At 62.0% G+C, this 57329-nt stretch carries 50 protein-coding genes and 2 pseudogenes (1 of these 52 running past the window's edge); 19 read left to right on the top strand and 33 right to left on the bottom strand.

The genetic code is table 11. The features are described from left to right. Positions 1-531, bottom strand: the 5' portion of a protein-coding gene (locus AC0L3N_RS25545; RefSeq protein ID WP_473550245.1) for a TRAP transporter permease. It extends 1962 nt beyond the left edge of the window; the window shows 531 of its 2493 coding nt (coding positions 1-531); the start codon lies at positions 529-531; its stop codon lies beyond the left edge, outside the window. Positions 532-712: 181 nt separating this feature from the next. After that, the gene (locus AC0L3N_RS25540) at positions 713-1696 is read right to left on the bottom strand and encodes a TAXI family TRAP transporter solute-binding subunit (RefSeq protein ID WP_473550194.1); all 984 of its coding nucleotides are present in this window, start codon (positions 1694-1696) and stop codon (positions 713-715) included. A gap of 117 nt (positions 1697-1813) precedes the next feature. Here AC0L3N_RS25540 and AC0L3N_RS25535 point away from each other — a divergent pair, with 117 nt between their 5' ends. Beyond that, positions 1814-2686: a MurR/RpiR family transcriptional regulator gene (locus AC0L3N_RS25535; protein WP_473550193.1), complete on the top strand. Its 873-nt coding sequence runs from the start codon at positions 1814-1816 to the stop codon at positions 2684-2686. A gap of 12 nt (positions 2687-2698) precedes the next feature. Here AC0L3N_RS25535 and AC0L3N_RS25530 read toward each other — a convergent pair whose 3' ends face one another. After that, positions 2699-4021 (bottom strand): aspartate aminotransferase family protein, encoded by a 1323-nt coding sequence (locus AC0L3N_RS25530; protein ID WP_473550191.1) that lies wholly within the window; start codon positions 4019-4021, stop codon positions 2699-2701. A gap of 94 nt (positions 4022-4115) precedes the next feature. Between AC0L3N_RS25530 and AC0L3N_RS25525 the strand changes: the two genes are divergently transcribed. The 3 genes from AC0L3N_RS25525 (at position 4116) to AC0L3N_RS25515 (ending at position 6012) form a co-directional block, all read left to right on the top strand. Then, positions 4116-4973 (top strand): beta-keto acid cleavage family enzyme, encoded by an 858-nt coding sequence (locus AC0L3N_RS25525; protein ID WP_123145876.1) that lies wholly within the window; start codon positions 4116-4118, stop codon positions 4971-4973. Positions 4974-5216: 243 nt separating this feature from the next. Further along, positions 5217-5492 (top strand): hypothetical protein, encoded by a 276-nt coding sequence (locus AC0L3N_RS25520; RefSeq protein WP_473550190.1) that lies wholly within the window; start codon positions 5217-5219, stop codon positions 5490-5492. 181 nt (positions 5493-5673) lie between these two features. Next, positions 5674-6012, top strand: coding sequence for an acyl carrier protein (locus AC0L3N_RS25515; RefSeq protein ID WP_244602585.1), 339 nt, complete (start codon positions 5674-5676; stop codon positions 6010-6012). Positions 6013-6188: 176 nt separating this feature from the next. Here the strand turns inward: AC0L3N_RS25515 and AC0L3N_RS25510 are convergent, their stop codons facing one another. Then, positions 6189-6881: a N5-glutamine methyltransferase family protein gene (locus AC0L3N_RS25510; RefSeq protein WP_165848380.1), complete on the bottom strand. Its 693-nt coding sequence runs from the start codon at positions 6879-6881 to the stop codon at positions 6189-6191. A 794-nt stretch (positions 6882-7675) separates the two neighbouring features. Between AC0L3N_RS25510 and AC0L3N_RS25505 the strand changes: the two genes are divergently transcribed. Continuing rightward, entirely contained in the window at positions 7676-8350 is a 675-nt protein-coding gene (locus AC0L3N_RS25505) for a LuxR C-terminal-related transcriptional regulator (RefSeq protein WP_123145874.1), read from the top strand. A 195-nt stretch (positions 8351-8545) separates the two neighbouring features. Here the strand turns inward: AC0L3N_RS25505 and AC0L3N_RS25500 are convergent, their stop codons facing one another. Beyond that, the gene (locus tag AC0L3N_RS25500) at positions 8546-10075 is read right to left on the bottom strand and encodes a PAS domain S-box protein (protein ID WP_473550188.1); all 1530 of its coding nucleotides are present in this window, start codon (positions 10073-10075) and stop codon (positions 8546-8548) included. Positions 10076-10547: 472 nt separating this feature from the next. Here AC0L3N_RS25500 and AC0L3N_RS25495 point away from each other — a divergent pair, with 472 nt between their 5' ends. Further along, complete coding sequence (locus AC0L3N_RS25495) at positions 10548-11258, top strand: helix-turn-helix transcriptional regulator (RefSeq protein WP_473550186.1); 711 nt, start codon at positions 10548-10550, stop codon at positions 11256-11258. A gap of 132 nt (positions 11259-11390) precedes the next feature. On the opposite strand, the gene AC0L3N_RS25490 is transcribed toward AC0L3N_RS25495, so the two are convergent. Further along, positions 11391-11693, bottom strand: a complete 303-nt coding sequence (locus tag AC0L3N_RS25490; protein ID WP_473550185.1) for a DUF982 domain-containing protein — start codon at positions 11691-11693, stop codon at positions 11391-11393. Positions 11694-11909: 216 nt separating this feature from the next. Here AC0L3N_RS25490 and AC0L3N_RS25485 point away from each other — a divergent pair, with 216 nt between their 5' ends. The 3 genes from AC0L3N_RS25485 (at position 11910) to AC0L3N_RS25475 (ending at position 17113) form a co-directional block, all read left to right on the top strand. Continuing rightward, positions 11910-13043 carry a glycosyltransferase family 4 protein gene (locus tag AC0L3N_RS25485; RefSeq protein ID WP_473550183.1) on the top strand — a complete coding sequence of 378 codons (1134 nt, stop codon included), beginning with the start codon at positions 11910-11912 and terminating at the stop codon, positions 13041-13043. Next, complete coding sequence (locus AC0L3N_RS25480) at positions 13015-15177, top strand: amylo-alpha-1,6-glucosidase (protein ID WP_473550182.1); 2163 nt, start codon at positions 13015-13017, stop codon at positions 15175-15177. Before AC0L3N_RS25485 ends, AC0L3N_RS25480 begins: the two co-directional genes overlap by 29 nt. A gap of 160 nt (positions 15178-15337) precedes the next feature. Beyond that, positions 15338-17113: an alpha,alpha-trehalose-phosphate synthase (UDP-forming) gene (locus AC0L3N_RS25475; protein WP_473550181.1), complete on the top strand. Its 1776-nt coding sequence runs from the start codon at positions 15338-15340 to the stop codon at positions 17111-17113. Positions 17114-17310: 197 nt separating this feature from the next. On the opposite strand, the gene AC0L3N_RS25470 is transcribed toward AC0L3N_RS25475, so the two are convergent. Genes AC0L3N_RS25470 through AC0L3N_RS25460 form a run of 3 tightly spaced genes read right to left on the bottom strand, consistent with a single transcriptional unit; the run spans position 17311 to position 20238 of the window. Next, entirely contained in the window at positions 17311-17982 is a 672-nt protein-coding gene (locus tag AC0L3N_RS25470) for an ABC transporter ATP-binding protein (RefSeq protein ID WP_473550179.1), read from the bottom strand. Next, positions 17979-19220, bottom strand: a complete 1242-nt coding sequence (locus AC0L3N_RS25465) for an ABC transporter permease (RefSeq protein WP_473488370.1) — start codon at positions 19218-19220, stop codon at positions 17979-17981. Before AC0L3N_RS25465 ends, AC0L3N_RS25470 begins: the two co-directional genes overlap by 4 nt. Positions 19221-19227: 7 nt before the next feature. Further along, complete coding sequence (locus AC0L3N_RS25460) at positions 19228-20238, bottom strand: efflux RND transporter periplasmic adaptor subunit (RefSeq protein WP_473550178.1); 1011 nt, start codon at positions 20236-20238, stop codon at positions 19228-19230. Positions 20239-20374: 136 nt separating this feature from the next. On the opposite strand from AC0L3N_RS25460, the gene AC0L3N_RS25455 reads away from it, so the two are divergent. Further along, entirely contained in the window at positions 20375-21067 is a 693-nt protein-coding gene (locus AC0L3N_RS25455; protein WP_473550176.1) for a TetR/AcrR family transcriptional regulator, read from the top strand. A 65-nt stretch (positions 21068-21132) separates the two neighbouring features. Here the strand turns inward: AC0L3N_RS25455 and AC0L3N_RS25450 are convergent, their stop codons facing one another. The 6 genes and pseudogenes from AC0L3N_RS25450 to AC0L3N_RS25425 form a co-directional block, all read right to left on the bottom strand. Continuing rightward, positions 21133-21663 (bottom strand): cupin domain-containing protein, encoded by a 531-nt coding sequence (locus tag AC0L3N_RS25450; protein WP_473550175.1) that lies wholly within the window; start codon positions 21661-21663, stop codon positions 21133-21135. Between the two features lie 21 nt (positions 21664-21684). Next, positions 21685-22062 carry a hypothetical protein gene (locus AC0L3N_RS25445; protein WP_473550247.1) on the bottom strand — a complete coding sequence of 126 codons (378 nt, stop codon included), beginning with the start codon at positions 22060-22062 and terminating at the stop codon, positions 21685-21687. Positions 22063-22109: 47 nt separating this feature from the next. Next, a pseudogene (locus AC0L3N_RS25440) lies at positions 22110-22559 on the bottom strand (class I SAM-dependent methyltransferase); the annotation flags it as partial. 211 nt (positions 22560-22770) lie between these two features. After that, a complete protein-coding gene (locus tag AC0L3N_RS25435; protein WP_473550173.1) occupies positions 22771-22938 on the bottom strand; it encodes a hypothetical protein in 168 nt (55 codons plus the stop codon). A gap of 508 nt (positions 22939-23446) precedes the next feature. Continuing rightward, positions 23447-25822 (bottom strand): two-component system VirA-like sensor kinase, encoded by a 2376-nt coding sequence (locus AC0L3N_RS25430; RefSeq protein ID WP_473550172.1) that lies wholly within the window; start codon positions 25820-25822, stop codon positions 23447-23449. 81 nt (positions 25823-25903) lie between these two features. Continuing rightward, a complete protein-coding gene (locus tag AC0L3N_RS25425) occupies positions 25904-26926 on the bottom strand; it encodes a cytochrome-c peroxidase (protein ID WP_473550170.1) in 1023 nt (340 codons plus the stop codon). 124 nt (positions 26927-27050) lie between these two features. On the opposite strand from AC0L3N_RS25425, the gene AC0L3N_RS25420 reads away from it, so the two are divergent. After that, the gene (locus AC0L3N_RS25420; protein WP_473550169.1) at positions 27051-27830 is read left to right on the top strand and encodes a response regulator; all 780 of its coding nucleotides are present in this window, start codon (positions 27051-27053) and stop codon (positions 27828-27830) included. A gap of 46 nt (positions 27831-27876) precedes the next feature. Here AC0L3N_RS25420 and AC0L3N_RS25415 read toward each other — a convergent pair whose 3' ends face one another. From AC0L3N_RS25415 to tpiA, 6 genes are all read right to left on the bottom strand, one after another. Next, positions 27877-28377 carry a DUF982 domain-containing protein gene (locus tag AC0L3N_RS25415; protein WP_473550168.1) on the bottom strand — a complete coding sequence of 167 codons (501 nt, stop codon included), beginning with the start codon at positions 28375-28377 and terminating at the stop codon, positions 27877-27879. A 150-nt stretch (positions 28378-28527) separates the two neighbouring features. After that, positions 28528-29067 (bottom strand): DUF1697 domain-containing protein, encoded by a 540-nt coding sequence (locus AC0L3N_RS25410; RefSeq protein ID WP_473550166.1) that lies wholly within the window; start codon positions 29065-29067, stop codon positions 28528-28530. Positions 29068-29081: 14 nt separating this feature from the next. Beyond that, a complete protein-coding gene (locus AC0L3N_RS25405) occupies positions 29082-30719 on the bottom strand; it encodes a CTP synthase (RefSeq protein WP_473550165.1) in 1638 nt (545 codons plus the stop codon). A gap of 138 nt (positions 30720-30857) precedes the next feature. After that, on the bottom strand, positions 30858-31970 hold the full coding sequence (locus AC0L3N_RS25400; RefSeq protein WP_473550243.1) for a L,D-transpeptidase: 1113 nt from the start codon (positions 31968-31970) through the stop codon (positions 30858-30860). Between the two features lie 212 nt (positions 31971-32182). Next, positions 32183-32641, bottom strand: a complete 459-nt coding sequence (gene secG, locus AC0L3N_RS25395) for a preprotein translocase subunit SecG (RefSeq protein ID WP_473550163.1) — start codon at positions 32639-32641, stop codon at positions 32183-32185. Between the two features lie 178 nt (positions 32642-32819). Then, positions 32820-33587, bottom strand: coding sequence for a triose-phosphate isomerase (gene tpiA, locus AC0L3N_RS25390; protein WP_473550162.1), 768 nt, complete (start codon positions 33585-33587; stop codon positions 32820-32822). Positions 33588-33731: 144 nt separating this feature from the next. Here tpiA and AC0L3N_RS25385 point away from each other — a divergent pair, with 144 nt between their 5' ends. The 6 genes from AC0L3N_RS25385 (at position 33732) to lexA (ending at position 40098) form a co-directional block, all read left to right on the top strand. Beyond that, on the top strand, positions 33732-35624 hold the full coding sequence (locus AC0L3N_RS25385; protein ID WP_473550160.1) for a SurA N-terminal domain-containing protein: 1893 nt from the start codon (positions 33732-33734) through the stop codon (positions 35622-35624). Further along, entirely contained in the window at positions 35621-36631 is a 1011-nt protein-coding gene (gene trpD, locus AC0L3N_RS25380; protein WP_473550159.1) for an anthranilate phosphoribosyltransferase, read from the top strand. Before AC0L3N_RS25385 ends, trpD begins: the two co-directional genes overlap by 4 nt. A 4-nt stretch (positions 36632-36635) precedes the next feature. After that, on the top strand, positions 36636-37487 hold the full coding sequence (gene trpC / locus AC0L3N_RS25375) for an indole-3-glycerol phosphate synthase TrpC (protein WP_473550157.1): 852 nt from the start codon (positions 36636-36638) through the stop codon (positions 37485-37487). Between the two features lie 66 nt (positions 37488-37553). After that, positions 37554-38048 (top strand): cyclic pyranopterin monophosphate synthase MoaC, encoded by a 495-nt coding sequence (gene moaC / locus AC0L3N_RS25370; RefSeq protein WP_473487002.1) that lies wholly within the window; start codon positions 37554-37556, stop codon positions 38046-38048. A gap of 2 nt (positions 38049-38050) precedes the next feature. Further along, positions 38051-39256, top strand: a complete 1206-nt coding sequence (locus tag AC0L3N_RS25365; RefSeq protein ID WP_473550156.1) for a molybdopterin molybdotransferase MoeA — start codon at positions 38051-38053, stop codon at positions 39254-39256. Between the two features lie 104 nt (positions 39257-39360). Next, complete coding sequence (lexA, locus tag AC0L3N_RS25360; protein ID WP_095492879.1) at positions 39361-40098, top strand: transcriptional repressor LexA; 738 nt, start codon at positions 39361-39363, stop codon at positions 40096-40098. Here lexA and AC0L3N_RS25355 read toward each other — a convergent pair. Further along, positions 40092-42548, bottom strand: coding sequence for a ComEC/Rec2 family competence protein (locus AC0L3N_RS25355; RefSeq protein WP_473550154.1), 2457 nt, complete (start codon positions 42546-42548; stop codon positions 40092-40094). The two genes, lexA and AC0L3N_RS25355, sit on opposite strands and share 7 nt — an antisense overlap. Positions 42549-42650: 102 nt before the next feature. Between AC0L3N_RS25355 and gltX the strand changes: the two genes are divergently transcribed. Together gltX and gltA are read left to right on the top strand one after the other, a co-directional pair. After that, positions 42651-44075, top strand: a complete 1425-nt coding sequence (gene gltX, locus AC0L3N_RS25350; RefSeq protein ID WP_473550153.1) for a glutamate--tRNA ligase — start codon at positions 42651-42653, stop codon at positions 44073-44075. Between the two features lie 182 nt (positions 44076-44257). Then, the gene (gene gltA / locus AC0L3N_RS25345) at positions 44258-45586 is read left to right on the top strand and encodes a citrate synthase (RefSeq protein ID WP_065009590.1); all 1329 of its coding nucleotides are present in this window, start codon (positions 44258-44260) and stop codon (positions 45584-45586) included. Between the two features lie 103 nt (positions 45587-45689). Here the strand turns inward: gltA and lpxB are convergent, their stop codons facing one another. From lpxB to pyrH, 11 genes and pseudogenes are all read right to left on the bottom strand, one after another. Then, the gene (lpxB, locus tag AC0L3N_RS25340; protein ID WP_473550151.1) at positions 45690-46874 is read right to left on the bottom strand and encodes a lipid-A-disaccharide synthase; all 1185 of its coding nucleotides are present in this window, start codon (positions 46872-46874) and stop codon (positions 45690-45692) included. Beyond that, the gene (locus AC0L3N_RS25335) at positions 46864-47766 is read right to left on the bottom strand and encodes an LpxI family protein (RefSeq protein WP_473550150.1); all 903 of its coding nucleotides are present in this window, start codon (positions 47764-47766) and stop codon (positions 46864-46866) included. Before AC0L3N_RS25335 ends, lpxB begins: the two co-directional genes overlap by 11 nt. Next, positions 47753-48586, bottom strand: a complete 834-nt coding sequence (gene lpxA, locus AC0L3N_RS25330; RefSeq protein WP_473550148.1) for an acyl-ACP--UDP-N-acetylglucosamine O-acyltransferase — start codon at positions 48584-48586, stop codon at positions 47753-47755. The genes AC0L3N_RS25335 and lpxA overlap by 14 nt, the downstream gene beginning before the upstream one ends. Positions 48587-48599: 13 nt before the next feature. Next, entirely contained in the window at positions 48600-49058 is a 459-nt protein-coding gene (gene fabZ, locus AC0L3N_RS25325; protein WP_473550147.1) for a 3-hydroxyacyl-ACP dehydratase FabZ, read from the bottom strand. A 1-nt stretch (position 49059) separates the two neighbouring features. Continuing rightward, positions 49060-50118: a UDP-3-O-(3-hydroxymyristoyl)glucosamine N-acyltransferase gene (lpxD, locus tag AC0L3N_RS25320; protein ID WP_473550146.1), complete on the bottom strand. Its 1059-nt coding sequence runs from the start codon at positions 50116-50118 to the stop codon at positions 49060-49062. 181 nt (positions 50119-50299) lie between these two features. After that, entirely contained in the window at positions 50300-52651 is a 2352-nt protein-coding gene (bamA, locus tag AC0L3N_RS25315) for an outer membrane protein assembly factor BamA (protein WP_473550145.1), read from the bottom strand. 217 nt (positions 52652-52868) lie between these two features. After that, positions 52869-54011 (bottom strand): RIP metalloprotease RseP, encoded by a 1143-nt coding sequence (rseP, locus tag AC0L3N_RS25310; protein WP_473550144.1) that lies wholly within the window; start codon positions 54009-54011, stop codon positions 52869-52871. A 116-nt stretch (positions 54012-54127) separates the two neighbouring features. Continuing rightward, positions 54128-54973 carry a phosphatidate cytidylyltransferase gene (locus AC0L3N_RS25305; RefSeq protein ID WP_473550143.1) on the bottom strand — a complete coding sequence of 282 codons (846 nt, stop codon included), beginning with the start codon at positions 54971-54973 and terminating at the stop codon, positions 54128-54130. Next, a pseudogene (locus AC0L3N_RS25300) lies at positions 54970-55713 on the bottom strand (isoprenyl transferase); the annotation flags it as partial. The gene AC0L3N_RS25305 and the pseudogene AC0L3N_RS25300, both read right to left, overlap by 4 nt. 17 nt (positions 55714-55730) lie before the next feature. Further along, positions 55731-56285, bottom strand: a complete 555-nt coding sequence (gene frr / locus AC0L3N_RS25295) for a ribosome recycling factor (RefSeq protein WP_077384157.1) — start codon at positions 56283-56285, stop codon at positions 55731-55733. 126 nt (positions 56286-56411) lie between these two features. Further along, positions 56412-57134, bottom strand: coding sequence for a UMP kinase (pyrH, locus tag AC0L3N_RS25290; protein WP_473550242.1), 723 nt, complete (start codon positions 57132-57134; stop codon positions 56412-56414). Positions 57135-57329 lie beyond the last annotated feature (195 nt).

Raw genomic sequence — 57329 nt, 5'->3', positions numbered from 1 at the left:
GACGAAGAGAAAGACGAAGCTCGTCGACACACCAAGTGCAATCCCGAAGACGCCTTCGGTGGTCAGCCATTGATGGTTGAGAAACTTGTTGAGCGATGCGCCGCGATGCTGAATCACGTCCGGCATGTACTGGCCGGCAAAGGTGTAGAAGATGAAGACAGATGCCACGACCACCATCGGAAGGCCGAGCGCGCGGCGCGTCGCCTCGAGAAGCAACAGGATGCCAACGGTGCCGGTAACGAGATCGAGCGTGGTCGGCTGGCCCGGCCGTCCGGAAAGCTGGACGTAAAAGAGAAAGAGGTAGGCGCCGGCAAACCCGCCGACCACGGCCAGCACCCAGTCGAGTAGCGGCACACGATCGCGGGGAGAGGATCTCAGCGCCGGATAGGCGAGGAACGTCAAAAACAGCGCGAAGCCGAGATGGATGGCGCGCGCTTCCGTATCATTGAGGATGCCGAAGCCGAACACGAACGGCAAAGGCGAAGCGTACCAGAGCTGGAAAAGCGACCAGGCAACTGCAACCCAGAGCAGGATTCGAGCGACTGTTCCGCTCGGACGCCGGCCACCCGTATCAGCCTCCGCGACGAGCTGTTCGAGCTCTTCGAGATCGACGCCGGCCGGTTGTTCTTTCACTTCGCTCAATGACGCCTCCTGTTGCGGATGGCCCCGGCGGGTCCGCTGGATCCGCCGGACAGTCGTCAGGTCACGAAGCCTACTTCAGCCAGCCCTTCTCCTTGAAGTATTTTTCAGCGCCCGGATGCAGCGGCGCGGAATTCCCTTCCGACACCATCTTGGCCGGGTCGAGCTTGGCGAAGGCCGGATGCAGCGACTTGAACTCGTCGAAATTCTCGAACACAGCCCTGGTCAATTGATAGACGCTCTCATCGGGAACCTTGGCCGAAGTCACCAGCGTAGCGAGCACGCCGAAAGTCCCGGTATCGTCGGGATTGTTTGCGTAAAGGCCGCCTGGGATGATCGCCTTGGCGTAGTAAGGATTCTCGGCGACGAGCTTGTCCACGACTTCTCCAGTCAACGGCACCAGCTTGGCGGCGCAGGTGGTCGTCGGATCCTGGATGTTCGCGGAGGGATGGCCGACGCCGTAGAAGAACCCGTCGATCTTGCCGTCACAGAGCGCCGGGCCGTGCTCGTCAGCCTTCAACTCCGATGCGAGCGAAAAGTCGGCCAACGTCCAGCCCATCGCACCGAGCAGACGTTCCATGGAAGCGCGTGTCCCGGAACCGGGATTGCCGACGTTGAAACGTTTGCCCTTGAAGTCCTCGAATTTCGTCACGCCGGCATTCGGATGCGCCAGGACCGTGAACGGCTCCGGATGGATCGAGAAAACCGCGCGCAGGTCGGTATGAGCGCCACCATCCTTGAATGATTCCAGCCCCTTGTAGGCGTTGTACTGGACGTCGGACTGCGCCATGCCGAAGTCGAGTTCGCCTTCCTTGATCGTGTTCACGTTGAACGCCGATCCGCCGGTCGATTCGACCGAACAGCGGATGCCGTGTGTCTTACGATCCTTGTTGAGCAGGCGGCAGATAGCACCGCCGGCGGCATAATAGACGCCGGTGACGCCACCGGTCCCGATGGTAACGAAATTCTGCTGCGCCATTGCGCTGGCCGAAAACAGCAGCGCGGCCGACAAGGCGGCGATCTGCGCTCCATGGCGTGCAGTCCGGGCATGTTTCATCTGGTTCTCCCTTGGTACTTTGCGTGCCGTCGCGGCCGTCCGGTGTTTTAGTGTCAAGGCACGTCGATGCATGCTACGATTGTTGCGCTTTATCAATCAAGGGAAATGGTTGTTACAATGAATGGGCGGGAGATGGGTTTCGACGCGCTTCTGGCGCGCATATTGACCGAACTCCCCGAATTGAGCTCAGAGCTGCGCAAGGCGGCGCGATTCCTGGTCGATCATCCCGACGAGGTGGCGCTGGTTTCCATGCGGGTTCTGGCCGCGCGATCAGAGGTGACACCGACGACCTTCGTGCGATTGGCGCGGCGACTGGGCTTCGGTGATTGGGCGGCGCTGCGCAAGCCGTTCGAGGACCGGCTGCGCTCCGGCAAGGCGCCTTTCGCGGCAAGGGCCGATGCGCTTGTCAAGCGCGGGTCGGAGGCGATTTTCGCGGAATCGCTGAGGACGACGGTTGCCAATCTGGCGGCGGCCGAAGCGGCCAACGCCAGCGAAGAAATAGCAAAGGCTTGCGCAATACTGGAGAAGGCACAGCGCATACGCGTCGCCGGGTTCCGAAGCTGCCGCGCGCCCGCCCACGCGCTCGTCTATCTCTGCCGGATGTTTCGGCGCGACGTCACGCTGCTCGGCGGCGACGGCGGTGCGATCGAGGCGGAACTAGCAGCGCTCGGAAAGAGGGAAGCGGTCGTCGCGATCGGCTTTTCGCCCTATTCGCGTGAACTCGGGCCGGTGATGGAGGCTGCGCAACGACACAGCGTTCCGATTGTCGCGATCGTCGACAGCGTGGCTGCTCCGATCGCGCGGCATGCTGGCGTTACATTGCGATTCTCTACCGACAGCCCGTCTTTCTTCCCGTCAGTAGCCGCAGCTATGGCTATCGTGGAAGCGCTGGCTGCAACGATGCTTGCGCGCAGCGGGCCGGCAGCCGCGGCTCGTGTCAGGGAGACGGAATTGGAGCTACAGGCGTTCGGGGCCTATCTGCCTGAATGAGGAGCACTGGCGCTATGCCAGCGCGGCGTCGATTGCGTCGCCGAGCCGGTCGACAACCGCGTCGATTGCTGTTGCGTCTATGATGAAGGGCGGCGCAAGCAGCACATGATCGCCACGTATTCCGTCGATCGTGCCACCCGCGGGATAGACGAGTAGGCCACGAGCCATCGCCTCGCGCTTGATCTTCGTATTGAGTTTCAGCTTCGGGTCGAAGGGCGCTTTGGTCGAGCGATCCTCGACCAGCTCTACACCCATGAAAAGGCCACGCCCGCGAATGTCGCCGATATGGGGATGGTTGCCGAACCGTTCGCCCAGTTGTCGCGAAAGGTGTGCGCCCATCGCCCGAACATTGGCGAGCAGATCGTCGCGAGCGATCACCTCCTGGACAGCAAGAGCTGCTGCGCAGGCCATCGGATGGCATATGTAGGTGTGGCCGTGCTGGAAAAAGCCGGAGCCTTTGGCGAACGCGTCGAAGATGCGGCGTGAAAGCAGCACCGCACCAATAGGCTGGTAGCCTCCGCCGAGGCCTTTGGCGATTGTCATCAGGTCGGGCGCGACGCTGTCCTGCTCGCAAGCGTGCAGCGTGCCGGTGCGGCCCATGCCGCACATCACCTCGTCGAGGATGAGGAGCACACCGTAGCGGTCACAGATTTCCCGGATGCGCCCGAAATAGCCAGGAACGGCAGGCACTGCTCCTGCTGTCGCGCCGACGACAGGTTCCGCGACGAAGGCCATGACGGTGACCGGACCGAGTTCGAGAATTTTATCCTCGAGCGCCTGGGCGGCGCGCAGGCCGTAGGCCTCCTCGCACTCACCGGCTTCCTGGAAGCGGTAGGCATAGCATGGGTCGATATGATGCGTGTCGATCAGCAACGGGCGGAATTGGGCGCGGCGCCACTCATTACCCCCGGCAGCAAGAGCGCCGAGCGTGTTGCCGTGATAGCTCTGTCGGCGGGCGATGACGTTTCGCCGCTCGGGCTTGCCAGTTTCGACGAAAAACTGCCGTGCCATCTTGAGCGCCGCCTCCACCGCTTCGGAGCCGCCGGACACGAAATAAGCGTGGCTAATACCTTGCGGCGCGCCAGCGACGAGCTTGTCGGCCAATGTCTCGGCCGGCTCGTTGGTGAAGAAGCTGGTGTGGGCATAGGCGAGCTTGTCGGCCTGCGCGTGGAGCGCGGCCGTCACGTCGGGATGGCCGTGACCGAGGCAGGAAACCGCCGCGCCGCCTGACGCGTCGATATAGGCGCGGCCATCGCGGTCGAAGAGTTCGATACCCTTGCCGCCGGCCGCGACGGGCAGGGTCGCATGGATCTGACGATGCAGGATGTGTGTCATGCTTCCCTCGATTGACGATGGCGCGATTTACAGCGAACCTATCATGCAACATATGTTACATAGTGCGCAATACTGAAACGATTGGACTGCACCTATGACCGTCGACAGGGACGTGACCGGCCCCGGACTTATCGCACCGACGGCGATCGCCGTTGCGCCGAATGGTGGGCGGCGTGGCAAGCAAGACCACCTTGCCCTGCCGATCGGCCCCCAGGAACTGGCCCGGACCGCCGCCGCCTGCCTCGAGGCCGGTGCCGCTATGATCCATACGCATGTCCGTGATCGCGACGGCGGCCATTTGCTCGACGCGCACGCTTATCGCGAGACGACGAAAGCGATACGCGACGCGGTAGGCGAGCGGCTGATCATCCAGATCACCAGCGAAGCGGTCGGCCGATACCAGCCGGCCGAGCAGATGGCGATTGTTCGCGCTACCCGCCCTGAGGCGGTTTCGCTGGCGCTGCGCGAACTGGTGCCGGACGCTGCCCACGAGACCGCTTTCGCGGAGTTCCTGTGGTGGCTGAAGAGCGAGCGGATCGCCCCTCAGATGATTCTCTACGCGCCCGAAGAGGCTTCGGCCCTAGCCGCCATGCAGCAGCGCGGGCTGGTGCCCTTCGACGACATCCCGGTGCTCTATGTGCTCGGCCGCTACACGCCGGGACAGGTTTCGCGACCGGCCGACCTGCTTCCCTTCCTTGCGCATGACCGCCCGCGCTTCGCGCACTGGATGGTCTGCGCCTTCGGTCAGGAAGAAACCGCTTGCGTTACGGCCGGTGCGCTGCTGGGCGGCCATGCCCGCGTCGGGTTCGAGAACAATTTTACTCTGGCCGACGGCACAACCGCCAAGGACAATGCCGCGCTCGTAACGGCGACCAAAGGCGCCCTGACTGCTTGCGGCCGCAGGACCGCCCAGGCCAACGACCTGCGCGCCGCTTGGTCGATCCACCGCTAACCCTCGACCGTACACCTTGACGCAGGTTTCCTTTTCTCATGTAGCGCGGCGGCAAGATCCCGAGATGTAAGCGATCCGTAAGCGGCCTTCCGTCAGGATGAGAGCTTGGGCCATCTCCGTCGTTCTCGGAACGGCCGAGCAGCGGCCTCGTCGGTTCGTCACATTTGTCAAAAATCTCTTTGCTACGCTGCAACCGGACGCTTTGACCGACGTTAAAGTTGTAGCGGACCTGGGGAGGCATCTATGCAGACATACCTCGTCGAACAAATGGAGGGCGATGATGTGATCGCGGCGCGTATCATCAACGCGCCGAGCCCCTTCAGAGCCGCCGCCATGTCGACAGATCGACGTGTAACTCTCCGAACGTGGCAAAAGGGTTGGATTCGCGTAACCGACGAGAACCGGGGACATATCTTTGCATACTGCTTTGTCTCCGCCGAAGACTCAGACACCAGCGGGCCTACAAAAGCACCGAATAAACAAAAAAAGGGCCAAAAAGCTGATCAGAGGGCCGGGTAAGCGTAAAACCACTGATTTTTTTGCCCCCTCGCTGCGTGATATCGCCCAGAACCGCGAACGCGACGAATTAAGCCAATAGCGGCGGCGCTGGCGGTACGCCAGGCGCGATCGGCTGCGCCGCGATGTGACAGCCAACGGGAAGCAAGCGCGGCCGTTTGGCGAAGATCGCGGCTTCATCAGAATGATCGATGAAAAGATTTCGGCTGGCGGCGATGGTGCGGTCGAGCAGATCCGCCGCGCTCAGGAGAATTCAATGTTGTCCACCAAGGATAGAGGCGAAACCTGCAGGGACCAGATCCGCGCTTTCCTGGCGTCGAATTTCTATATAGCCGACGCGGATGCTCTGGATAGCCACACGTCCCTTCTCGACCAAGGCATCGTCGACTCGGCAGGGGTACTCGAGGTTATCGGCTTCATCGAGGAGACCTTCGGCATCACCGTCGAAGACAGCGAACTCCTGCCCGAGAACCTCGATTCCATCCAAGGAATTGCGCAATATATTCTCCGCAAGCAAAACTGATTGCCGACATCTTGCCTAAAGCGGGTCGCGTTTGACCGGGCCTCACGCGACGCGCTTTAGGTTGTTGTTTTATGCATGTCGTTATCGCAAATCCGCTGCACACTTTTGCGCGACATGCATTAGCGTTGTTCTACGCCGCCGACAGCGCAACAGAGCCTTCCGCAGTCTCGGCATGCTCACGCTTGCGGCGTGGTATGTCCCATAACCACCCTGCCCTCGCCGGCTTCGTTCGTGACCGCGCGGATAGTTTCGTACGCCTTGGAACGCTCCAGCAGACTGATGACCTGCCGGTCCTGGCCCAGGCCTACCTCAAAGAGCAGGATGCCTCCGCGCCGCAAGTAACGTGGCGCGTCCTTGATCACCCGCATATGGATGCTCAGGCCGTAGGGACCGGCCGCAAACGCTTCCCGCGGCTCGAGTTCGGTCAGATGCGCGCGGTCGCCCTCGAGCCGTTTTTCGGAAATGTAAGGCGGGTTGCAGATGATCACGTCCATCGTGCCATCTAGCTTCAAGCCCGAGAAAGCACTGAACAAGTCGCCCTGAAGCACCGACACGCGATCCGCCAAGACGTGATGGGCGACGTTGCGGCGCGCGACTTCGACGCATCCATCGGTGAGATCGCTCGCCCAGACAAGCGCGGTGGGGGCGTAATGCGCGATGGCGCAGGCCAGATTGCCGGCCCCGCAGCACATGTCGATAACGCGCGGCGCCGGCAGGTTCATTTGACTCAGAACATCAAGTGCGGTCGTGCCGAGCAACTCCGTCTCCGGCCGGGGAACGAGCGCACCGGGCGCGATGAGCAACTCCAGCCCCATGAAGATGGTGCGGCCTTTGCTGTAGGCTTCGGCGACACTGATCTCTTCGCTCACGACAGACCCCCTTCCTGACTTGCCGGTCCCGGTGTCCGACAATTGCGTACCAATTAAGTGTATCTCAAATTCATTAAAATTCTCGATGGGCAATCGAAAAACACTCGTCGCCATAGGCTTGAAGACATGATGCAACGGAAGGAGTGATCACAAGCCTCTCATCTGTCGCATGACTGGGAATATTGCCTCATGATTGGCGATATCAGCTTTTCCCGCCTCGCTATCCCAGCCTTGCAAAGCCAATCCCGGAATTCTCGGTCCTGCGTCACGATTTTGCTACATTTTAATCAAAAGGCACATATACGTAAGCAAATCGTGATGTTTCGGTAGCTAACGGAAAGCAGCCGCTTCCCGCAAAGGCGAGAGGGTTAGCGATCATCGACAGGACCAACAAGTTCGCGCCGCAATTTCGCACGAAAGATCGCAGACCATGAAGCCAACGCAAGGGCGCTCGCTCGATCTACGTTCCGTTGTGTTCGGCTCGATGCGCGGGCTGATCGGCGGCACACCGGAACCGGGAAGTCGCATCTGGCCATCGCCATAAGGGGGTCAAAATTGGACGCCGATCGGGGGTCAGTTTTGCAAGCCGTTTGACACATGCGACGACGTCAGCGGCTCTCGTTCACAGGGTCAAAAAAAAGAGGAGCCTTACCTGTTATTTAGGATTATATTAACAATCTGACGCATGCGGTGTTGGGGCACCGCGGCGTTGACTGGATGAATCGACGAGTGATTGGCCACGACTTTAAGGCCTATGACCGTTCCATCCGTCTAGGTTTGGTTGGGGTAGTTCAATGTATCGAATCGTTATCGCCGACGATCACGGCTTGTATCGTCGTGGCTTGCGATTGGCACTGACCGCAGGCATTCCAGGTGTGGAAATATTTGAGGCGTCGTGTTTCGATGCCGTACTCAGTCTGTTGGCGGAACAGGCGTCCGTTGATCTTGCGATCCTGGACTTGAACATGCCGGGATTGTTCAATCAGGAAGTGCTCAGCGGCATTCTGTCGGCTTATCCGGATACGCGATTTGCGATTGTTTCCGGGAACGATTCACGCTCGGAGATACTCACGGCTCTCTCGATCGGACTTCACGGCTACATCGTAAAGTCGCAAAGAGACGAGGAGGTCGTTATGGCCGTCAACGAAATCCTCTCGGGCCGCATCTACGTGCCTGCACTTCTGTCGCGCCCGGGTGCCGCGCAAGCAACTCACGTACCTACTCCATCCGAGCATATCCCACCCCGACGTACCACCAGTGGCAATCTTGGCAGGCTAACCTCGAGGCAAAAGGAGGTCCTCAAGCTGATGGCGGAAGGGTACTCGAATAAGGAAATTGCGCGCGATCTGGAAATCGCCGAAGCGACGACGAAAATTCATGCCGCTGCGGTTCTGCGTGAGCTTGGGGTACGGAATCGAACAGAGGCTGCCGTTATGCTGAAGACCTGGCTAACGAGGGATGTCAATTAGAGCGCCGCATCCTGGACGCGCAAGGGACGCTCTAAAGCTTTGAACCTGCGCGTTATGCCTTCTAATGCATGTCGCGCAAAAGTGTGCAGCAGTTTTGCGATAACGACATGCATAAACAACAACCTAAAGCGCGTCGCGTGAGGCCGGTCAAATGCGACGCGCTTTAGAAACGAGCCCGATTTTTGCGTCAAAGCGCTAAGGGCCGATTTCCTTGCGCGACAGCCGCAGCGAATATCGCAGCCCGTGATCCGACATTTCCAACTTAGGCGAGTAACCGACAAGCGGCGCCCCATCCACTCCGATTATCATGGAACCGAACCCATGACGGACAACTTTTGAAGTCCGCCGCCGCCCCGATTCCACCCACTCGAACACGATGTCACTGCGTGCGTCTTCAGACGCGAATGTCCAATTTACCTCGATCCGGCCTTTTGAATCGCCAAGCGCTCCATGTTTCAGGGAATTGGTCGCAAGCTCGTGAACAATCATCGCAAAGCTCTCGGCGGCGCCGCCTGACATCGCAACGGAGGGACCGCTGACTGATATGTCGCGTGTCCCCATGTACGGTTGCAACTCCTGAACAACGAGATCGTGGAGCATTCCCGACGCGCTGCTGTTGCCTGAAAGGAGCAGATGCGTTGCCTCAAGCGAACGAATCCGGTCGATGAGCGTCTCCTTGTACCTGGCGACATTGTTCTCCGGAACATTGACCATTTTCACGAGCGCCGTGATCACAGGAAATAGATTGCTGAACCTGTGGCGTTGTTCGAGCATGATGCGCTCCCGCTTCTTTGCCGCGGCGCGCAGCAGCGTGGTTTGTCTTCGCTCGGTCAGGTCGGCGGCCACGCCGAGCCGCTGTAGACGATCATCGTATTTCTCTTCCCTTCCGCGCAGGGCAACCCAGCGGATATGCCCGTCCGGTCGCCGGACGCGAATCTCGACGTCGTAGTTCGTGACTGATGCGAGCTTTCTCGATGCTACCAGCTTTGGCCAGTCCGCCGGATGGACAACGGCTGACAGTTCCTCCAAACGGCGGCTAGCGGCCGGGGGCAGGCCGAGAATGTCCCAGAACGTGCCCGATCCGGTGACGATCCCGTCTTTAAGGTCGATCCGCCACGTGGCCAGGCGTCCGGCAGACAAAGCGAGATCCAGCCACTCCTTCTGAGCCCGAAGCGCTTCGTGTACGGCTCGTCGTTCCGAGATATCGTCAACCACTACGAAGATGCTCTCTGAGAGAACCCCGTCGGGTACGGACGAAGACAGGGTTAGCCGCGCCCAGAATGCCGAACCGTTCTTTCTTAACAGACGAACCTCCGAAGCGAACGAAGCAGAGTCGTTACCCAGGCCCGCCAGCAACTGCTCCAAGGCATCACGGTCGTCCGGATGAACGAGTGTCTCGAGCCGCAATTGGGCAAGCTCCTCCTCCTCGTAGCCAGTCATCTCACTGAGGCGTCTGTTGGATTGCAGCAGCTCACCTTTCTCGTTGGTGTTTGCGAATCCCATGGCGGCGCGTTCGAAAGCCCAACGGTAGCGGCTTTCAGTTGCTTCGACGGCGGCGAGTCTGGCTTCTGCCACTTCCAGCAGCTCACGCAAGTCCTGCCGCAGCCGATGAAACGTCACGGCAATCACGCCCCCCGAAACCACAAGCAAAATGGCGCGCGCCCAATCTTCGCTGGATATCTGTCCATGCAGGGTGCTTCGTGCCCATAGGCCGGCAGCCACCATCAGGATTGTCGCCGCAAGCGCAGGCCCACGGTCTTCAAGGTAGGAAATGATAATAATAGCTGGTATAAACTCCAGAAAACTCGATCCCTCCCCAATATATACTGACGCTCTTGTTTCAAATATCAGTGTAGCGGCCAGCACCAATACGGAGGCAATGTGAGTTAGCAGTCTGACTGATGGGTTCGAATCCGACCTGCGCGACTGCGAGTTCATGGGCATAGACTACAACCTTTTGACTAGGCCGTCGAGACTAGAGCAAAAAACGTACAACCTAGTACGACTGCCGGATTGCCATACCACTATCACAGCGCGCATTTTATCTCGTGGGGGGAGCATGACTTGGTCATAACTCCTCAGAATATATCGAATTCAAGGTAGTAGGGCCCGTTTTTTCACGAGCCCCACGCAAGAAGACTGTTCGTAAATCACGAGCGATTTACTACGGGCTGACGGACCTTTGGGGAGGTTAAAAATGGCTATGATCGAGAGACACAGTGATGCGGTTGCGGGCAAACGGAACGTTACAATAGGAGCCAAGTATAACCCTGGCGCCCAGATGATGCGGCCGTCATATGCTTATCATTCGATTGGTGCATCTGACCGACCGGACGCAGGGGCCGACGAACCGCGGAGACGCAGCCTGGAATCCGTCACGGGGATGCTTGATCGCATCGGCTGTGGCTATCTCGTACTGAACCGCGAAAGAAAAGTCATCGAATGGAATGCCGCCGCTCAAACCACGCTGGAGCGCCAGGGGGAGCCGGCTGATACAGCCAGCGAGCTTTCGGTAGCCCTAAAACGGCTGATCGCGAATGTTCCGGCCCATTTCCTGCCGGGCTCCCTGTCTTGGGTGGTGATCCGCAGCAGGGGTGACAGGCCGGTGGTACTGAAAGAGAACGGCCTGATCGCTCCTGACGGAACGAGCATTGTGGCATTGTTGGACCGTGAGAACAGGTCGGGGCCAAATCCTCAGACACTGCAAAGGATGTTTGGCTTGACGAGCGCGGAAACGCACCTTGCGCTGCGCTTGGCTCAGGGCGATGCTCCATTGGAGATCGCCCGCAGTTGGCGCCTCAGCCGCACCACGATCCGCTCCCAGCTTGCCTCGCTGTTCGCCAAGACCGAAACGAGACGTCAGGCGGAACTGGTGGCTCTTCTCGGGCGCATTTCGGTCTTGCCATAAGGGCCGGCTTGGATCCAGGCGCCCGGGCATCGGCCCTGCAGATTGCGCGTCGCGTTGCGCGGTTCGTGGCACCGGCTTGCTCAGCTAAGCCTGGCTCCGACGAGCAGAGGCCAACCTCGGCAGTCGCGACGTCTATCGCCTCGGCGCGTATGCGCTGTCCATCTTTTCGCCGCCCATCGGCAGCGCCATGTCGTCATCCAGCAGCCGGGTGATCCGGGCAAAGCCCGTAAAAGCCTTTCTTGCTTCCTCGGCAGACATCTGGCCCGCCAGAGCCGCAGCGCAGCAGTTCAGTGCGCATTGATACACCGGGCCGCGCCGCCCTTTCGGCCAATGGCGCAAAAACGTCATCGCTTCGTTGACACTGTCAATTTCTTCGACAGGTTTCCCCTGCCCGCACGAAATTCGCACCGGCGTAAAGAACTGTAGGCGATTCATCGTTTCCTCCCAGTCGATCGCGATGCGTTCGATCGAACCTAATTAAATTCACGGCCAGCCAATTGGTTCCCGGCAAAAACGCCCACCCTTTGCTAAATGGCAACGGGTCGGCTGAGTGAATCGCCGGTCATCGCCCGACTTCCTGCCTTGGCGGGAACGTTCGGGGGGGTGATGCATTTCGACTTTAGCGATGATCTTTGAGGGAAATGCCAGACTATGAGAATAGCCCACGTGGCGCCGCTCCATGAATCCGTACCGCCTCGGCTCTATGGAGGTACGGAGCGCATTGTCTCCTATTTGACCGAAGGATTGGTCGAGCTTGGCCATGACGTAACCTTGTTCGCCAGTGGCGATACAAAAACGTCGGCAAAATTGGTGCCGTGTCGCGAGCGTGCGCTGCGTCTTGACCCACGCCCGCTGAAATCCGAGACAGCCGCGCACCTTTCGATGCTTTCCGAGGTGAGGAAACGATCTCAAGAATTTGATATCATTCATTTTCACCTCAGCCATTTCCTGCATTTTTCTTTTTTCGAGCATATGCCCGAGCGGACGGTGACGACGCCGCATGGCAGGCTCGACTATGTCGATCTGGCGCCGGCCTATGAGCGTTTTCCGCGCTTTCCGATGATCTCCGTTTCCCGTAGCCAAAGAACGGGGCTCGCCAACGCCAACTGGCTGACGACGATCCACCACGGGCTGCCTATCGAACTCTACAAACCGGTTTTCGAGACGAGCCCAGGGGAGCCCTACCTCGCCTTCCTTGGCCGGATGTCGCGCGATAAGCGTCCGGATCGTGCCATCGAGATCGCGCTGCGCTCGGGGCTGAAACTGAAGCTTGCGGCAAAGATCGGCGACGACGACCGGGCCTATTTCCGAGAGATGATCGAGCCGTTGGTCGACGGTGACCGTGTCGACTATGTCGGCGAGATCGAGGAGGACAAGAAAGCGGAATTCCTCGGCAAGGCGGTGGGCCTCGTATTCCCGATCGACTGGCCCGAGCCGTTCGGTCTTGCCGTCATAGAAGCGATGGCCTGCGGCACGCCGGTGATCGCCTGGAATTCCGGCGCCATGCCGGAAATCGTCGATCAAGGCATAACCGGTTTTATCGTGAATTCCATGGAGGGCGCGGTCGCATCGGTGCCGGGCATGCTGCGGCTCGACAGGCGGAAGGTTCGAGCTGTCTTCGAGAGGCGGTTTTCCGCCAAAAGAATGACCTGCGACTACGTTTCCGCCTACGCGCGCCTGATTGGTGCGTCGGCCGAAGCAAGAGCGGTCGTGAGCGGCATTACCTCGGGGGCGAAACGAGAGAGATATGTAGCGAATGGCCCAACTCGACGAGCGCAAGCTTGATCCCGCCGTAGCACTTGCGTCCCTGGACGCCACCGCACCTCGAGAGCCGCATCGGCTGTTCGCCCTCAAGCAAGGCGATTGCTTCGCCGTGGCCGACGCCTACGGCGATATCCGCGGCGCCGGCGATGGTTTCTTCCGTGACGACACGCGAGTGCTTTCCGAATTCCGGCTGACCGTCGGCGGCCGGCAGACATCGCTGCTCGGTGCGTCGCTCAGTCAGGACAATGTGCTCTTCACCTCCAACCTGACCAATCTGCCGATGCAGAGCGTCCGCGGCCGGGACATTCCGCAGGGCGCGATCCATATCGAACGCGTCAGGCTGCTTTGGCAGGACCGGCTGTTTGAACGCATCACCCTTTCCAATTACAGTCAGGAACACTCCACCATCCGCGTTTCGCTGCATTTTGCAGCCGACTTCCGCGACATGTTCGAAGTGCGCGGCTCGACAAGGCTGAAGCGCGGTATGGCCCATGCTGCCGAGACCGATGCGACCTCCGTCCTGCTTCGCTACGACGGGTTGGACGGGCTGGCGCGGATGTCGGCGATATCGTTCTCGCAGGCGCCGGACCATCTGACGGCCGACCGTGCGGATTTCCTGATTGCCGTGACGAGGCGCAGCAGCAAGGCGCTGTATGTCGAGGTCGGTCCCGAGGTCGCGGAAACGCCGAACCGCGATCGCTTCCGCGCCGCCGCGGCCCGGGCTCGCTTCGGCATGCGGATTAAGCGCCGCCATGGTGCCACGGTGCACAGTTCCGGGCGCGTCTTCAACGATTGGGTCGCGCGCGCTCGCGCGGATGTGGCGCTGCTGACCACCGAGCTTACGACCGGACCCTACCCCTATGCGGGCATCCCCTGGTTTTCGACGGCATTCGGCCGCGACGGCGTGATCTCCGCGTTGCAGATGCTGTGGCTCAACCCGGGCTTGGCGCGAGGCGTGCTGGCCTTCCTTGCCCAGCACCAGGCGACAGAGACATCGCCGTTCAGCGATTCGCAGCCGGGTAAGATCATGCACGAGACCCGCAAAGGCGAAATGGCGGCGCTGCGGGAGCTCCCCTTCGGCCGCTACTATGGCGGTGTCGACACGACGCCGCTCTACATCCATCTCGCCTGCGCCTATGCGGACCGTACCGGTGACATGGCGTTCGTCGACAGCCTGTGGCCGTCGCTCTACGCCGCGGCTGAATGGACCGAGGAGGCAAGCCGGCCGACCGGCTTCGTCACCTATCAGCGTGCTGCCGAGTCCGGCCTCACCAACCAGGGATGGAAGGACAGTATCGATTCCGTCTTCCATGCAGATGGCCGAATCCCCAAGGGACCGATCGCCCTGGTGGAGGTGCAAGGCTATGTCTTTGCCGCGTTCCGGGGGCTGGCGGCGCTCGCCCGTCGCCGCGGCGAGGACGACAGGGCCGATCATTGGGACAGCCAAGCCGAGGCCATGCGCGCCGCTGTGGAACGCCATTTCTGGCTGGACGATCTCGGCTTCTATGCCTTGGCGATTGATGGCGCCAGCGAGCCCTGCAAGGTGCGGACGTCTAATGTCGGGCATCTTCTCTATGTCGGGCTCCCCGAGCCGACGCGGGCGCAGATGGTCGCCGACCAGCTGCTTTCAGCGTCCTTCCATTCGGGCTGGGGGCTGAGGACGGTCGCCGACGATGCTGTGTTCTTCAACCCGATGTCATACCACAACGGATCGATCTGGCCGCATGACACCGCCATGTGCGGCGCCGGTCTGGCACGCTTTGGCGAGCGTGAAAGCGTGGTCCGGCTGATGAGCAGTACCTTCGAATCGGCGGTCCATTTCAACATGCGGTTGCCCGAACTGTTCTGCGGTTTTACCCGCGCGCCGGGCGAAGCGCCGATCGCCTACCCCGTCGCCTGCTTGCCGCAGGCGTGGTCGGCCGGGTCTGCCTTCATGCTGATGCAGGCCTGCCTCGGCTTGGAGATCCACGGCTGGGAGGGCGAAATCCACGTGACCCGGCCCAGGCTGCCGATTGGTATCGACATGCTCACGCTGAGGCATCTGGGCGTTGGCGCAAGGGCGGTGGATCTGACATTTCAGCGCGTCGGCGACAGGGTCGTCGCCTTTCTCGCCGACCGACATGAGGGGTTAGTGCCGCTCATCGTGCGGACCTAGTTTGGCTTTACGCATCGAATTGACCGCCGCGCTTAAACTACCGGAACCGATGGCCCCATCCGTGCGTTGCAAAATCATGCCGGCGCACAGCGGCCTGTCACCAGTGGCCGGCTTGAAAAAAAGAAAAACGGCCACCAACCGGAGGAAAATCGTTGTTCCAATGTCAGACTATGGCATAGAGGTACTCTGGATTCTGATCCTTGCAAGCCTCGGCCTTTCCGCTGTTGCCGTGGTGTTCTCGGTATTCCAACGGCGCCACAGCCACACACCAGCGGTCGCATACGCCGCAGGCGAGGACGTGGCTTCGGAAGCGGCTCGCAAAGTGCTGCGGGAGTTTGAAAAGAACGGCCACTCGGCCGATGCCGCACTGATCACATGGTCGCCCGACACCTTGCGCAAGATCCTGGCGGACGATCTGCCGGAGACGCAGGTGATCGTGGTATCCAACCGCGAGCCCTATATCCACAACATCAAGGATGATGGCGTCGAGCTCTTGGTACCGGCCAGCGGGCTGGTTTCGGCGCTCGAGCCGATCACCCGCGCCTGTGCCGGCACCTGGATCGCCTATGGCGGCGGAACAGCGGACCGCCTCACGGTCGACAAGAACGACCGGATTGAGGTGCCGCCTGGCAATCCGTCCTACGCGCTGCGCAGGGTCTGGCTGACGGAGGAAGAATACCAGGGCTATTATCTGGGCTTCGCCAATGAAGGTCTGTGGCCGCTTTGCCATATCGCCTTCACCCGCCCGATTTTCCGTGCGTCGGATTGGACGGCCTATGAGGCCGTCAACCGGAAGTTCGCCGATACTGTGGTTGCCGAAGCGCGCAACGAGCGGCCGATCGTGCTGGTCCAGGACTATCACTTCGCGCTCTTGCCGCGCATGATCCGAGAGCGCCTTCCCGAGGCGATCGTCATCACTTTCTGGCATATCCCATGGCCCAACTCGGAAGTGTACAGCATCTGTCCATGGCGTGAACGGATCCTGGAGGGCTTGCTCGGCAGCTCCATCATCGGCTTCCATACCCAGTTCCATGCCAACAATTTCGCCGAAAGCGTCGATCGCTTTCTGGAAAGCCGTATAGAGCGGGCCGATGCGGCGATCTCCTACGGCGGACAGACGACGCTGGTGCACGCCTATCCCATCTCCATAGAATGGCCGGCCGAACTTTTGGCGAAACTGCCTGATGTCGACGAATGCCGCGCCCGCCTGCGCGAGAGGTTCGGACTGAAAGAGGATGTCAAACTGTGCGTCGGCGTCGAGCGTCTCGACTATACGAAGGGCATTCTCGACCGTTTCCGGGCGCTGGAAGAATTGTTCACGAGACATCCCGAATGGGTCGGGAAACTGGTTCTCCTACAGATCGCAGCACCCAGCCGCGGCACACTCCCGGCTTACAGGCAACTCCACGATGAATGCCGCCGCTACGTCGAAGAGCTCAACCAGCGCTACGGCAGCGAGGATTACAGTCCTGTCCTAATGGTAGACAAACATCACCCGCAGGAACAGGTCTACGAATTCTATCGCGCCGCCGACATATGCATGGTCACCAGCCTGCATGACGGCATGAACTTGGTGGCCAAGGAATTCGTCGCGGCGCGCGACGACGAACAGGGCGTGTTGTTGCTCAGCACCTTTGCCGGCGCTTCGCGCGAACTTCTGGAGGCATTGATCGTCAATCCCTACGATACGGCCATGACGAGCGAAGCGCTGCTGCAGGCGCTGACCATGACGCCGGAGGAACAGCGCGAGCGTATGCGGCCCATGCGCGAGATGGTCCGCGACAACAACGTCTATCGATGGGCCGGCAGCATGCTTCTGGACGCGGCCCGCCTTCGCAAGCGCGGCGACCTCGACCGGGTGACGGGCAACGGCGAGCGGCCATCGAACAACAATGTGATTCCCATGTTCGAGCGGGCAAGAAAGGCAGTGTCGTGACGAGCATTCGCTGCCGCTGCGTCATGTACCAGTTCTCCTGAATACTGCGCCAGTTCGACGTTCTGAGTTAAGTTAACGGTTCGTATATCGACTGCAAGCGCCAGACGTGCTTGAGAAACCCCATAAGGAAGGCGCCAAGGTGACCTCGATCGGATTAACGCGCCCTGCCCATCGCCTCGGCCCACTGGAGAAGCTGATCAGCCGATCTTCCCGTCCACGATGTGAATGCGGCGATCCATGCGCGTAGCCATGTCGAGATCATGCGTAACCGCCACGACGGTCTTGCCGCGCTCGCGCACAAGATTCTCCAGGATTGCGAAGACCTGCTCGGAGCTCTTGCTGTCGAGGCTCCCCGTCGGCTCATCGGCGAGGATAAGCGGCGGGTCATTGGCGAGCGAGCGCGCCACCGCGACGCGCTGACGCTGGCCGCCCGAGAGCTGGTCGGGCCGCTTCTCGAGATGTTCGCCGAGCCCCAGGGATGAAAGCAGCTCCCCGGCCCGTTCGCGCATCTGTGGCCGCGCCAGGCGGCCCAATTTGCGCATTGGGATTTCGACATTTTCGCGCGCCGTGAACTCCGGCAGCAGAAAATGAAACTGGAACACGAAGCCCAGCATCGAAAGCCTGGTCCGCGCGCGCTCCCTTTCATTCATCGGCTCGGTGTCGCGGCCGCCTATTCTCAACCTCCCGGCAGTCGGCCGGTCCAGCAGCCCGAGCAGATAGAGCAATGAGGATTTGCCAGACCCGGAGGGACCGGTGACGGCGACGAATTCTCTCTCGTTGATCGCGAGCGTGATGTCCTTGACCAGCGTGACGGGAACGGTCTCGGGCAGCACGCGCGTCAGTTTCTCGGTCTCGATGAGTGCGCTCATGACGCGCCTCTGATGATCTCGACGGGGTTCAGGCGCGCCGCGCGGCGCGCCGGCAGGTAGCCGGCCACTGCCGCCGAGCCTAGCGCGAAAGCTGACGCAATGACGTAGTGCATCAAGCTCCAGGCGATCGGCAGCCGGGTCATCTCCTGGCCGGTCGCGGCGATCTCGAAACGCACAAGCGACAGTGCATAGGTCATGGAAACGCCGAACAGCCCGCCGAGCACGGACCCGGCCGCGCCGATCGCCACGCCTTCCAGCAGAAAGAGCCGGCGCATGTCGGACTCCGGAAAGCCAAGCGACTTCATGATGGCGATGTCGCGCGCCTTCTCGTGCGTGATGGTCGAGATGATGTTGTAGATGCCGAAGCCAGCGACCAGCATGATCGCGCCGACGACGGTGTACATGATGACGTTGCGCACGACGAGCGCTTCGAGGATCGATTCATTCGCCTCCTGCCACGCTACGGCCTTGTAGCCCAGTTCGGCCTCGGCACGCTGCGCCACCGCCGGAGCGCGGTTGGGATCGTCGAGCTTGATGCGGATCTCGTTGATTGCGTTTGGACGCGCGGAGAGGATCTGCGCGTTCTTCAGCAGTACATAGGCCTCACCTTCGTCGCGCGCGGTGGTGCCGGTGTGGAACAGGCCAGCGATCTTGAAGTTGCGCGTCAGCCCCTCGGAGGAGACCGCCGTTATCGTGTCGCCGAACCCGGCGCCGAGCCGGCTCGCCATCGTGTCGCCGATGAGCACGTTGTTGCCGCCCGCGGCAAGTGCCGAAAAGCTGCCTTCGACGAAGTCTCCGACGATCGGCGACACGCCGGACTCGCGCTCCGGTTCGATCCCAATGATCGCCGCGCCCACTTCGCGGCTGGAATAGCGGATCACCCCCTGCGTTTTGAGGCTTGCCGCGAACCGGCCGGGAATCCAGCTCTCGAGCCAGGAGGTCGCGGCGGTCGGATTGATGATGCCGCGGCGATCGTCGCGCGGCCTGAGCCCGGAGATCGCGACTGTCGCGAAGGCATTTTCGGCTGGCTGGCGGCGGGCGGTGCGCTGCTCGTCGGTGATGTCGACATGCGGCATCGTATCGACGAGCTGCCTGACGAAATCGTCCTGCCCGCCCTGCATCAGCGCCGCCATGGCGATGGAGAATCCGACACCGACCGCAACGCCGATCACGGCCACCAGCGTCTGGCGACCGCGGCCGGCAATATGCGTGATGGCGATGTCGAAGATGAGAGGCATCGTTGCTTTATCTCTCTTGGGCGGCGGTGATGCTTACGCGCCCCCCGTCGGCCAGGTCGGCGGGGTAGGGCGAGATGACGCGAGCCTTCTCGTCGACACCTGACAGAACCTCGATGCCATTGGTGCCGCGAATGCCGGTTCGGATTTCACGGCGCCGGGCCTTGTCGCCTTCGACTATGAACAGCTTGTTCCCATCCATCGCAGCGGGCGGGATCAACAGCGCATTTTTCGAAACGCGGATGACGATGTTCACGTCGGTCGACATGCCTATACCAAGCGGCGTATCGTCCGGCAGGCGGAAACGGACGCGATAGGTCTTCGTCACCGGATCGCCCTTGGGCGTGATGCTGTCGACCACCGCTTCCAGGTTCTGCCTAAGGAACGCATCCGATTTAAGCAGCGCGCGCTGGCCGACCTCGACCCGGGGGATATCCTCCTCGTTGACCTCGGCGACCACCAGGAGCGGCTTCGGCTCACCGACCCAGAATAACACCGTGCCGAGCTCGGCGACCTCACCCACCTCGCCGTCCTGCCTGAGCACGACACCGGCGCTCGGCGCTCGTAAGACGTAGGTGTCGAGTCGCGCTTTCTGTCCGGCAACCAGCGCCTCGATCTGGCCGAGCTCGCTCTGCGCACGATCGAGCGCCTGCTGGCTCGCAGCACGCCTTTCGGCAAGCACCGTCAGCCGCCGGAGCTCTTCCTGGGCAAGCGCTTGACGCGCTTCGAGCTCGCCAAGCACGGCCCGGGCCTCGCTGTCGTCGAGCTTGGCGAGCACGTCGCCTTGTGCAACCCTCGACCCCTCGCAATTACATTGCTCGACGATCCTCTCGCGGACCACGGGAGCCACCTTGGCCCAGGTTCGCGGCTCGACGGAGCCGCTCGCGTAAACGATTTCCGCCGCGTCGCCGCGTTGTGGCGTCACGACCGAAACCTTGGCCGGCTGCCACAGATACCAAGCGCCAAAAGCAGCAGCCGCCGCGACAAAAACGATGCCGACAATCCAGCGTATCCGTCGCAAGAATCTCCCTCCATCATCGAATCCGAACGTCGGGCAGTGGCAGACATAACACTAGACCGACCGTCGGTCTATAAAGTTGCATAAAGAAACGGTTCGTGCTCCTCTTGCTCCCAATCTGTACTTTGCGAGGTCGATTTTGCCCCGAGTGATAAAGCCGCCGGAGATACGATCCGCCGAGCTCCTCGACTGCGCCCAGCGGCTTTTCTTCGAGCAAGGCTACGACAACACGACGGTGAACGACATCATCCGCGAGGCCGGCCTGTCGAAGGGCGCGTTCTACCACTATTTCGCATCGAAAGAGGCTCTGCTGGAGGCGCTCGCCACACGTCTCGCGCGCGACAGTTTCACCGAGTTGCAGCCCGTGCTCAACGATCCGTCACTCGATGGGCTTGGCCGGCTCAATGCGCTCTTTGCCGGCTCGCGGCGGCTGAACGTCGAGCTCGCCCCGCAATTGCGCAAGACGTTTTTCGTCCTGTTCCGGCCCGAGAACCTTGCCCTCTTCCATCGGGTCGACCAGGCGGCCAGGGAATTGGCCATGCCGATAATCACCGATCTGCTCAGGAAAGGAAGCGAGGAAGGCATCTTCGACGTGCCCGACCCGGAAGCTTTCGCCGAGATGTTTTTGCAGCTGCGGCTGATCTTTCGGGACGTAATGCACCGCGCCTTGCTGAAGGCCGAGCAGGGCAATATCGACGAAGCGGCGCGGCTGCTCGACGACCGGCTGCGGCTCTATGGCATCGCAATCGACCGGCTTTTGAAGCTGCCCGATGGAACGATAGAAGCAGCGCAACCCGGGTTTGCCCGGGCTTTCCTCGAAGCAGGCCCGTGAGCCGCCGAGCCCGCCAGGCCGCGGAGCAGCAATTCACCGCGCCTCGTATACCGGTGCTGTCCAAATCAAGGGGGCGTCAGTGAAAGACCGACACTCGCATTCTCTTCCGGCGTCGCGTTCCAGTAGCCGTATGCCGCGGCGGTTTTCAGGAAATGCTGGATCGCGTCGGCTGACGGAGGATCCGAATGCCTGCTTTCCCCGGCGATCGGCTTGCCGATTTCCCGGAAGAACCGGCCCATCTTTGAAGCGCTGACGAGGATCATCACGGCTGGCCCAGTCGACAAGTTTCGAAAGGCGTGCTTCGCCCCGCCCGGCACGTGGAAAATATCGCCCGGCCGGATCGATACCCAGACGAAACCTTCCGGCGACTGCGAAAGCCCCTCAATCTCGCCGGAAATCTGGATGAAGGTCTCCGGATCGGCGGGGCTGTGCAGCGGCACGGTAACACCCAGCGGAATGGTGCCGCGCATGACGCAAGGCTCGCCATCGCGCGGCGACGTGAGAAACTGAACCACAGGGCCCAGCACGTTGAGCGTCTCGACGTTGCGCGGGTCGACGAGATGTCCCGCGCGTTCGATGATGGCAGTGTCGAGCATCCGATGTCTCCCTTCGGTTCGTTATCCCGGCGTATTTGCCCATGCGCCGACAAAGGGCGGCAACATGATACACGTCTGCTGTTCGACAGCCTCGTTGCGCAATCGCTCGGCGAGCGTATCGACCTTCATTTCGGCGGCGGTCGCGACGCCGACGGCCTCGGCCATCGGCAGCAGGCTGCGCAAGGTTCCGGCAATATAGTCGTAGATCGGCGAGTTGGGCCCGCTGCCGGCAAGGCCGGCGGAATTCATCTGCGGCGCAGGCAGCCCTGCGCCGGCGAAGACCATGGGCAGCCTGCCACCCATGTCGACCTCGAAACCCGCCCGCTCGATCGTCTCGATGATCCAGCCGCGGCATTTGCTGAACAGCGGCGCCTCTGGAAAACTGCGGGCGAGCGGCATCGCCATTTCCTGGAAGGCGATGATGCCGCCCGGCCGCAAATAGCCGCAAGCCTGCGCAGGGTTGCGGCCGGATCGGGCAGATACATCAGGACGAGCCTGCCGATCACCGCATCGAAGGTCTCGTCGGGCGAGAATGTATCGAGCTCACCAACAGTGAAACATGTCCAGTAACACTGGCCGGATTCGGTGACGCGCCGCTCGGCAATGTCCACAGCCTCTGCCGAGCGATCGACGCCGAGCACTCTTCCCGAGGGTCCGACCAGCTTTCCGGCCAGCAAGGATACGTCGCCGACGCCGCAGCCAATGTCGAGCACGCTCATGCCAGGCCCTATTCCCGCGCTGCGCAGGACATGCTCCGTAAGGTTGTAAATGAGCGATCCCTGCAACTCCAAGCGCTTGAATTCACCTTCCGTGTAGCCCAAGGCGTAGGGACGCGGATCCGTTGTGCCCTGATCGCGGTCGATCTTCGGCGCGTATTCGGCAAGCAGATTGTCCATTATTCGACTCCCTGATCGATCTGTCTGGATTTGACTCCCGATTGCCTGGCTGGGCAGCCCGTGTGGCCGCCCTGAGTTGGACCGTCACGATCGGCGATCAGTGCTACAACGTGATTTCCGGAATCGGGAATTGCGTTACGACTGAAACAGGCGGCCGTGTCTGACGTACCGCACGGGCGAAGAACACCTTCCGCCCGGTCTTCGGACGCGACTACGATTTCGGAGGCTGCGGTACGAACACAATATGCGGTGTCTTCGGCGGACGATCAGGCGGCACATAGTCCGGAACCGGCGTATCGTCTGCCGGCAGCGAAAGCACGTAGCGGTGTATGGCGCGCAGGTCGGTCTCGGTCATGGCACGCAGGTTGAACCACGGCATAGGAGGGCGCGTCTCGATTGTGCGCTGACTCTACCCACTCGTCCTCGTCCATGGTCCGCAAAAGGCGGCGAAGATTGGTTGGATAAGTCGTGCCCCACGGCCCATTGAAGCCGAGGGAGCCGCCGATCAGCCATCGATCCTCGGGAACGTTGCCGGCCTTCTCCAGATACCCTGGTGTGTGGCAGTCGTTGCAGCCGCCGATTTTCACCAGGTACCGACCGCGCTCGATCGAGTCGGCCGCTGTCGCCGCACCCACCTCATTTTGGTCGAGCGTCGCGACTGTGGGCACTCCGCCCAGGCCAAGAGCGGCAATTCCGATGAGAACCCATCGTGTCATCAGCTTCTCCGGTTTGCTGCTATTTGACTCCGACGAGACCATGATCCTTTCCGAAAACCGGTTTCCACTTTCCGGATCATGGTCTGGACGCGGATGGAACATCGAACAGCCCGGCTACAGGTTGATTTCACCCAGTGGAATTTTGGTTACAACTGTAACGAAACCCCGTGATCAGCCTGAATGCAGATGGCGAGCAAGGCATTGTGCGACGGCGGTCGACAGCAGCGGCTTCTTGATGACCTCGCTTATGCCGGCCGCCGTCAGTTGACGCGACCGGAGCGGGCGGCCGTAACCAGTCATCAGGACAATTGGCAGGTCCGACCGGATCTCATGCAACTTGCCGGAGAACTCGACCCCCGTCATATCAGGCATGACCTCGTCCGTCAGCACCAGGTCGAAGCGTTCCGGATCGGTACGGAATGCACTGAGAGCAGCAGGGCTGCGGTCGAACCCGAACGGCTCGTAGCCAAGCGCGGCGAGCATCTCCTCTGCAAGTTGCATCAACGGCGTATCGTCGTCCACGACCAGGATCGTCTCGCCATTGCCATACTGGATCCGAACCTCGGTGCCCTCCCCCTCATCGTCGTCCTGGGTTGCAGCGGATTCGATCTGCGGAAAATAGATCTCGAAGGTTGTGCCTTGGCCAAGTTGGCTCTTCACGTCGACCGCGCCTCTATGCGCCGCAACGATGCCGTGCACCGTCGACAGGCCGAGCCCGGTGCCTTGCCCTGCCGGCTTGGTCGTGAAGAACGGCTCGAAGATGCGTTCGAGCGTCGCCTGATCCATGCCGCTGCCGGTGTCCCCGACGGCAAGACGGAGATAGCGGCCGGCCGGCAGGTTGCCGTGCGACAGCACCTGCGCCTCTACGAACTCCGTCATGTCGAGACCGATCTTCAATACGCCGCGGTTGTTCATCGACTGCGCCGCGTTGGTGCAGAGATTCATCACCACCTGCTGAAGTTCGGTCGGATCGCCCATCATCGCGGCATCCGCGGCTGCAAGATACGTCTCCACTGAAAGCGTCGCGGGAAACGAGGCGCGCAGCAGATCGATCGCCTCCGCAACCACGGGCTGCGCCCGCAGCGCGTGATGCTGTCGCTCGCGGCGACGGCTGAAGGCAAGGATCTGCTCCGTGACGTCCTGCGCCCGCCTGCCGGCCTTCATGATCTGCTGGACGTAGCGCCGCGCGCGGGATTCTTTCAACAGCACCGCCAGCGCCATCTCGCCATAGCCGAGGACGGCGCCGAGAATGTTGTTGAACTCGTGCGCTATGCCGCCGGCTAGCGTTCCGATTGCTTCCAGCCGCTGCGATTGGTTGAGCCGCGCCTGCAGCGCCTCGCGTTCGCGTTCGTTGTGCTCGCGCGCGATGGCGTTGGAGAAGATCTCGGCGGCGGTGCGCAGCAGGGCGATGTCGTCGTCGGTCCAATGCTTTTCATGCGTGACGCTATCGAGAGCCAGAAAACCCAGCCGCTCGCCGGCATGCCACATCGGTATGCACAGCCACGATCGAATCTGACGCGCCTGCAGGCATGCCTTCTCCTGCCCGTCGGGAAGCTCGCCGACGCGGGGGACGTCGATGCAGCCTTGCCGTTCGTGGTTCGCGAGCGTCCAGCGCGAAGCCAGCTCGATGGTGTCGTTCGGCAGGCGGGCCGTCGAGCTCCCGCCCGGGCGGCGATAAAAGTAGCCGCCGGAAAAATCGGCATCGTATGTGCGGCTGACGAGAATCTGGGCGCCGTCGAGCCCGGCATGTTCCACCAGGCGCGCGAGGCCCTTGCTGATGCCGGCCCGGATACGGTCACGCGGCAGATTGATGAACTGGGTGGAGATCGAGGCGATCAGGCCCTCGAATTGCAGCCGCTCGCGCAGGATCCGCGCATTGTGGCGCAGCCGGGCGAACAAATAGGCCACATAGCCCACGAGGACCAGCGCGGCGATGTAGAGTAGCGTCTGGAACCGCGCGGCCCGCGCCGCAGCGCGCCCATGCGCATCGAGATAAAGGTCCTGCAGCGCGCGGGCGCGTTCGCTCGTTGGCGCAGTCTGTAGACGGGCGACGAGGTCGTCGACCGCCGGAAGCCTGGTGACGATAAGCCGGCCGTGGGAAACGAGCGAGTGGACGTCGCTTGCAGGCACGGCGTCGACGGACGGCCCGGCCAGCCGGTCGAGCGCAGCAGTCACTGCCTTTGCCGCCTCCGGCTGGGGATCATTGATGAACCGCGACATTGTGATCATCAGGGCTCCGATCTCGACCGTTCGAAGGCCATCGCCCTCGGTCGTAAGCCGACCGCTCATGTAGTTGAAATAGTTCAACGAGTTCTGCAGCAGCGCGTTGTCCGACTTGAACGCCTCGACGAGCGCCTCCTCGTCACCCACCGCGGCGATGACCTCGGCGACCCGCCGGTCGATATCCGCCCGTGCTTCGCCGCTGGCGATGTCCCGGGCGGCCGCGCAGCAGCCCCGCGCGAGCCCGCAACACGTCGCGCTGGAGGGCGGCGTTATAGAGGATGACCGTCCTGAGAGCGTCGAGCGTGCGTTCGTGGCGCGCCGCATCAGGAGCCGCGCCCTGCACCAGGAGGTAAGTCAGGATGATGAGCAGGCACGCGACGATCGGCGCCAGGATGCGTAACGACTTCATTGCTGCAGGTGATCAGCTGCGCTGGTTAACGGCTGGCCGCGATACTCGCCCGTCAGCGTCCCGAGGAATTTGACGATGAGATCGGCATCGCGCTGGTCGAGCTCCCGGCCGAGTTGGTTCCGCGCCATGATCTTCACTGCGTCTGCGAGCGATGCGGTACGGCCGTCGTGAAAATACGGTGCCGTCACCGCGACATTGCGCAGGCTGGGAACGCGGAAGACATGGCGGTCGCTCTCGACGCCGGTAATAGTGAAGCGGCCGAGATCCGCCTTGGTCAGAGTTTTCTGGCCGGCGAAGGGATCCTGAAAGATGCCGAACTTCTGAAACAGATTGCCGCCCACATTGGCGCCCTGATGGCAAGCGATGCAGCCATACGCTTTGAACAGCTGATAGCCATGTTCCTCGTCCGCCGTGATCGCGTCGCGCTCGCCCTTGAGATAGCGGTCGAAACGGGCATTGGGCGTGATCAGCGAGCGTTGAAAGATGGCCAGAGCGTCGAGCACATCCGTCCGGCCGGGGGCGCCGCCGTAGACCTTCACGAATCGCTGCGAATAGTCCGGGTCGGAGCGCAGTTTCGGCAGCAATTCTTCCCAACTCGTGTTCATCAGCCTGTCATCGAGCAGGGCTGCCTCGTTCTGCTCCTCGACAGTGCGAAAATTGCCGCGCCAGTTCAGCCGGAAATTGAGCGCTGTGCTGAAGACGGTCGGCGCGTTGAAATCGAGCTGCCCGCCATCCGCCGCCGTGGAACGAGCCTTGCCATCATCGCCGCTGAGATTGAGCCTGTGGCAGCCGCTGCAGGCGATGACATCGTCATGCGACAGCCGGACATCGTTGAACAGGCTCTCGCCGAGTGCGATCTTCGCCTGGTCGGAAGGACCAATGCCCGTTATCGGAGCAATCGGCTCACTGATCGGAGGGGCCGGCTGATTGACCAAGGCCAACGCAAATGGTGCCGCCACTGCCAGGCAAAGCGGAACAAAAAACGCCGCCCGAACCTTACCAATCTGCTCATGCGCCATCGAGTGAGCCTGTGGTATCCGATCACGAAGATCATCGGCGCTTACCAACAAATCGCCGAAATCAGCGTTAAGTCTAGTAAAGCAACGGCTCGGTCATGGGTTCCATACGTGCGGACGGTCTGAGATGTTAGCCGAACAGAACACTCGCTACGAAGAGCAGTCGAAAGGCAGACTTGAACAGGCAGCGGCGGCGAAGCATATCCTTGTCGTCGATGACGACCCCGAAATTCGCGAGATGCTTACCAATTACCTGGAGAGCGAGCATTTCAGGGTCAGCGCTGTCGCCGATAGCCGGGCCATGTCGCGCGTCTTCAACGAAAGACCGGTGGATCTGATGATCCTCGACATGCGGCTTGCTGATGAGGACGGCTTTGAAATCATGCGGCAACTCGGCAGTCCGCCGGAAGCCCCCGTCATCATCATCACCGGCCACAGGCCCGACGAGGTGGATCGCGTCGTCGGGCTGGAGCTCGGAGCAGACGACTACATCACCAAGCCCTTCAGCCTCAGGGAGCTGCTTGCGCGCGTTCGCGCCGTGCTGCGACGATCGGGGTCAACGCGTCAGCATTCGCGTGGCAAGAAGCACAAACGCTGCCGCTTTGCCGGCTGGGAACTCGACATGCGGATGCGGCGTCTGAGGTCGCCCGCGGGCGAAGCAACGCCGTTGACCGCGGGGGAGTTCAATCTGCTGGCAGCGTTCCTGCAATCGCCACAGCAGATCCTGAGCCGCGAGCAGCTTCTCGCTGCCAGCAGGATTCACGACGAAGAGGTGTTTGATCGCAGTATCGACGTGCAGATATTGCGACTGCGCCGCAAGCTCGAGGTCAACCCGAGCGAGCCGAAGCTCGTTGTCACCGAGCGGGGCGCTGGCTACGTCTTCGCTGCCTCAGTCGAGGTGCTGTGACTTTGCCGCAGGGTGCCGCGTTCGTGGCAGGTGCAGATGTGAACGTTCATCGCCTCAGCGCATGCACGTTATCAGTATTTTCGCCGCCCATCGGCAGTGCCATGTCGTCGTCGAGCAAGCGCGTGATGCGGGCGAAGCCGGCAAAAGCCTTCCTTGCTTCCTCTGCCGACATCCGGCCCGCCAAAGCAGCGGAGCAGCAATTCACTGCGCACTGGTAGACTGGCCCACGTCGGCCTGTCGGCCATTTACGCAAGAACCCCATCGCTTCGGCTACGCTATAAATTTCTTCGGCAGGGCTTTCCTGCCCGCGCGAAATCCGCACAGGCGTAAAGAGGTGCAGGCGATCCATCGTTTCCTCCCGGTCGATCGCTATGTGCTTGATCGAACCTTTAAACTTACGGCTGACAACTTGGTTCCGGCAAACAGGGCCCGACGCAAAAAAAGGCCGAGCCAAAACGAAGTCTCTCATATCGTTCGACCGAAATCGAATCACCAAACGTGACAAACGTGCGACGAACCGTTGTACTGCGATAAGCGGGAGTTTCATCGAACGCCTATAAGGCCTAAGCCGGCAAACCAATCGGTTGCCGGTTCCCTCGCGTCGAGGCTCTTTACAGGGAAAATGGCGCGTTCCGCCGGAGCCGGAGCGGCGAAGGCATGACATAATTCCCCCTTCTCCCCTTGCTTGTGGGAAGCCCTATTCACCGACCATCTCGGCCAGCCTGCGCACTGTATTCCAGTTGCGCGAGGTGCCGACCCCGAGCCGTTTATGGCTTGCCGCTGCAAGCAACCGCGAACTTGGCGTCTCGCGGGAAAATGCGATCCAGATGTCGCCGCCGACCGCCTGCATCCGCTCATCCTTGCCGACATAGGCCTCGAGCGCCGCGACAGCCTCAGCGGGAACGGGCTTGCGCATCACGCGCACCGCTACCTGATCCGCGGCGGCAGCCGATTCGGCGGGAAATGGATTGCCGGCCGCAAGCTTCAACCAGTCCTCCGCGCGGCGCACGATGATGTCGACACGGCGGCCGAAGGTCTTTTGGAACGCCGTCTCCAATCGGCGCTCCAGCGCGGCAATTTCTGTCTCTTTCGTCTCGAAGACCAGATTGCCGGTCGCCACCAGCGTGCGCGGGTTGTTCAGCCCCAGGCCTTCTGTCATGGCCCTGAGATCGGACATGACGACACGCCGCCCCTCGCCCAGGACGATGCTGTAAAGCAGAGCGACGTAGGTTTGCATGGTAGCCTGTCGGTTTAGACCAAGCGGCTCTGCTCCATCGCCGCTTCGATGAAGCTGGCAAACAGCGGGTGCGGGTCGAGCGGCCGGCTTTTCAGCTCGGGATGATATTGCACGCCGATGAACCAGGGATGGTCGGGGTATTCGACCGTTTCCGGCAGCACGCCGTCCGGCGACATGCCGGCAAAGACCAGGCCGCAATCCTCGAGCCGCTCCTTGTAGTCGACGTTGACCTCATAGCGGTGGCGGTGGCGCTCGGAAATCTGCGTGTCACCATAGATGTCGGCGATTTTCGAGCCCTTGGCGAGGTCCGCCTGATAGGCACCGAGCCGCATCGTGCCGCCGAGGTCGCCGGTTTCCCTGCGCTTCTCCAGCATGTTGCCTTTCAGCCATTCGGTCATCAGGCCGACGACCGGTTCCTCGGTCGGGCCGAACTCGGTCGACGAGGCATACTCGACGCCGGCCAGCGAACGCGCGGCCTCGATGCAGGCCATCTGCATGCCGAAGCAGATGCCGAAATACGGCACTTTTCGCTCGCGGGCGAACTTCGCTGCCAGGATCTTGCCTTCCGCGCCGCGCTCGCCAAAACCGCCGGGGACCAGAATGCCGTGGACCTTTTCCAGCCACGGCGCCGGATCTTCCTTTTCGAATATCTCGCTCTCGATCCAGTCGAGCTTGACCTTGACGTGGTTGGCGAGGCCGCCATGCGACAGCGCCTCGATCAGCGATTTGTACGCGTCCTTGAGGCCGGTATACTTGCCAACGACGGCGATGGTCACCTCGCCTTCCGGATTGTGGATGCGGTTGGACACCGCTTGCCAGGGCTCCATGCGCGGCTTCGGCGCCGGATCGATGCCGAAGGCGGCCAGCACTTCCGAATCCAGCCCTTCATTGTGATAGGCCATCGGCACGTCGTAGATGTGCGGCACGTCGAGCGCCTGGATGACCGCGCTCTCGCGGACATTGCAGAACAGCGACAATTTGCGGCGCTCTTCCCTGGGGATGGGGCGGTCGGCGCGGACCAGCAGAATATCGGGTGCGATGCCGATGCCGCGCAATTCCTTGACCGAATGCTGGGTCGGCTTGGTCTTCAATTCGCCCGCCGTTGGAATGTAGGGCATAAGCGTCAGGTGCACGTAGACGGCGTTGTTGCGCGGCAGGTCGTTGCCGAGCTGGCGGATCGCCTCCAGGAACGGCATCGCCTCGATGTCGCCGACGGTGCCGCCGATCTCGCACAGGACGAAGTCATAGTCGTCGTTGCCGTTTAGAATGAAATTCTTGATCTCGTCGGTGACGTGCGGAATGACCTGCACGGTGGCGCCAAGATAGTCGCCGCGCCGCTCCCGCTCGATGATGTTCTTGTAGATGCGGCCTGTGGTGATGTTGTCCTGCTGGTTCGCCGAGCGGCCGGTGAAGCGCTCATAGTGGCCAAGATCGAGGTCGGTCTCGGCGCCGTCGTCGGTCACGAAGACCTCGCCATGCTGGTAGGGCGACATCGTGCCGGGATCGACGTTGAGATAGGGATCGAGCTTTTTGATGCGTGCGCGATAGCCTCGCGCCTGCAAGAGAGCCCCAAGGGCCGCTGCAGCGATGCCTTTTCCAAGTGAGGAAACCACGCCGCCTGTGATGAATACATATCGCGCCATGGGAGTCATCGCTTAACGCGGCCGAATTGATTCCGCCAGAGAAAAAACCACCGCGAAGGCTTTTTCCCAAGAAGGCGCTCTGGTGGTGCGTGAACCAAAACAAAAGGGTCGGCGAGACCGGCCCTTTTGGGATGACCCGTTAAGGCGTCAGATGATGACGACCTTGGTGCCTACTTTCACCCGGCGGTAAAGGTCCATGACGTGCTCGTTGATCATGCGGAAGCAGCCGTTGGAGGCGCTCGTTCCGATCGACTGCGGCGCGATGGTGCCGTGAATGCGCAGATGTGTGTCCTTCTTGCCCTCGTAGAGATAGATGGCGCGCGCGCCGAGCGGATTTTCGCCGCCGCCGGGCATGCCGTCCTTGTACCGGCCGTAATTCTTCGGCTCGCGCTTCTGCATCTCGAGCGTCGGGATCCAGCGCGGCCACTCCTGCTTGTCGCCGACGGCGACCGTACCCTTGAACTGCAGGCCGTCACGACCGACCGCAATCGCATAACGGCGGGCGGTCCATGACGATTCGACGAGGTAGAGGCGGCGCGCGCTGGTATCGATGACGATGGTACCGGGACTGTAGCCGGTGAACTCGACCTCTTGCGGCACGAACTCCGGCTTCACCTTGAACTGCTTCTTGGCTTCCTTCCTGGCGAGTGCGGCATCGAGAGCGCGGGTCTCGGGGAGCAGCGACATCGACGAGGACGTGCCGCCGAACAGGCCGGCGAACAGCCCGACGCTCTGCGGCTTCTGTCCAACCGGCTCGCTGCGCAATTCCCCGTTGTTGCCGGTCAATGCGACGTTCATGGCCTCGGTGGAAATTGGCTCGGCCGACTGGATCGGTGCGATGGGTTGAACCGGTTCGATGATCCTGACGATCGTCTTCTTAGCCAGCCGGGCAGCGGACGTGTCCTTCTTGGCAAGGCCCTTCTTGGCAAGAAACGCCTGCCGTTCTGCGTCGGCCTTGGCTTTGGCCGCCTCGCGCATCGCCAGCTTCCTGGCCTCGAGCGCCTTGGCTCGAGCGGCCTCCTTGTCGGCCGCGATCTTGGCTTCGATCTTGCTGATCTGGGCAAGATCGTCCGCGGTCGGGTTTTTCTTCTTCTTGAGGAGCCTAAGTTGCGCCGTATCGCTTTTGGCGGCGACGTTGACGACGTCAGTTGTAACTGCGGTTTTAGAGGCCGAATTACCCGCCGGCATGGCCGCGTAAGCGGGCGCACCAAGGCTGAGCACGGCGTAAAGGCCGGCTAAAATGAAGCTGCGAAGCTGCATGGCGAAGATCCGATCGTTCAATGCTTGTTGCCCACGGCGTCGCCCGGCGTCCCCCAAGGACCCCGAAAGTGCCGCGCGCAATCTATAGTCGATTAATCGGAGACGCCTCAAGCGCCCTGTCGTGCCGTGCCCGGTCGAATCCTTGCGATCGTGCGGCATTTGCCGCGACTGTGTTCAAACAACAACAGATCGCGGCGCCGAACGTTTGCTGATTACTGGTTTGGAACCTGCGGCGTTACTGGCAGGGTGACGCCGTTTGTGGCCGGCGGCGTGGTCGAACCCGCCGCAGGCGGCGCAGCCGGCGCCGGGGCTGCGGCATCATTTCCGGAAGGCGGCGTTGGCGCCGTATTGCCGGAAGGTGGTGTCGGCGCCGTGGTGCCAGGCAACTGGTTGAGCACGCCGCCCGCACCGTTCGTCGCAGGTACACGATCGAGAATGTCGATCGGCTTTTCGCCGTAACGGGCGACGATCGACAATGTCAGCGAGGTGGCGAAGAAAGCCGCCGCCAGAATCGCCGTCGCCCGCGTCAGCGCGTTGGCCGCGCCGCGCGCGGTCATGAAGCCCGATCCGCCGCCGATGCCGAGGCCGCCGCCTTCGGAGCGCTGCAGCAGCACCACGCCGACAAGAGCGAGCACGACCATGAGGTGGACGACGATCAGTACGGTTTCCATAGTTTACCCTGGCAAAGCCTTGCGCGGCCGCGGATACGGCCGGTGATTTGGAGGCGGCTCAATACAATGCTTTGACGGCATTTCCAAGCCCGTGGCCGGAATATGGGAAGCAATGCGCCCATTGCAACGATTTCCGCTGCGGCACAGCCTATCCGAAGTGCCCGACAGCCTTCCGATGCTACGAGATATTTCGATAGGCTTCGGCGATGCCGAGAAAGTCCGCCGCCTTCAGACTGGCGCCGCCGACCAGCGCGCCATCGACATTTTTCACGCCGAGCAGTTCGACCGCGTTCGACGGCTTGACCGAGCCGCCATAGAGGATGCGCATCTTCGCCGCCGCGCTGCCAAGCTTTTCCGACAGCTTTTCGCGAATATGCGCATGCGCCTCAGCAACGTCGGCGGCGGTCGGCGTCAGTCCCGTGCCGATCGCCCATACCGGCTCGTAGGCGATGACGGTATTCGACGCCGTGGCGTCGGGCGGCACCGAGCCGGCGACCTGGCGCGACAGCACATCGAGCGTGGCGCCTGCCTCGCGTTCGGCTCTCGTCTCACCGATGCAGATGATGGCTACCAGTCCGGCGCGCCACGCGGCGGACGCTTTGCCCTGTACAATGGCGTCGTCCTCATTGTGATCGGCGCGGCGTTCGGAATGGCCGACGATGACGTGGCTGGCGCCCGCATCTTTCAGCATCTCGGCCGAAATACAGCCGGTATGGGCGCCGCTCTCCTTGGTGTGGCAATCCTCGCCCCCGGCCCGAACCGGGGTGCGCGACAAAATCTCTGCGGCATGCGCCAGCAGCGTCGCCGGAACGCAGACCAGCGCTTCGGTTTCCGCATCGAGCCCGCTCATGAAGCCGTTGCCGATCATCCTGAGTTCGTTGAGCGAGGCGCTGGTGCCGTTCATTTTCCAGTTGCCTGCGACCAGCGGGCGGATTCCTGGCGTCATGGGATTTGTTTCTCCGGGCAATATTCGGCTGCGTCCTCACTACCAAACTCAGCCCACAAAGCAATCGACAGTGGGCCGGAAGGACGCTATTGCGCTTGTTTCAGACTCGACGCATGCGAAAATGCGCAAAAATCGGAAGTGACCATGCTTAGTATCTTGAGAAGCGCGGCGGGGACCTGGGTCGCGAAGGCGCTGCTGATATTGTTGGTGTTGAGCTTCGCCGTCTGGGGCATTTCCGGGCAGATGGTCGGTGGTTTTGCAGGCCACGACGCAGTTGTCACGGCCGGAGGCACCAAAGTGTCGATCAACGAGTATCGCCTCGCCTATGATCGCCAGATCAGCGTGATGTCGCAGCAATTCGGCCAGCGCATCAGCCGCGAGCAGGCGACGGCGCTCGGCCTCGACAACCAGGTGCTGGCGCAACTCGTGTCGGGTGCAGTCCTCGATGAGCAGGCCCGCAAGCTCGGGCTGGGGCTGTCCAAGGACCGGCTGGCCCAACTCACGCATGAAGACCCGGCCTTCAAGGGTCCCGGCGGCACCTTCGACAGAAGGACTTTCGAATACATACTGCAACAGGTCGGCATGCGGCCGGAAGACTATCTGAGGAATCGCGCCCAGGTGGCTGTGCGCCAGCAGATCGTCGAGGCGGTTTCGGACGGCCTCAAGGCTCCGGATACTTTCTTGAAGGCAGTCGCGCTTTATCGTGGCGAAGACCGCACCATTGACTATCTGACCTTGCCGAAATCGCTGGTCGAGCCGATTGAAGCGCCATCCGACACTGCGCTTTCAGCTTATTTCGAGGAAAACAAGAAGACTTATGCGGCGCCCGAATACCGCAAATTCTCCTATGTCAGGCTCGAGCCGCAAGACATCATGGATCTGAGCGCCGTGACCGACCAACAGGTCAGCGACGACTACAACAAGAACAAGGGGCGCTACACCACGCCCGAAACGCGCACCATCGAACAGCTCGTGTTCAAAACGCCTGATGCCGCGAAGGCCGCGCTCGATTCACTCAAGACCGGCGCGACCTTCGACAAGATCGTCGCCGCCGAGGGCAAGACGCAAGCCGACACGCTGCTCGGCACGCTGTCCAAAGACAAGATCGCTGACAAGGCAGTGGCGGATGCGGCGTTTGCGCTCAATGTCAACGAAGTCAGTCCGGTCGTTCAGGGCGCCTTCGGTCCGGTGCTGCTGCGCGTCACCGACATCAAGCCCGAAGTGGTGAAGCCGCTGGCCGAAGTGTCCGCCGATATCCGCAGGGATCTGGCGCTGGGCGAGGCAAGCCGCATTCTGTTGGACGTGCATGACAATTACGAAGATATCCGCGCTTCGGGCAGCACGCTCAAGGAAGCGGCCGAAAAACTCAGGCTGAAGGTCGTCACCATCGACGCGATCGATCGCACCGGCCTGAGGCCGGACGGCACCATCGTCAAGGACCTGCCGGAATCGCCGGAACTCATTAAGGCGGTGTTCGACGCCGAACCCGGCACCGAGAATCCCGACCTCACCACCGCCGACAACGGCTTCGTGTTCTACGAGGTGGAGTCGATCACGCCGGCCCGCGACCGCACGCTGGATGAAGTCCGCCAGAAGGTGGTGGCCGACTGGACGGCGGCGGAAACGACCAAGCGGCTCACCGCAAAAGCGGGCGAACTCGAAAAGCGTCTCGAAGCCGGCGCTACGCTCGATGTGATCGCGAGCGAGCTCAAGCTCGAGAAGCAGACCAAGCGCGGCGTCAAGCGCGAGGCGGACGACGTCGATTTCGGCAAGGAAGGGGCGGCTGCGATGTTCGGCGAAGGCCAAGGCGGGACCGGATTGATCCCCTCGCCCACCGGCGACGGACAGATCCTGTTCAAGATCGCCGAAGTCTTCGAGCCTGCCGGAGCCGACGCCAGCTCGGTGCCGGATGAGGCGCAGAAATCGTTCACCGCCGGCATGTCCGATGACCTGCTCGACCAGCTGGTGGCGCAGCTGCAGACGCAATATGACATTCGCATCGACCAGACCGCCGTTGCCCAAGCCCTGACCAGATGAGCGCGCTCAAGACCCATATCGCCAAGGTCGCCGCAGGCAATTCCCTTTCCTTCGAGGAAGCGCGCGAGGCCTTCGACATCATCATGTCGGGCGACGCTACGCCCGGCCAGATCGGCGGCTTCCTGATGGCGCTGCGCGTGCGCGGCGAGACGGTGAGCGAGATTTCCGGCGCCGTCGCGACCATGCGCGCCAAGATGCTGCGCGTCGACGCGCCCGCTGGCGCGATCGACATCGTCGGCACCGGCGGCGACAATTCGCACAGCGTCAACATCTCGACCGCATCCGCCTTCGTCATCGCCGCCTGCGGCGTGCCGGTGGCCAAGCACGGCAATCGCGGACTGTCCTCGCAGACCGGCGCCGCCGACGTGCTGACCGCGCTCGGCGTCAAGATCGATATCCCGCCGGAAACGATCGGCCACTGCATCCACGATGCAGGCGTCGGCTTCATGTTCGCGCCGGCGCATCATCCGGCGATGAAGCATGTCGGCCCGATCCGCGTCGAGCTCGGCACCCGCACCATCTTCAACCTGCTTGGCCCGCTCTCCAATCCGGCTGGTGTCGTCAGGCAGATGGTTGGCGTCTTCTTGCCGGAATGGATCATGCCGGTGGCCGAGACGCTGAGGGCACTGGGCGCCGACCACGCCTGGGTCGCCCATGGCGACGGTTATGACGAGATCACCACCACCGGTGAAACCCAAGTGGCCGAACTGGTCGGCGGCGAGATCCGCACCTTTACGCTGACACCGGAAGCGGTTGGGCTGAAGCGGCACACCAAGGACGAGTTGCGCGGCGGCGATGCCGCCTACAACGCCCAGGCGCTGCGCGAGATGCTGGGCGGCGCTGCCGGCGCCTTTCGTGATACGGTGCTGATGAACGCCGGCGCCGGGCTGGTGGTGGCGGGCAAGGCGACGACGCTTGTCGACGGCATGGCGACGGCGGCGCAAGCCATCGACAGCGGCCGGGCGCTGAAAGTGCTCGATCGGCTGGTCGAGATTTCGAACGGATAGAGCCGTGTCTGATATCCTGCGCAAGATCGAAGCCTACAAGCGCGACGAGATCGCCGCGGCGAAGGCGCGCGTGCCGCTTGCCGAGATCAAGGCGCGGGCGAAGGACACCGATGCAGCGCGCGGCTTTCTCTCGGCTCTTGAAGCCAGGCGCAAATCCGGCAGCTTCGCGCTGATCGCCGAGATCAAGAAGGCGAGCCCGTCCAAGGGCCTGATCCGTGCCGATTTCGATCCGCCGGCACTGGCCAGGGCCTATGCGAAAGGTGGCGCCGCCTGCCTTTCGGTGCTGACCGACGCGCCGTCCTTCCAGGGTGCGCCTGAATTCCTCACCGATGCGCGCAACGCCGTGACATTGCCCGCTTTGCGCAAGGATTTTCTGTTCGAGCCTTATCAGGTGTTCGAAGCCCGTGCGTGGGGCGCTGACGCCATCCTGATCATCATGGCGAGCGTCGATGACGCCGTGGCCAGCGAACTCGAAACGACGGCGTTCGAACTCGGCATGGACGTGCTGGTCGAAGTGCATGACGAGGCTGAGACGGAACGCGCGCTGAAACTGTCATCGCGGCTGATCGGCATCAACAACCGCAATCTCCGGACGTTCGAAACCAGCATCGAGACCTCGGAGCGGCTCGCGACGATGATGCCGGCAGACCGCCTGCTGGTCAGCGAGAGCGGTATTTTCTCGCACGAAGACTGCCGCAGGCTGCAAGGGAGCGACATCGGTACGTTCCTCGTCGGCGAGAGCCTGATGCGGCAACAGGACGTGGCCACTGCGACGCGCCTGCTTTTGACGGGCAATGCGCCCGCCATTGCATCGGCCCGAAAATCGGAATCGATTTTCGGAGAGCACGATGCATAGATTCAAAGTGTTAGAGCGTGCTTTGCGCGTCCAGACGGACGCACGTCGCGCTAAGGTGACCTGACGATGACGGCCGCCCTCACCCATCTTGGCGCGAAAGGCGAAGCCAATATGGTCGATGTCGGCGACAAGGCGGAGACGACGCGCACGGCAATCGCCGAAGGTCTTGTCTCGATGCGGCCCGAAACGCTGAAGATGATTCTCGACGGCGATGCCAAGAAGGGCGACGTGCTGGGCACGGCGCGCATCGCCGGCATCATGGCGGCCAAGAGGACGCATGAGCTGATCCCGCTCTGCCATCCGCTGCTGTTGACCAAGGTATCCATTGACATCGAACCGGACGCGACGCTGCCAGGCCTGAAGGTCACGGCGCTGGCCCGCGTCACCGGTAAGACCGGCGTCGAGATGGAAGCGCTGACCGCCGTCTCGGTCGCCTGCCTGACCATCTATGACATGGCCAAGGCGGTCGACCGCGCCATGGTGATCTCGGGCATCAGGCTGGCGGAAAAGACCGGCGGCAAATCCGGCGACTACAAGGCGGATGCCAAGGGGGCAGGCTAATAATGGCACTGCTTCCGGTCGCCGAGGCGCTCGAGCGCCTGCTTGAGGATGCTGCGCCCTTGCAGGCTGAAAGCGTCGCCCTGATGGACGCCGCCGACCGCGTGCTGGCGGCGCCGCTCCTGGCGCTCCGCACCCAGCCGCCGTTCAACGCGTCCGCCATGGACGGCTATGCCGTGCGGGCCGAGGATGTCGCGTCCGTGCCCGCAAGACTTTCGGTGATCGGCATGGCGCCGGCCGGACGCGGCTTTGCCGGAACAGTCGGCCCGGCGCAGGCCGTGCGCATCTTCACCGGCGCGCCGCTTCCTGCAGGCGCGGACACCATCGTCATCCAGGAGAATGTCCGCGACCTCGGCGGCGGCAGCATCGAAGTGACCGCGTCGACGGTTGAAGGCCGCAACATCCGCCGCCTCGGGCTCGATTTCTCGAAGGGCGACGTCCTGCTGGAGAAAGGCCGCCCGCTTGATCCGGCGGCATTGTCGCTGGCGGCGTCGGCCAACCACCCGCAGGTCAGCGTGGTGAAACGGCCGTTGGTCGCCATCATCGCCACCGGCGACGAATTGCTGCCGCCGGGCAGCGACCTTGGCCCCGACCAGATCATCTCGTCCAATGCCTATGGCGTCGCCGCCGCGGCCCGCTCGGTCGGCGCCAGCGCGCTCGATCTCGGCATCGCCCCCGACCGCAAGGAGGCGATCGCCACGCTGGTGAAACAAGCGGTCGACGCAGGCGCCGACGTCATCGTCACGCTGGGCGGCGCCTCGGTCGGCGACCATGACCTGGTCCATGACGTGCTGACCGGTGAAGGCATGACGCTCGATTTCTGGAAAATCGCCATGCGGCCCGGCAAGCCGCTGATGTTCGGGCGGCTGGGTGACATCCGCTGCATCGGCCTGCCTGGCAATCCGGTGGCGAGCCTGGTCTGCACGCAGCTCTTTCTGACGCCGCTGCTTGCGCGGCTCGGCGGCCGCGCCTTCCGGCAGGACATGCGTCAGGCGCGGCTCGGCGCCGCCATGCCGGCCAACGATCTCAGGCAGGACTATGTACGCGCCGTGGTGAGCGAAGAAGCCGGCACGCTGCTGGCGACCCCGTTCGGCATCCAGGATTCCTCGATGCTCAAAATGCTGGCCGACGCCAACGGGCTGATCGTGCGCGAGCCGTTCGCTCCCCCAGCCGCGACGGGCGCCGCGTGCAGCGTGCTGATGCTACGCTGAACAAAACGTCAACACATTCATTAAATTTTAAACGGTTGCGGAACACAACTGGAACAGATAGTGTTTGTTCTGGGTTTGTTTTTCTGATTCTGTTGGGGGTCGCGATGCTGACACGCAAACAACATGAACTGCTGATGTTCATCCACGAGCGGCTGAAGGAAAGCGGCATTCCGCCCTCGTTCGACGAGATGAAGGAAGCGCTCGACCTCGCCTCGAAGTCGGGGATCCATCGGCTGATCACTGCACTGGAGGAGCGCGGTTTCATTCGCCGCCTGCCCAACCGCGCCCGCGCGCTGGAGGTGCTGCGCCTGCCCGATTCGATCGCGCCCGGCCTCAATGCGGCGCGCAAATTCTCGCCAAGCGTCATTCAGGGCAGCCTTGGGCAGGGCAGCCTCGGACGACAGATCAAGCCGGCGCCTTCGCGCATGCCCGCGGCCGGCAATGACGACGACGTCGTTGCCACCATCTCCATACCGGTGATGGGCCGCATCGCTGCCGGTGTGCCGATCGATGCCATCCAGCACCAAACGCATTCGATCTCGGTACCACCGGACATGATCACCGGCGGCACGCACTACGCGCTGGAGGTCAAGGGTGATTCGATGATCGAGGCCGGCATTTTCGACGGCGACACGGTCATCATCCGCAACGCCGACACCGCCCAGCCTGGCGAGATCATCGTCGCCTTGGTCGACGACGAGGAAGCGACGCTGAAGCGGTTCCGCCGCAAAGGTGCCTCGATCGCACTGGAAGCCGCCAATCCGGCCTACGAGACGCGCATCTTCGGGCCGGACCGGGTCAAGGTGCAAGGCAAGCTCGTCGGACTGATCCGGCGTTACTGAACGGCAGGCTTTTTGGGTTTCTCGGCCCTGCGGTATGGCGGCAGGCCCCTCGCCTCGCGCGAAAATCTCCGCTGCTCATGCCAAGGCCTATAGGGCTGTCTGACGGCAAAACGGATTTCTGCGCGCGTCGTCGCAGATAGCGGATCGAAAAAGACGGCGGCACTGCCCATGCGAGCGAGCTGCCGTTTGGTGACGACGAGAACCAGCGGATTGCGGCAGGGATTATAATAGGCTGTGGCATCATCGATGACGATCAAATCCGCAAAGGCACAGGCTGGCCGTGCGGTTTTGCGGTCGTCGGCGAGCGCGATGATCGCGCCGGACTGGTGCCGGGCGAGGCACAGGCCGGCAGTGCAGTAGAAGGGCGCTCCCGGCGGCAGGTCGGCCGGGTCGACGATGTCGAACCGCACGTCTCCTTTTTCGAATGTCTCCGGCTCGACAATGGTCGCTGAAACCAGCGCATGTTTCCAGTTGTCGGTGATGAATTCGTTCGAGCGCACCCGGTTGACGGCAAGTTCGCCGCCGCCGATCGGCAGCGCCACCAGATGCGCATCTTCCGAAATCAGCACGTCGGGAGTGCGCGTCTCGGAAATCGTCAGCAGGCCGGCGAGCGCAAAGGGAAGTGCCGCAAGCCGCAACCATGTCGTTGCCATCGTGGCGATGACCAGGGCGGCCGTCACCAGCAGAACCGACTGCAACGAGATCAGCCCGACGGCATCGACCGGCGACCGCTCGGAGATCCATCCCGATATTGCAATCATGGCCGTCAGCCCCTTGCCCATCATGTATAGGAAAGGGCCGTCGAGGCCGAACGGCATTGCCAAGGCGCTAACGACGGCCAGGAACATGACGACCGTGACGATCGGCATGACGGCCAGATTGGCGAACAGGCTGAGCGGCGAGACGCGCTGGAAGTGCCAGATGGCGAAGAGTGCGGTGGCGCTGCCGGCAATGATGGAGGTCATTGCGATGGTACCTGTCCCAGCGGCAAGTTTTCGCGTGACGAAAGCGATCGTTGACCGTCGCTGTGGCGGCGCGGTGGCCTTGTCGGCACGATAGTCGGACCAGCCGGCATAGGCGCCCACGAGAGCAGCGGTCGCGGCGAAGGACATCTGGAAGCTTGGGCCGACCACCTCGTGCGGCGACACGACGATGACGGCGATGGCCGAAATCGCCAGATTGCGCATGGTGAGTGCCGCCCGGTCGAACAGCACGGCGACAAGCATTACCGCCAGCATGATAAAGCTGCGTTCAGCCGCGACCACGATACCGGAAAAAATCAGATAGGCAGCGATGGAAACGAGTGCGGCAGCAGCCGCATATTTTTTGACCGGCCGGCGCGACGAAAAATCGGGAACCAGCGCAAAGGCGCCGCGCAGCAATCCCATGATGGTGCCGGCGACAAGCGCCATGTGCAGGCCGGAAATCGAGATGATGTGGTAGATGCCGGTGCGCCGCATCGATTCGTTTATCTCTTCGGGAATGCCGGCACGCACGCCGACGATCAGCGCGGCGGCAATCTCCCCCTCGGCGCCACCGATGCTGTCCCTGATATGGTCGGCGATGGTTTCGCGCGCCTTTTCGATCGAGGAAGAAAGCCGCGCGGCGAACGGTGTATCTTCGGAAACGACGATCTTCGGATTGCCGAGGAAAAAGCCACTGGCACCGATACCGGCGAAATAGCTGTCAAAGGAGAAGTCATAACTGTCCGGCCTAACCGGGCCAGTCGGAGGCAGAAGCCTCACATAGCCGGTTGCCACCGAGCCTGAGGTCATCTCAGCGGGAATTTTGCGTGCCGAAACCCTGACACGTTCCGGCGCATAACGCAGTGTCGGCCGGGCGGTCGACATCACGTCGATGGTCAGCCTGATCCGGCCGTTCGCCATCTGATCGAGCCTAACGACACGGCCGGTGAGCTGGGTCTGGATTTCCGAACCGAGCATCTGCGTTCCCACGCGCCAGGTTTCAACCTTGGCGGCGAGTACACCGAGTGCACACAGCAACGCTGCCATGAAGCACAAATGCGTTTTGCGCCATGAGCGCGTCACCGCCGCACACAATGCCGTGAGGACCACGACGGCAATGGGTTGCGGAAAGTCCGGTTCGACGGCGAGCGAAAAATAGACGATCACCCCGCATGCCAGAAAAACCGGCACCAGCAGGAAGGCGACGCCGCGGTCTAGTTCCAAGCCGGCTGCCGAGGCCACGCCGTTGCGGATACCGGATGGTGAAAGATGGCTGAGCTGTCGACAGAAGCGAATGACAGGCCCGGGTGTTGGAGCCGGTGTAGGCGCGGCGCGGTCCGGCGAAAGAGGCTGAATGCCCGGGTGCGACGCAGGCAGCGAAACGGGTAGCGGCTCGGCGTGGGGAACGTCGGCAAACAGCGATCGTTCGCTGACGCTTGTGGTCGCGCCCTCGCTCTTGTCCGCGCCGCGGCCTGGTCCAGCCATCGGGTCTGCCCCTTGCGCCCTTGACCTCCTATGCTACATGAACGCGCGACGCGCGAAAGTCCGTGCAATCACATCCGTTTCCTGCGCTTGCCTGAGAGTTCCATGTCCGACAAGGTCGTCACCCGTTTTGCCCCCTCGCCCACCGGCTTCCTGCATATTGGCGGGGCGCGCACGGCGCTGTTCAACTGGCTGTATGCGAAACACACCGGCGGCACGATGCTGCTGCGCATCGAGGACACCGATCGTGAGCGTTCGACCGATGCGGCAACCGCCGCCATCCTCGACGGGCTCGCCTGGCTCGGCCTCACCTGGGACGGCGAGCCGGTATCGCAGTTCGAGCGCGCGCCGCGCCACCGCACGGTCGCCGAGGAGTTGGTGCGCATGGGCAAGGCCTATTACTGCTATGCGACGCCGGCTGAACTGGAAGCGATGCGCGAGAGCGCGCGGGCCAAGGGCTTGCCTCCCCGCTATGACGGCCGCTGGCGCGACCGCGACCCGTCGGAGGCGCCGGCCGGCGCCAAGGGCGCGATCCGCATCAAGGCACCGGCCGACGGCGAGACGGTGGTGCATGATCTCGTGCAGGGCGAAGTCCGCTTCCCCAACAAGGATCTCGACGATTTCATCATCCTGCGCTCGGACGGCAATCCGACCTATATGCATGCCGTCGTCGTCGACGACCACGACATGGGCATCACCCACATCATCCGCGGCGATGATCATCTGACCAATGCCGCCCGCCAGATGGTGATCTATCGAGCCATGGGCTGGGACGTGCCGTCGATGTCGCATATCCCGCTGATCCATGGCGCCGACGGCGCCAAGCTGTCGAAGCGGCACGGCGCCCTCGGCGTCGAAGCCTATCGTGCCATGGGGTACCTGCCTGAGGCACTGCTCAACTACCTGGCGCGGCTCGGCTGGAGCCACGGCGACGACGAGGTCATGTCGATCGCCGACATGATTGCCTGGTTCGACATCGGCGACGTCAACAAGGGGGCCGCCCGCTTCGACTTCGCCAAGCTCGAGGCGCTGAACGGCGTGCATATGCGCCGCATGAACGACGCCGAATTGCTCGATATCTTCATCAACACCTTGCCCTATCTCGAAGGCGGCCCGGCGATCGCAGCGCGCCTCGACGACACGCGCAAGGCACAGTTGCTCGCCGCGCTGCCAGGCTTAAAGGAGCGCGCCAAGACGTTGGTCGAACTGGCCGACGGTGCCGCCTTCCTGTTTGCCGAGCGGCCGCTGCCGATCGACGAGAAGGCGGCTGCATTGCTCGGCGGTGATGCGCGCGAGATCCTGCGGGGCGCCCACGCGGCGCTAGAGGCGATTACAGGCGATTGGGCGGCCGAAGCGGCGGAGGCTGCGATCCGGGAATATGCGGTGGCCGGCGGCCATAAGCTCGGCGCTGTGGCCCAACCTTTGCGCGCCGCGCTCACCGGCAAAAGCACCTCGCCCGGCGTGTTTGACGTGCTTGCCGTGCTTGGCCGTGAGGAAAGCCTGGCGCGCGTCGCGGATCAAATCGATTAGCAAAACTGGCCCAAGAAGATTGGCATTGAAAGGTGGGTTTCGCAGTGCAACATTAGGACTTTGGCCCAATTTGGCACGCAATTCCAATTGCGGGCGCAAACGCGCGAACTCCGATGCTTTCGACGTGTTGCGTTGCAGATATTTCGCCTTTGCCGGCATGAGAAAACCAAAAGGAGTTTGCAATGTCCGAAGCTGCGACAAAGATGGAATTTGGCGGCAAAACCCACGCGTCGACTGCTAAACTTGAATTCGGCGGCAAAACTCACGAGCTCAAGGTGCGAAGCGGCTCGGTCGGACCTGATGTCATCGACATCGGCTCGCTTTACAGCACCACCGGGGCGTTCACCTACGATCCCGGCTTCACGTCGACGGCAAGCTGCGAGTCGGAAATCACCTTTATCGATGGCGATGCCGGCATCCTTTTGCATCGCGGCTATCCGATCGACCAGTTGGCCGAGCACGGCGACTTCCTCGAAGTCTGCTATCTCTTGCTCTATGGCGAATTGCCGACCAAGGCGCAGAAGGACGATTTCGACTACCGGGTGACGCGCCACACCATGGTGCACGAGCAGATGTCGCGCTTCTTCACCGGCTTTCGCCGCGACGCGCATCCGATGGCGGTGATGTGCGGCGTGGTCGGCGCTCTGTCAGCCTTCTATCACGATTCCACCGACATCTCGGACCCGTATCAGCGCATGGTCGCATCGATGCGGCTGATCGCCAAAATGCCGACGATCGCGGCGATGGCCTACAAATACCACATCGGTCAGCCCTTCATTTACCCGAAGAACGAGCTGAATTTCGCGGCCAACTTCCTGCATATGTGCTTTGCCGTGCCGTGCGAGGAATACAAGATCAACCCGGTGCTGGCGCGTGCGATGGAGCGCATCTTCATCCTGCATGCCGATCACGAGCAGAACGCCTCGACCTCGACCGTCCGCCTCGCCGGTTCGTCAGGCGCCAACCCGTTTGCCTGCATCGCCGCCGGCATCGCCTGCCTGTGGGGACCCGCCCATGGCGGCGCCAACGAGGCGGCCTTGAACATGCTGGGCGAGATCGGCCATGTCGACCACATCCCGGAATTCATCGCCCGCGCCAAGGACAAGAACGATCCGTTCCGGTTGATGGGGTTTGGCCACCGCGTCTACAAGAACTACGATCCGCGCGCCAAGATCATGCAGAAGACCGCACATGAGGTGTTGGGCGAACTGGGCATCAAGGACGACCCGCTGCTCGACATCGCCATGGAACTGGAAAAGATCGCGCTGACCGACTCCTATTTCATCGAGAAGAAGCTTTATCCGAACGTCGATTTCTATTCCGGCATCACGCTGAAGGCGCTGGGCTTCCCCACCACTATGTTCACCGTGTTGTTCGCGGTCGCCCGTACCGTCGGCTGGATCGCGCAGTGGAAAGAGATGATCGAGGATCCGCACCAGAAGATCGGTCGCCCGCGCCAGCTCTATACAGGTGCGCCGGAACGCGACTACGTGCCGATTGCAAAGCGGTGAAGAGAAGAAGTGAGTAGGAGTAGTGAGTAGTGAGTAGTGAATAAGAATTCTAGACGCTGAGCGGTGCTTTGCAATCTACTCACTACTCACTACTCACTACTCACTACTCACTACTCCTACTCGCTCCCTTGATGCACCTCATCACCACCCCCGCAGCGATATCGCCGGAAGGTCCGTCGACAGCCATGCGTCTGGCCACCTCGGCAAAACCGTCCTTCTGCCATGCGCGATAGGGGGTGTCGGAAAAAAGCGCCTCCAACTGCCGCGCCAGATAGTGCGGCCGCACATATTCGTTGTAGCTTTCCGGCACGATCGGGCGATCGGCGATGAGATTGGGCAAGGCGGCGCTCCATACGGTGATCAGGCGCTGGGCCATCCGCATGACCGGATCGAGCCGGTAGCAGGAGATCATCGGCACCCCTGACAGCGCCAGTTCCAGCGACACCGTTCCCGATGAGATCAGCGCTGCATCGGCCTTGCCGAAGGCCTGCCATTTGCGTTCGGGATCAAGGATGATTTCCGGCTTCTCGTCCCAGCTTGCCACCGAAGCCCTGACCAGGTCGGCGACATGCGGCACCGTCGGCAACAGCAGGCGCAAGCGGTGTCCGCGTGCGCGCAGGATCGAAATCGTCTTGCCGAACGGGCCGACCAGCCGTCGCACCTCGCCGCGACGCGAGCCGGGCAGCACGAGCAGTGTCTTCACACGATCGTCGGACAGGTCGCGCGGCAGGCTTTGCGCCTTGGCAGCGCCGATCACGCCCGGATCGTGCGTGAGGCGATGGCCGACATAGGTGCCGGGCGGACCACCGAGGCGGGCGAGTTCCTTCACCTCGAAGGGCAAGATGCAGAGGATATGGTCGACATACGGTTTCATCGCCACCGCCCTGCCCGGCCGCCACGCCCAGACGCTCGGGCAGACATAGTGGACGATCGGGATTGCCGGATCGGCGGCACGCACCTTCTTAGCCACGCGCAGCGAAAAATCCGGGCTGTCGATGGTGATGAGACAGTCGGGCTTTTCACCGACGACCGCATTTGCCGTCTGGCTGATCCGCCGCATCAGGCGCGGCAGGTCGCGCAGGATGGCGCTCAGGCCCATCAGCGCGATCTCGCCGTTGTCGAAGAGCGGAGAAAGGCCGAGCGCCTGCAAATGGCGGCCGCCGATGCCGACGAGCCGGACCTCGCGGCCGGTCGCGCGTTTGAGCGCCTCTACGATGTCGGCGCCAAGCAGGTCGCCGGATTCCTCGCCGGCGACGATGGCGATCTTCAGCGGTTTCTCAGTCGCCATGCGCCAGTTCCGCAGCAGGCAGGCCGATCACGAACAGACCGAGCGCATTGGCACGGGCGACGACCGTAGGGCCTTCCAGAACCAGCGAGCGGCCGGCTTCGACGGCAATGCCGGCAAGTCCGGCGGCATGCGCCGCCTCGACCGTCTGCGGGCCGATGGAGGGCAGGTCGGCGCGCAACTCCTGGCCGGGCTTGGCGCATTTGACCAGGACGCCGCGCGTTCTGCCGGCCAGCCTGCCATGGCCGCGCAACTGCCTTGTTCGATCGAGCAATCCGTCAGTGCCCTCGACGCCTTCCAGCGCGATGGCGCGGCCGCCGATCGCAACAGCCGCCTGGCCGATATCCAGCGCGCCAATGGCCTTTGCCGCTGAATGCGCCGCTTCGATGTCGCGCCAGTCGGATTTCCGCGGCGCAGCCCTGGTCAGCGTCCCTTCGGCCGCGACCAGTTCCGGCACGATCTCATGGGCGCCGACAACCTTGATGCCGCTTCGCTCGACCCTTCGCACGAACAGTTTCAACACGGTGTCGTCGCCTTGGGTTACACCGACAAGAAGGCTGGGCACCCAGGCGAGCAGGCCGAGATTGAGGCGCATGGCGCTCAGCCTGGGGCGGCGTGTGATATGGCCCGCTGTCACCAAATGGGTAACATGATGATTCTTGAGCGTCGGCAGCAGTGAGCCTACATCCTCCAGTCTCAACGTCGCCTGCTCGTAGGCGTCGAAGTCGGCTATGCGGTCGACCTCGCCCGCCACTACTACCACGAAGGGAGACTTGCCTTGCACAGCAAGCGCCCTGGCGACTTCGACCGGTAAACTGCCGCCGCCGGCAATGATGCCGACCTTGGCGTCTGGCGCGAGATCAAGGCCGGTCCGGGTGGCCTCAATCTTCGTCATCTGCATCGTCGCCGTCGCCAGCCTTGAGCGACGGGACGGCATAGTGCCGCTTGCCGCGACTGGCGATGAAATCGATGATTTTCATGGCGGTCGGTGACGAGGCGAATTCCGCCTTGGCGAACTCGATGTTTTCGCCGACGGTTCGGGAGCGATCGAAGATCGCCCTGTAAGCCTTGCGCAGCGTGTGGATCTCGGAGCGCGGCAGGCCGGCGCGCTTCAGGCCGATGATGTTGAGGCCGCGAAGGCTGGCGCGATTGCCGACGGCGATGGCGTAGGGAATGACATCGCCGACGAATGCCGAGCAACCGCCGAGAAAGGCGTTGTCGCCGACGCGGACAAACTGATGAACGGCGCTGAGACCACCGATATAGACGTTGTCGCCGATCTCGCAATGGCCGCCCAACGTCGCCTGATTGGCGAAGGTGGCGTTCTTGCCGACAATGCAATCATGGGCGATGTGGGCGTAGGCAAGGAAGTTGCCGTTGTCACCGATCGTCGTCTCGCCGCGGCTGGAATCGGTGCCGAGGTGCATGGTCACGCCTTCGCGGATCGTGCAGTTCTCACCGACGACCAGCGTGGTGCGGCCGCCCTTGTGCTTGGTATTCTGCGGCGGCGCGCCCAGTGTCGCCATCGGATAGACCTTGGTCGACGCACCGATGGTGGTCGCGCCCATCACCGAGATGTGGCTGACCAGTTCGACGCGGTCGCCGAGCACCGCGTCGGCGCTGATGTGGCAGAATGGCCCGATGCGGACGCCTTCGCCGATTTTTGCGCCTGCCTCGATGACCGACGATGGATGGATGACTGTCTGGATTTTCATAAGCATTCGATCGTCAGTCGCTCGCGACCATCATCGCCGAGATCTCGGCTTCCGCGGCCTTGACGCCGTCGACGAGAGCCTCGCAGGCGAATTTGAGAAGGTTGCCGCGTTTCTTGATTTTCTTCACATGGATCTTCAACTGGTCGCCGGGAACGACCGGTTTACGGAATTTGGCGTTGTCGATGGTCAGGAAATAGACCAGCGACGGTTTTTGGGTGCCTAGGCTGCGGATGCAGATGGCGCCGGCCGTCTGCGCCATCGCCTCGACGATCAGCACGCCGGGCATGACCGGCTGATCCGGGAAATGACCCTGGAAATGCGGCTCGTTTATGGTCACGTTCTTGATGCCGATAGCCGACTCGTCGCCATCGATGTCGATGATGCGGTCAATCATCAGGAACGGATAACGATGCGGCAGGAGCTTCATCAGCCCCAATATGTCGACCGCCTCGAGCGTCGTCGCCGCCACCATCTCAGCTCTTCCCCCCGTCGCCCGATTTCCGCGCCCTGGCCAGTCTTCGCAGAGCCGCTATCTCCCGCATCGCCTCCGCCATCGGCTGCGCCGGGTAACCTCCCCAAATCTCGCCCGCGGGGACGTTGCTCATGAACCCGCTTCTTGCAGCAAGCTTGGCCCCTGTCCCTATGGTCAGATGATCGGCAAGACCGACACCGCCACCCATGGTGACGTTGTCGCCCACCGTTACGGAACCGGAAATACCCGAAAGGCCGGCGATTATGCAATTGCGGCCGATGCGGACGTTATGAGCGATCTGCACCAGATTGTCGATCTTGGTGCCTTGACCGATAATCGTGTCGGACATGGCACCACGATCGACCGTTGTGTTCGAGCCGATCTCGACGTCGTCCTGGATAACGACCCGGCCGATTTGCGGGACGCGCTCGGGGCCCTTGGCCCCGGCCACGAAGCCAAAACCGTCCTGGCCGATGCGGGCGCCGCCATGGATGATGACGCGGTTGCCGATCAGCGCGTACTGGATGCTGGCGCCTGGACCGACATAGCCATCGCGGCCGAACTGGCAGGCGGGACCGATAACGGCATGAGGAGCAATGACGGTCCCGCTGCCGATCGAAGCGCGGGGGCCGATGATCGCGCCGGCCTCGACGATCGCGCCGGCCTCGACATGCGCCGATGGATCGATATGGGCATGCGGCGAGATACCGGTTTCGCCGGTCATCGGCGCTGGTGTCGCAGCCGCCGGAAAAAGAAGGCGTCCGACCATCGCGAAAGCCTGTTGCGGGCGCGGATGGACCAGAACCGCAATGCCCGCCGGCGCTTTGCCGGCAAATTCGGCGGGACAGAGAACCGCCGCTGCTCGCAGCGATTGCATCAGCGCGAAGTTGCGTCTGCCATCGACGAAGACAAGAGCGTGCTCGCCGCCTTCGCTTGCCGGCGCCAAGGCTTCAATCGATATATCGGAGAGGTCGGAATCGACAAGCACCGAGCCGGTCAGATTCGCGACTTCGCCAGCCGTATACCGGCGTGATGGCGCGAAGAACACCGGATCGGTCATTCCAGAAGCTATATCCAGCTAGCGCATGACCCCGAAAATCGGAATCGATCTTCGGAAAAGATCATGCGCAAAATCAAAGTTCTACAGCCTCCTTTGCGCATCCAAGAAGGACGCGCGGCGCTGTAGTGTCGGATCACTTTCTTCCGGACCCCTACGGCCCGGAAGTATCGTTGCCCGCCGATCAGAAGCGGGACGATATGCCGAAGTTGAATTCCTGCACGTCGTCGGTGTCCTCCTTGAGGACCGGGATCGCATAGTCGATGCGGATCGGGCCAAAGGGCGACGCCCACATCATGCCGAGACCGACCGAGGCGCGCCACTCCATCCCGGTTGTCGATGGATCGACACCCGCCACATCGTTGCCATAAAGTGTCGCCGCATCAGCAAAGACCGCGCCGCGCAGGCCGAAGCTCTCCGGAATGACCGGCATCGGAAACTGGGCTTCCGCCGAGGCGTTGAAATAGGTGGTGCCACCGAGATGGTCGTCAAAGCCCTGGTCGTCGACAGGACCGATGCCGCCATAGGCGAAGCCGCGGATCATACGATCGCTGCTCTGGAAATGGTCGAAGATGCGCAGGTCGTCGTCGCTGCCGTAGCCCTGGATATGGCCGGCCCCGCCCGAAATCAAACCAACCAGATCAAGCTGCTCAGACAATGTCTGGTAAACGGTGCCACGCGCTGTCACCTTGACGAATTTGGCGTCGCCGCCGAGGCCGGCGAATTCCGTGGTGACATTGGCGAAGATGCCTTCATGCGGGCTCTTCATGTCGTCGATGGTGTTGTAGACCAGACCGAGACTGACCGACGATTTGAGCCACGGGCTTTCCTCAATGCCGTTTAGGATAGCCGTAGAGACGTCGCAGCCAGCCAGTGGATCGCAACCATCGTCGAGCTTGTACTTCTCCTGCGAGATATTATACGCCAGCTGCGTCGAGATGTCGTCGGTGATCGGCAGGCCGAAGCGCACTGTCGCGCCTATCGTCTCGCTCTTATAGTCGTCGTATTCCCTGGTCCGGTTGAAGATATCGAAACCGGCAGCGATGCGCCGCCCGAGGAAATAGGGCTCGGTGAAGGAGAAGCTGTAGTCACGTGAATTCTTGCCGCCGCCCGCCGATAGCTTGATGAACTGGCCGCGTCCGAGGAAGTTGCGCTCGGTGATCGATCCTTCGATGGATGGGCCGTCGGTGTCGCCGCCTGTCGAATAGCCGGCGCCGACAGAGAACTCGCCGGTCGATTTCTCGACCACGTCGACTACGAGCACCACCTGGTCCGGCTCAGAGCCGGGCACGGTCGAAACCTCGACTTTCTCAAAATAATCGAGCGCTTCCAGCCGCTTCTTCGCGCGCTGAATGAGAACCTGGTTGAAGGCATCGCCCTCACTCACGTCGAATTCACGGCGAATGACATAGTCGCGTGTCCGGTCGTTGCCGCGAATCTCGATACGTTCGACATAGGCCTTCGTGCCCTGGTCGATCGTATAGACCACCGAAATGGTGCGGTTCTCGAAATTGCGGTCGCCGCGCGGCGTCACCTGGGCGAAGGGATAGCCGGAACCGGCGACCCTCTCGGTCAATGCGATGATGGTGTCTTCGACATCCTCGGCGTTGTAGACCTCGCCCTTGCGGGTCTCGACCACCGACTGCAGCGATGCAGCGTCGACCTCGGGAATCGTGCTCTCGACGCTGACGTCGCCGAAGGTGTAGCGATCGCCCTCCTGCACGGTGATGGTCACCGTATATTTGTTGGTGGTCTCGTCGAGTTCGCCGACCGCGGAAATCACCTGGAAGTCGGCATAGCCGTGGTTGTAATAGAAACGGCGCAGCAGCTCCTCGTCAGCGCGCAGCTTGTCTTCATCATAGACATCGTCGCGCAGCACGAACGAAAGGATGGACGAGCGCTTGGTGGAGATGACGTCGGACAGGCGACGGCTCGAGTAGGCGCTGTTGCCGACGAAATTGATCGCGGCAATCTGCGTGCGGCCGCCTTCGTTGATGTTGAAGACCACGTTCACGCGGTTGTCGCCGAGATCCATAATCTGGGTGGTCACGGCGGCGTCGTCGCGGCCGATACGCCTGTAGGCGGCCTTGACCGCCTCGACATCGGCATCGAGCGCCTGCTGCGAGAACGTTCCACGCGGCTTCAACTGGACCGCGGCCGCAAGGGCGTTGTCCTTGAGCTTCTTGTTGCCCTGGAACAGCACCTGGTTCACGACCTGATATTCGGAAACCTTGATAATCAGCGACGAACCGACCTGGTTGATCTGGACGTCCGAGAACAACCCGGTGCCGAACAGCGCCTTGACCGCATCGTCGATATCGGAGCTAGAAAAGGCCTTGCCGGGCTTGATCGTGACGTAGTTGCGGATCGTGTCGGCGTCGACCCGCTGATTGCCGCTGACTTCAACTCTTGAAACAACAGCGGCCTCGGCCGCCGATGTGGCAACGAACTGCACTGCGAGCGCGCCTGGTACGACCAGGGCGGCGGACAGGGCCACCGCGGACGCGGCGCTCAGAAACTTGGATGCTGCCTTCATCGGGCTTTTGTACCTTTTCTCGAAGTCCCCACGGCGAGAAAACCGGACGTGCGGTAATTTCCCGTACCGTATTAACCGGATTTTCCCTACACGCAAGGCTCCTGGTTAATTTGTATTTACTTAACCCTGTTGCGTGGCTTTCGCGTCACGCATATCCCCATGCATGGTAAACGGCGTCTCAACATTGACTGTGCCGAAGCCAAATTTCTTCATGATTTCAGCATCCAAACAGGTCGTTCCAGAAAACGAACCCCATGAAGCCCAAGACGAGAAGCAGGCCGGCCCTGTAACCCATCTCCATCATCCGTTCCGACACCGGTCGCCGAATGACGGCCTCCACGCCGTAGAACAGGAGATGGCCGCCGTCGAGGGGAGGAACCGGCAAAAGGTTGAGAATACCGATCCCGACCGACAACAGCGCAACAAGTTGCACAAGCCAGTCGAAGCCCAGTTTTGCCGCCTGCCCCGACATCTTTGCGATCTTGATTGGGCCGCCCAGCTGGCATTTATCCTCGCGACCGACGACGAAACGCTGCAGGAACTGGCCGGTACCCTGGATGATGTGGCCGGTTTCCTCGACCGCGGCAGCCAGTGCGCCAGCCGGGCTGTAGGTGATCAGGCGGGGCTGGCCGAACTCCTGGTTGTTGACGACGCCGATCACGGCCACCTTGACCTTGTTGCCCAGCGCGTCTTCCTGTTCCATCAATCGCGGCGTCGCCGTAACGGTGATCTCCTTGCCGCCGCGCAGCATGACGAAGGTGATGGCGTCGCCGCCGCGGCCCGAGACCCGGCGCTGGACGTCGGCGAAGGTCTGGACCTTGCTGCCGTCGACGCTGACGAATCGGTCCCCGGGCAGGATGCCGGCCTGCGCCGCTGGGCTGTCGGCGGTGACTTCAGCCACCATCGGCTCCATCACGGGGCGGCCATAGGCGGTAAAGAGCACCGCGAAGACGGCGATCGTCAGCAGGAAATTGAACAGCGGGCCGGCAACCACAGTCGCCGCGCGCTTCCAGACCGGCTGCGTGTGAAACGCAACCTTGCGCTCGGCATCGGTCAGCAATTCGATCTCCTCCGAGCTGGGCTGGCTCGAGGTGGCGTTCATGTCGCCGACGAATTTGACGTAGCCGCCGAGTGGAATGGCGCAGAGTTTCCAGCGCGTGCCATGGCTGTCATTAAAGCCGAAGAGTTCCGGGCCGAAGCCAATCGAAAAGACCTTTACGCCGATGCCGCACCAGCGGCCGACGAGATAATGCCCCATCTCGTGGACGAACACGACTACGGTCAGCACGAACAGGAACGGCACCAGCGTGCCAAGGACAAAGCCTTCCGTGCCGAAAACCGCGTGAAGAATCTCGTTCAACTCATGTCCTCAAAATTCGTCCGCAGCACGGTCGTACCGCGACTGTGGCATCAATCCAGGCGAATCCATGGCGCATCCTGCGCAGGTCAAGATACCAGGCCAGGAAACAATGCCGATCAAGCTGGAAACAGCCCCTGTGCCGGATGGTCGGCGGTCGCCGAAATCCAGCCGATGACGTACAGGGCGAATGCCGCCGCGACAAGCCCGTCGACCCGGTCCATGACGCCGCCATGGCCCGGTATCAGCGTGCCCGAATCCTTGCGGTTGTGGCGGCGCTTCACCCATGATTCGAAAAGGTCGCCAGCCTGGGAGACCAGCGAAAGCACGAGTGCAACGACGCCGAGCACTGCAAGATTGCCGGCTCCGGCCGCAGCGGCCAAAAGCAGCCCGGCAACCACGCCGCCGACAGCGCCGCCGAGCGCCCCGCTCTGGGTCTTGCCGGGCGAGATCGATGGCGCCAGCTTCGGACCGCCGACAGCGCGGCCGACGAAATAGGCTGATATGTCCGTCGCCCAAACCACCGCGAACAGGAACAGAATGGCGACGAGGCCGGGATGGTCGCCGTCGCGCAAAAGGGCAAGTGACAGGCCGGAAATGCCGGCATAGGCAAGGCCGGACGCGTCCCACTGTCCCGTTTGATGCATCGAAGTCTGGCCCGTCGAAGTCTGGCGCATCGAACCCACGACCGCGGTGACAACGACCATCACTGCCACAAGTAGCAGCAGCCATGACGCCGGCAGGCCGGCGACCAAACCGCCGACGAAAACCAGAAGCAGCGCCTCCGGCAGAAAACCAAGACCCGTGGCGGCGACCGGGCGGCACATTTGCGTCCACTCGTAGAAGATCAGGATCGTCATGGCGGAGCAAAGCAACCGGAAGGGCAGTCCGCCAAGCCAGGTCAGGCCGAGTGTGACGACCGCAAGCACGACGGCAGAAATGACGCGAAGCTGGAGGTTGCTCATCCCTTGGCCGTCACGGCGACGTCTTGAGCGCCAAGCCCGCCGAAACGGCGCTCGCGACTGGCAAAGTCGCGCAATGCGTCGGCCAGATGCTCGCGGCTGAAATCGGGCCAGTAGCAAGGCAGGAAGACAAGCTCGCTATAGGCCGCTTGCCACAGAAGGAAATTCGACAGCCTGAGCTCGCCGCTGGTGCGGATGACCAGTTCCGGATCTGGAATACCCTGGGTGTCGAGAGAGCCGGCAAAGGATTCGGCCGTGATCGCCTCGCTGTCGAGCTCGCCGCGCGCCACCGCCGAGGCAAGCTTGCGCGCCGTGCGCACGATCTCGTCGCGTCCGCCATAGTTGAAAGCGATGACCAAGGTCAGCGCGTCGTTGCGGGCGGTGAGCGTTTCGGCCTCTTCAAGCAGGGTCCTGATATCAGGTTGCAGCCCTGCCCGGTCGCCGATGATCCTGACCCGCACGCCGTTTTGGTGAAGCTCGGCGAGATCGCGGCGGATGAAGATTTTCAAGAGGCCCATCAGGTCGCTGACTTCGGACTTCGGCCGCGACCAGTTTTCCGACGAGAAGGCGTAGACGGTCAGGAAGGAGATGCCGAGGCCAGGAGCGGCGCGCACCGTGTTGCGCAGCGCCTCGACGCCGGCGCGATGGCCGGCAAGCCGTGGCAGGCCGCGCGCCTTGGCCCAGCGTCCGTTTCCGTCCATGATGATCGCGACATGCGCGGGGCTTGTCATAGTCTCGCTTTCGGGTCGGTCACCTACCCTTAAACCTGCATGATTTCTGCTTCCTTATCGGAAAGCAGATGGTCGATGGTGCCGATCATCTCGTCTGTGAGCTTTTGGACCTGGTCGGACCGCTTGCGATGATCGTCCTCGCTGATATCGCCGTCCTTTTCCGCCTTTTTGAGAAACTCCATGCCGTCCCGGCGCACGTGGCGCACGGCGATGCGCGCATTCTCGGCATAGCCATGCGAGATCTTAACCAGCTCCTTGCGGCGCTGTTCGTTAAGTTCGGGCAGCGGAATTCTGAGATTGGTGCCGTCGACGATCGGATTGAAGCCGAGATTGGATTCACGGATGGCGCGATCGACCGCGCCAACCATCGACTTGTCCCAGACCGAAACCGAAATCATGCGCGGCTCCGGCACCGACACGTTTGCCACCTGGTTGATCGGCATAGTGGTGCCATAGGCCTGCACCTGGATCGCGTCGAGCAGGTTGCTCGAAGCGCGGCCGGTCCGCAGCGAAGCCAGATCGTGCTTGAACGCAGCGATCGCCCCGTCCATGCGCCGTTTGAGATCATCGTATTCGCCACTCATCATCGTCTCCTCGACCCGTTAGCCCGGGTTCACTGTTCAGGGTAACCCCGTATTCAAGCCTCAATCCGAAAACCGGTTCCCGCTTTTCGCCTACGGGAAACCTTCGGTTCGGGATCGGGCTCCCGATCAGTCGTCTGTGACGACCGTGCAACGGCCGCCGCCCCTCAGAATATCACCGAAACCACCCTTCTCGTGGATCGAATAGACGATTATCGGAATGTTGTTTTCCCGCGCAAGTGCAATCGCGGCCGTATCCATGATCGAAAGACCACGTTTTATGACTTCGCCATGGCTGATGCGCTCGATGCGTGTCGCATTCGGGTCCTTCTTGGGATCGGCAGAATAGACGCCGTCGACCTGAGTGCCCTTGAACAGCGCGTCGGCGCCGATTTCCGCCGCGCGCAGCGCCGCGGCCGAATCGGTGGTGAAGAACGGATTGCCGGTGCCGCCGGCGAAGATGACGACCTTGCCCTGGTTCATGTAGGCGGTCGCCTGGCGCTGCGAAAAGCTCTCGCAAAGTTCGGGCATGGCGATTGCCGACAGCACCACCGCGTCGACGCCGATCTTGTTCAGCGAAGTGCGCAGCGCCAGCGAGTTGATGACGGTGGCGAGCATGCCCATGTGGTCGCCGGTGACCCGGTCACCTCCCTTGGAAGCAACCGCCACGCCACGAAAGATGTTGCCGCCGCCGATGACGACGCCGACTTCGATGCCCAGGGCGCGGGCCTCGGCGATGTCGGCAGCGATGCGATCGACTACCGACACGTCGATGCCGAAATGCTGCTCGCCCATCAACGCTTCGCCCGACGCTTTCAGCAAGACACGTCGGTAGAGGGGCTTCACCGTCATCTGGTCCTCATTATCGTGCGTGCGACGCGCCTCGGGCTGCCGCCGCGCAGGCGCTGCCCCGAAACATTGGGGTTCCGATACACGAAGGGGGGCCCCCGGTGGCCCCGCGCCCCCCCCCCCGAAAAAAAATAAAATAGGTTTTTTTAAAACCCCCAAAAAAAAATTTAACACAGGAAAACGGGAGATGAGAAAAAC

It is taken from the genome of Mesorhizobium sp. WSM4807 (assembly GCF_055811615.1).
This window is presented reverse-complemented; position numbering and strand designations above follow the sequence as displayed.

Bases quoted from the DNA above. Each gene is read 5' to 3' on its own strand.
- AC0L3N_RS25540 (WP_473550194.1), bottom strand. From the start codon at position 1,696: ATGAAACATGCCCGGACTGCACGCCATGGAGCGCAGATCGCCGCCTTG.
- AC0L3N_RS25535 (WP_473550193.1), top strand. From the start codon at position 1,814: ATGAATGGGCGGGAGATGGGTTTCGACGCGCTTCTGGCGCGCATATTG.
- AC0L3N_RS25530 (WP_473550191.1), bottom strand. From the start codon at position 4,021: ATGACACACATCCTGCATCGTCAGATCCATGCGACCCTGCCCGTCGCG.
- AC0L3N_RS25525 (WP_123145876.1), top strand. From the start codon at position 4,116: ATGACCGTCGACAGGGACGTGACCGGCCCCGGACTTATCGCACCGACG.
- AC0L3N_RS25520 (WP_473550190.1), top strand. From the start codon at position 5,217: ATGCAGACATACCTCGTCGAACAAATGGAGGGCGATGATGTGATCGCG.
- AC0L3N_RS25515 (WP_244602585.1), top strand. From the start codon at position 5,674: ATGATCGATGAAAAGATTTCGGCTGGCGGCGATGGTGCGGTCGAGCAG.
- AC0L3N_RS25505 (WP_123145874.1), top strand. From the start codon at position 7,676: ATGTATCGAATCGTTATCGCCGACGATCACGGCTTGTATCGTCGTGGC.
- AC0L3N_RS25500 (WP_473550188.1), bottom strand. From the start codon at position 10,075: ATGGTGGCTGCCGGCCTATGGGCACGAAGCACCCTGCATGGACAGATA.
- AC0L3N_RS25495 (WP_473550186.1), top strand. From the start codon at position 10,548: ATGGCTATGATCGAGAGACACAGTGATGCGGTTGCGGGCAAACGGAAC.
- AC0L3N_RS25490 (WP_473550185.1), bottom strand. From the start codon at position 11,693: ATGAATCGCCTACAGTTCTTTACGCCGGTGCGAATTTCGTGCGGGCAG.
- AC0L3N_RS25485 (WP_473550183.1), top strand. From the start codon at position 11,910: ATGAGAATAGCCCACGTGGCGCCGCTCCATGAATCCGTACCGCCTCGG.
- AC0L3N_RS25480 (WP_473550182.1), top strand. From the start codon at position 13,015: ATGGCCCAACTCGACGAGCGCAAGCTTGATCCCGCCGTAGCACTTGCG.
- AC0L3N_RS25475 (WP_473550181.1), top strand. From the start codon at position 15,338: ATGTCAGACTATGGCATAGAGGTACTCTGGATTCTGATCCTTGCAAGC.
- AC0L3N_RS25470 (WP_473550179.1), bottom strand. From the start codon at position 17,982: ATGAGCGCACTCATCGAGACCGAGAAACTGACGCGCGTGCTGCCCGAG.
- AC0L3N_RS25465 (WP_473488370.1), bottom strand. From the start codon at position 19,220: ATGCCTCTCATCTTCGACATCGCCATCACGCATATTGCCGGCCGCGGT.
- AC0L3N_RS25450 (WP_473550175.1), bottom strand. From the start codon at position 21,663: ATGCTCGACACTGCCATCATCGAACGCGCGGGACATCTCGTCGACCCG.
- AC0L3N_RS25445 (WP_473550247.1), bottom strand. From the start codon at position 22,062: ATGCCGCTCGCCCGCAGTTTTCCAGAGGCGCCGCTGTTCAGCAAATGC.
- AC0L3N_RS25435 (WP_473550173.1), bottom strand. From the start codon at position 22,938: ATGCCGTGGTTCAACCTGCGTGCCATGACCGAGACCGACCTGCGCGCC.
- AC0L3N_RS25430 (WP_473550172.1), bottom strand. From the start codon at position 25,822: ATGCGGCGCGCCACGAACGCACGCTCGACGCTCTCAGGACGGTCATCC.
- AC0L3N_RS25425 (WP_473550170.1), bottom strand. From the start codon at position 26,926: ATGGCGCATGAGCAGATTGGTAAGGTTCGGGCGGCGTTTTTTGTTCCG.
- AC0L3N_RS25420 (WP_473550169.1), top strand. From the start codon at position 27,051: ATGTTAGCCGAACAGAACACTCGCTACGAAGAGCAGTCGAAAGGCAGA.
- AC0L3N_RS25415 (WP_473550168.1), bottom strand. From the start codon at position 28,377: ATGAAACTCCCGCTTATCGCAGTACAACGGTTCGTCGCACGTTTGTCA.
- AC0L3N_RS25410 (WP_473550166.1), bottom strand. From the start codon at position 29,067: ATGCAAACCTACGTCGCTCTGCTTTACAGCATCGTCCTGGGCGAGGGG.
- AC0L3N_RS25405 (WP_473550165.1), bottom strand. From the start codon at position 30,719: ATGACTCCCATGGCGCGATATGTATTCATCACAGGCGGCGTGGTTTCC.
- AC0L3N_RS25400 (WP_473550243.1), bottom strand. From the start codon at position 31,970: ATGCAGCTTCGCAGCTTCATTTTAGCCGGCCTTTACGCCGTGCTCAGC.
- secG (WP_473550163.1), bottom strand. From the start codon at position 32,641: ATGGAAACCGTACTGATCGTCGTCCACCTCATGGTCGTGCTCGCTCTT.
- tpiA (WP_473550162.1), bottom strand. From the start codon at position 33,587: ATGACGCCAGGAATCCGCCCGCTGGTCGCAGGCAACTGGAAAATGAAC.
- AC0L3N_RS25385 (WP_473550160.1), top strand. From the start codon at position 33,732: ATGCTTAGTATCTTGAGAAGCGCGGCGGGGACCTGGGTCGCGAAGGCG.
- trpD (WP_473550159.1), top strand. From the start codon at position 35,621: ATGAGCGCGCTCAAGACCCATATCGCCAAGGTCGCCGCAGGCAATTCC.
- moaC (WP_473487002.1), top strand. From the start codon at position 37,554: ATGACGGCCGCCCTCACCCATCTTGGCGCGAAAGGCGAAGCCAATATG.
- AC0L3N_RS25365 (WP_473550156.1), top strand. From the start codon at position 38,051: ATGGCACTGCTTCCGGTCGCCGAGGCGCTCGAGCGCCTGCTTGAGGAT.
- lexA (WP_095492879.1), top strand. From the start codon at position 39,361: ATGCTGACACGCAAACAACATGAACTGCTGATGTTCATCCACGAGCGG.
- AC0L3N_RS25355 (WP_473550154.1), bottom strand. From the start codon at position 42,548: ATGGCTGGACCAGGCCGCGGCGCGGACAAGAGCGAGGGCGCGACCACA.
- gltX (WP_473550153.1), top strand. From the start codon at position 42,651: ATGTCCGACAAGGTCGTCACCCGTTTTGCCCCCTCGCCCACCGGCTTC.
- gltA (WP_065009590.1), top strand. From the start codon at position 44,258: ATGTCCGAAGCTGCGACAAAGATGGAATTTGGCGGCAAAACCCACGCG.
- lpxB (WP_473550151.1), bottom strand. From the start codon at position 46,874: ATGGCGACTGAGAAACCGCTGAAGATCGCCATCGTCGCCGGCGAGGAA.
- AC0L3N_RS25335 (WP_473550150.1), bottom strand. From the start codon at position 47,766: ATGACGAAGATTGAGGCCACCCGGACCGGCCTTGATCTCGCGCCAGAC.
- lpxA (WP_473550148.1), bottom strand. From the start codon at position 48,586: ATGAAAATCCAGACAGTCATCCATCCATCGTCGGTCATCGAGGCAGGC.
- fabZ (WP_473550147.1), bottom strand. From the start codon at position 49,058: ATGGTGGCGGCGACGACGCTCGAGGCGGTCGACATATTGGGGCTGATG.
- lpxD (WP_473550146.1), bottom strand. From the start codon at position 50,118: ATGACCGATCCGGTGTTCTTCGCGCCATCACGCCGGTATACGGCTGGC.
- bamA (WP_473550145.1), bottom strand. From the start codon at position 52,651: ATGAAGGCAGCATCCAAGTTTCTGAGCGCCGCGTCCGCGGTGGCCCTG.
- AC0L3N_RS25305 (WP_473550143.1), bottom strand. From the start codon at position 54,973: ATGAGCAACCTCCAGCTTCGCGTCATTTCTGCCGTCGTGCTTGCGGTC.
- frr (WP_077384157.1), bottom strand. From the start codon at position 56,285: ATGAGTGGCGAATACGATGATCTCAAACGGCGCATGGACGGGGCGATC.
- pyrH (WP_473550242.1), bottom strand. From the start codon at position 57,134: ATGACGGTGAAGCCCCTCTACCGACGTGTCTTGCTGAAAGCGTCGGGC.